Origin of the sequence: Mariniflexile aquimaris, from assembly GCF_042676825.1 — a bacterium.
Taxonomy (GTDB): Bacteria; Bacteroidota; Bacteroidia; order Flavobacteriales; family Flavobacteriaceae; genus Mariniflexile; species Mariniflexile aquimaris.
On record NZ_JBHTIB010000008.1, the window covers coordinates 691,555 to 749,225 of the forward strand.

At 36.3% G+C, this 57,671-nt stretch carries 29 protein-coding genes (2 of these 29 only partly in view); all 29 read left to right on the forward strand.

The window, feature by feature from the left end:
• Positions 1 to 2,053, forward strand: partial view of an alpha-L-rhamnosidase-related protein gene (locus ACFQ0I_RS07745; protein WP_379940955.1) — the 3' portion only. The gene continues 323 nt to the left of window position 1, outside the view; 2,053 of the gene's 2,376 nt are visible here — the last part of the coding sequence; the start codon falls outside the window, past its left edge; the stop codon is at positions 2,051 to 2,053.
• Positions 2,054 to 2,114: 61 nt separating this feature from the next.
• A complete protein-coding gene (locus tag ACFQ0I_RS07750) occupies positions 2,115 to 5,399 on the forward strand; it encodes a glycosyl hydrolase (RefSeq protein WP_379940957.1) in 3,285 nt (1,094 codons plus the stop codon).
• Positions 5,400 to 5,523: 124 nt separating this feature from the next.
• Positions 5,524 to 7,908, forward strand: a complete 2,385-nt coding sequence (locus ACFQ0I_RS07755) for an alpha-L-rhamnosidase-related protein (RefSeq protein ID WP_379940959.1) — start codon at positions 5,524 to 5,526, stop codon at positions 7,906 to 7,908.
• A 110-nt stretch (positions 7,909 to 8,018) separates the two neighbouring features.
• Positions 8,019 to 10,328, forward strand: a complete 2,310-nt coding sequence (locus ACFQ0I_RS07760) for a glycoside hydrolase family 78 protein (protein ID WP_379940961.1) — start codon at positions 8,019 to 8,021, stop codon at positions 10,326 to 10,328.
• Positions 10,329 to 10,421: 93 nt separating this feature from the next.
• On the forward strand, positions 10,422 to 13,940 hold the full coding sequence (locus tag ACFQ0I_RS07765) for a glycosyl hydrolase (protein ID WP_379940963.1): 3,519 nt from the start codon (positions 10,422 to 10,424) through the stop codon (positions 13,938 to 13,940).
• Positions 13,941 to 14,089: 149 nt separating this feature from the next.
• A complete protein-coding gene (locus tag ACFQ0I_RS07770; protein ID WP_379940965.1) occupies positions 14,090 to 15,496 on the forward strand; it encodes a sulfatase in 1,407 nt (468 codons plus the stop codon).
• 26 nt (positions 15,497 to 15,522) lie between these two features.
• Positions 15,523 to 17,157, forward strand: a complete 1,635-nt coding sequence (locus tag ACFQ0I_RS07775; protein ID WP_379940966.1) for a sulfatase-like hydrolase/transferase — start codon at positions 15,523 to 15,525, stop codon at positions 17,155 to 17,157.
• Positions 17,158 to 17,173: 16 nt separating this feature from the next.
• A complete protein-coding gene (locus ACFQ0I_RS07780) occupies positions 17,174 to 18,655 on the forward strand; it encodes a sulfatase family protein (RefSeq protein WP_379940968.1) in 1,482 nt (493 codons plus the stop codon).
• A gap of 176 nt (positions 18,656 to 18,831) precedes the next feature.
• The gene (rhaT, locus tag ACFQ0I_RS07785) at positions 18,832 to 19,884 is read left to right on the forward strand and encodes an L-rhamnose/proton symporter RhaT (RefSeq protein WP_379940970.1); all 1,053 of its coding nucleotides are present in this window, start codon (positions 18,832 to 18,834) and stop codon (positions 19,882 to 19,884) included.
• Positions 19,885 to 19,995: 111 nt separating this feature from the next.
• Positions 19,996 to 22,854, forward strand: a complete 2,859-nt coding sequence (locus tag ACFQ0I_RS07790) for an alpha-L-rhamnosidase (protein WP_379940972.1) — start codon at positions 19,996 to 19,998, stop codon at positions 22,852 to 22,854.
• 6 nt (positions 22,855 to 22,860) lie between these two features.
• Positions 22,861 to 24,285 (forward strand): BNR repeat-containing protein, encoded by a 1,425-nt coding sequence (locus ACFQ0I_RS07795; protein WP_379940974.1) that lies wholly within the window; start codon positions 22,861 to 22,863, stop codon positions 24,283 to 24,285.
• Between the two features lie 46 nt (positions 24,286 to 24,331).
• Positions 24,332 to 25,993 (forward strand): GH39 family glycosyl hydrolase, encoded by a 1,662-nt coding sequence (locus ACFQ0I_RS07800; protein WP_379940976.1) that lies wholly within the window; start codon positions 24,332 to 24,334, stop codon positions 25,991 to 25,993.
• Between the two features lie 352 nt (positions 25,994 to 26,345).
• Complete coding sequence (locus ACFQ0I_RS07805) at positions 26,346 to 29,402, forward strand: SusC/RagA family TonB-linked outer membrane protein (RefSeq protein WP_379940977.1); 3,057 nt, start codon at positions 26,346 to 26,348, stop codon at positions 29,400 to 29,402.
• Positions 29,403 to 29,413: 11 nt separating this feature from the next.
• Positions 29,414 to 31,012, forward strand: coding sequence for a RagB/SusD family nutrient uptake outer membrane protein (locus ACFQ0I_RS07810; protein ID WP_379940979.1), 1,599 nt, complete (start codon positions 29,414 to 29,416; stop codon positions 31,010 to 31,012).
• Positions 31,013 to 31,184: 172 nt separating this feature from the next.
• Positions 31,185 to 32,579 (forward strand): cellulase family glycosylhydrolase, encoded by a 1,395-nt coding sequence (locus ACFQ0I_RS07815; RefSeq protein WP_379940980.1) that lies wholly within the window; start codon positions 31,185 to 31,187, stop codon positions 32,577 to 32,579.
• Between the two features lie 41 nt (positions 32,580 to 32,620).
• Entirely contained in the window at positions 32,621 to 34,777 is a 2,157-nt protein-coding gene (locus tag ACFQ0I_RS07820) for a beta-xylosidase (RefSeq protein WP_379940982.1), read from the forward strand.
• Between the two features lie 31 nt (positions 34,778 to 34,808).
• A complete protein-coding gene (locus ACFQ0I_RS07825) occupies positions 34,809 to 36,578 on the forward strand; it encodes a glycoside hydrolase family 43 protein (RefSeq protein ID WP_379940984.1) in 1,770 nt (589 codons plus the stop codon).
• 42 nt (positions 36,579 to 36,620) lie between these two features.
• On the forward strand, positions 36,621 to 39,602 hold the full coding sequence (locus ACFQ0I_RS07830) for a sugar-binding domain-containing protein (RefSeq protein ID WP_379940986.1): 2,982 nt from the start codon (positions 36,621 to 36,623) through the stop codon (positions 39,600 to 39,602).
• Positions 39,602 to 41,368 (forward strand): sulfatase-like hydrolase/transferase, encoded by a 1,767-nt coding sequence (locus ACFQ0I_RS07835; protein ID WP_379940987.1) that lies wholly within the window; start codon positions 39,602 to 39,604, stop codon positions 41,366 to 41,368. The genes ACFQ0I_RS07830 and ACFQ0I_RS07835 overlap by 1 nt, the downstream gene beginning before the upstream one ends.
• A 66-nt stretch (positions 41,369 to 41,434) precedes the next feature.
• A complete protein-coding gene (locus ACFQ0I_RS07840) occupies positions 41,435 to 42,199 on the forward strand; it encodes a hypothetical protein (RefSeq protein ID WP_379940989.1) in 765 nt (254 codons plus the stop codon).
• 36 nt (positions 42,200 to 42,235) lie between these two features.
• A complete protein-coding gene (locus tag ACFQ0I_RS07845; protein WP_379940991.1) occupies positions 42,236 to 43,090 on the forward strand; it encodes a hypothetical protein in 855 nt (284 codons plus the stop codon).
• Positions 43,091 to 43,106: 16 nt separating this feature from the next.
• A complete protein-coding gene (rhaM, locus tag ACFQ0I_RS07850) occupies positions 43,107 to 43,421 on the forward strand; it encodes an L-rhamnose mutarotase (protein ID WP_379940993.1) in 315 nt (104 codons plus the stop codon).
• Positions 43,422 to 43,527: 106 nt separating this feature from the next.
• Positions 43,528 to 45,981 carry a T9SS type A sorting domain-containing protein gene (locus tag ACFQ0I_RS07855; RefSeq protein WP_379940994.1) on the forward strand — a complete coding sequence of 818 codons (2,454 nt, stop codon included), beginning with the start codon at positions 43,528 to 43,530 and terminating at the stop codon, positions 45,979 to 45,981.
• Between the two features lie 205 nt (positions 45,982 to 46,186).
• The gene (locus tag ACFQ0I_RS07860; RefSeq protein ID WP_379940996.1) at positions 46,187 to 48,094 is read left to right on the forward strand and encodes a hypothetical protein; all 1,908 of its coding nucleotides are present in this window, start codon (positions 46,187 to 46,189) and stop codon (positions 48,092 to 48,094) included.
• A gap of 15 nt (positions 48,095 to 48,109) precedes the next feature.
• On the forward strand, positions 48,110 to 50,884 hold the full coding sequence (locus ACFQ0I_RS07865; protein ID WP_379940998.1) for a family 78 glycoside hydrolase catalytic domain: 2,775 nt from the start codon (positions 48,110 to 48,112) through the stop codon (positions 50,882 to 50,884).
• Positions 50,885 to 50,890: 6 nt separating this feature from the next.
• On the forward strand, positions 50,891 to 53,671 hold the full coding sequence (locus tag ACFQ0I_RS07870; protein WP_379940999.1) for a family 78 glycoside hydrolase catalytic domain: 2,781 nt from the start codon (positions 50,891 to 50,893) through the stop codon (positions 53,669 to 53,671).
• 75 nt (positions 53,672 to 53,746) lie between these two features.
• Positions 53,747 to 55,165 carry a sulfatase family protein gene (locus ACFQ0I_RS07875; protein ID WP_379941001.1) on the forward strand — a complete coding sequence of 473 codons (1,419 nt, stop codon included), beginning with the start codon at positions 53,747 to 53,749 and terminating at the stop codon, positions 55,163 to 55,165.
• Between the two features lie 14 nt (positions 55,166 to 55,179).
• Entirely contained in the window at positions 55,180 to 56,772 is a 1,593-nt protein-coding gene (locus ACFQ0I_RS07880) for a sulfatase (protein WP_379941003.1), read from the forward strand.
• Between the two features lie 28 nt (positions 56,773 to 56,800).
• Positions 56,801 to 57,671: the 5' portion of a glycoside hydrolase family 2 TIM barrel-domain containing protein gene (locus tag ACFQ0I_RS07885; protein WP_379941005.1), read on the forward strand. Its footprint extends 1,823 nt past the window's final position; only the first 871 of its 2,694 coding nucleotides appear in the window; it begins with the start codon at positions 56,801 to 56,803; its stop codon lies off the right edge, out of view.

Below are 57,671 nucleotides of genomic sequence, written 5' to 3' on the forward strand. Positions count from 1 at the left end.
AAATTCGTGGTATGAGACAGTCAATATTCAACCGTATTTGAAAAAAGGAGAGAATACCATTGCTATTTTAGTTTGGTATTGGGGACGAGAAACACACAAAGGAACTCATATTGATAGTAAAAAAGGAGGCCTTTTGTTTTCGGCGAATATTGGAAAACAGAAACTGGTTTCAGATGCATCTTGGAAAGCAAAACAGCATCCTGCTTATGATAATACCATTCCCCCTGCAAGTGATGCAGTGGTTCAGTATTGCGTTAAATTTGACGCACAAAAAGCCATGAATGATTGGTCAGATAAGGCGTGGTACACTTCAGGTTTTTTAGATAAAAATTGGCCTAAAGCCATTGAAAAAGGAGTGGCTGGGACTGCACCTTGGTATAACTTAGAACCAAATATTGTCCCTCATTTAATCAATCATGGATTACAAGATTATGCGAATTCTCCAGACTTAAAATTACCCTATATCAGTAAAGGTGAAACCATTAAGTGTAAGCTTCCTTTCAATAAACAAATTACTCCTTATTTAGAAATTGAAGCCAAAGCAGGTGACACTATTTTTATCACCACCGATAACCGATTAAATAGAATCAACGCTACTTATATTACCAAAGAAGGAACGCAATCTTTCGAGAGCTTTTCTTGGATGAACGGACACGAAGTGCGCTATACAATTCCAAAAGGAGTTAAAGTGAAAGCTTTAAAATACCGTTGGATGACTGTTGGTGAAATGGCAGGTACCTTTGAAGTTGATGACGCTTTTTATAATCGTTTATGGTCGATGGGAAACAACACCTTATTTGTTTGTGCCCGTGATAATTTCATGGATTGCCCAGATAGAGAGCGTGCTTTATGGATAGGTGATGTAGCCGACCAAACAGGCTATATTTTTTATTCGATGGACAATGCGGGTCGTCAGTTATTAAAGAAGGCTATATTACAAACCTTGGCATTTAACGAAAATGGAGTGATTGGTGCATTAGGGCCACTTAGAGTGCGTGAGTTGGTTGCACAAAGTTTGCAGTTTATTGCACAGTGCGTTTGGCCCTATTATTTGAATACAGGAGATAAAGAAACCTTGGCAAAAGTGTATCCTTATATGTATAATTATCTAGCCTTATTCCCTATGAAAGAAAACGGACTGCCAGAATACCGCAAAGGGAAAAGTCCAGATGCTTGGGATTGGGTAGATTGGGGCGTAAAAAACACCATTGATAGCGAACCTATTCAAGCAGCTTTTTATTACCTAGCACTTGAAGAAGCTAAAAAAATGGCTGAAGTCTTAGGTAAAGAGGAAGATATAAAATGGTATGCCAATAGAATGCAAACAATGAAGCCAGCTTTTGATAAAGCCTATTGGAAAAATGGTTTTTACAGTTCTAATCCTGAAAGTTTAAAGGATGATAGAGCGAATGCAATCGCAATAGTTTCGGGTATTGCAAAACCAGAATATTACAACCAGATTGTTGATAATGTGTTAATTCCAAATCGCTTTTCAAGTCCGCATTTTGAATGGATTGCAGAAGAGGCCATGTGTATGGCAGGAAAGCACAAAGAATCTTTACAAAGAATGAAAGACCAATATCAAAGTCAGGTTGATAAAAAGGAGATGACAACGTTGTACGAAATGTTTCCTAATGGAGGAAGTTACAACCACGCTTGGAATGCGCCTAATACCATTTTATCCAAATATATTGCAGGAGTTGTACCTACTAAAGTGGCATGGAGTGAATATGAAATCATGCCTAAACTAATGCATATAAAAAGTTTAAAGGAAACCATACCAACCGTTAAAGGGGAGATAAATGTTGACCTTAAAGTAAATGAAAGTAGTTTTTATATAAATCTGGTTTCTCCAGAAAATACTGTTGCCCATGTAGGAATTCCTAAGAATGCCAAAGAAATAAAAGAGGTATGGTTAAATGAACAGTTAGTTTGGAAGGATGGAAAAACAATAAAGGATACTAAAAATTTTGAATATAATCAAGAATCTATTGATTATTTGAAATTCAAAGTTCATTCAGGTAATTGGAATATTAGAGCGGTTTACAAATAATTTCAATTTTTAAGAGACACAACAGTTTTGTGATTGTATTGCAAAACAGTCGTGTCTTTTTATGAAAAATCATACAGAAATGAATTCAAAAAGAATATTTACCTGTTATTTAAGTGTTTTGTTCATGCTTGTTTTAATGAGTTCCTCTAAAACTTGGAGCCAAATGAGCAAACAAAACTTTCAACAACTAAAATCTAATTTTACCAAACCTGCCAACGACAATACTATTTGGTGTTATTGGTATTGGATTAATGATGATATATCTAAAGAAGGTATTACCAAGGATTTGGAAGCCATGAAAAAAGCGGGTATTGGTGGAGCTCTCATTGGAAATATTAATCCAGCTCATAAAGACGGAAAAGTACCCATGCTTAGTGAAAATTGGTGGTCGCATATGGTACATGCTGTGGTTGAAGGCAAGCGTATTGGGGTAGATATTGGGGTGTTTAACTGTCCTGGATGGAGCCAAAGTGGTGGTCCTTGGGTCGATTATACTAAATCGATGCGTTATCTTACGTATAGCGAAACCAAAGTTTCGGGTGGAAAAAAACTTAACATACAACTTGAGAAACCGAAAAATGAATTTCAAGATACGCACACCTTTGCATTCAAATCGTCTGAGGTCGAAAAAAGAAGTACACAGTACATTCCAACCAAAGTAACTACCAATTGGATCGATATTAACGTAAATATTTTAACCGATGGAAATATAGAAGAAGGTACCAACTTTGAACCCAAGAAAGGTGCTTCTTTAGAAATTATTTTTGAACTTTCTGAAACAATAACGGCTCGTTCTATAGCCATTACACCAAGCAAAGCTTTCAAATGTAATATGATGCTAGTTGTTGTGGTTGATGGCAAGGAGAAAATTGTAAAAGAATTTACTTTTGACCGTTTTAAAATAGAACCCAATGTGGCATTCATTAAAACGGGCGCTTATGCTACCGATTTACCAGATGTAAAAGGACAAAAGTTTATATTAAAATGTACTGATTTCAGAACCAAAAGTGATGGATATGGTTTTGCTGAAATTACTATTTCTGAAGCACCTGTATTAGATAAATTCATTGAGAAACAACTGGGTAAAATGAACTCCACTCCCAGTATTCAATGGGATTCGTACATCTATGGACAACAAGAAGCACTGAAAGATAAAAGTTTATGTATTAATCCTGATGCATTGATTACTTTAAACGATAAACTCGATAAAAATGGAGTGTTAAATTGGGATGCACCTGCAGGAGATTGGACTATTATGCGAATGGGAATGACACCTACAGGCACTAAAAACGCTCCAGCAGCGCCACAAGGTGTTGGTTACGAAATTGATAAAATGAGTAGCTCTTTAGCAGAGTACCACTTCGATAATTTTGTTGGCGAGTTGATAAAAAGAATTCCTAAAGAAAGCCAATCAGCTTTTAAATATGTAGTAGCAGATAGTTATGAACAAGGGGCTCAAAACTGGACAGACGGTTATGAACTTAAATTCAAAGAAAAATATGGCTACGATCCTGTGCCATTCTTACCCGTTCTTTCTGGAAGAATAGTGGGTAGTGTAGAGCTATCTGAACGTTTCTTGTGGGATTTGCGACGTTCCATTGCAGATGATATTGCTTATGAATACGTGGGTGGATTACGCAAAGCCAGTAACAAGCACAACCTTAAAGTTTGGTTAGAAAATTACGGTCACTGGGGTTTTCCGGGCGAGTTTATGATGTATGGCGGACAGTCGGATTTGATAGGAGGTGAATTTTGGAACGAAGGTACTCTCGGTAATATCGAATGTAAAGCTTCTTCTTCAACCTCACATACGTATGGTAAGCCTATAACTTCGGCTGAGGCTTTTACTTCCTCCCGAAAAGCCTTCCTGCGTCATCCTGCCATGCTTAAAAAACGCGGTGATTGGGCACTTACAGAAGGGATTAATCATTTCGTATTGCACCTGTATATTCAACAACCTGATGATAAACGCAAACCTGGAATGAACGCTTGGTTTGGCACCGAGTTTAACCGTCATAATACTTGGTTTGGTCAGGCTGATACCTATTTTGATTATCTGCGTCGTTGCCAACATTTATTACAACAAGGTAAATATGTAGCCGATGTTTGCTATTATATAGGTGAAGATGCTCCTGTAATGACGGGTGTTCGTAATCCTGAAATTCCACAAGGATATTCTTATGATTACATCAACGCTGAGGTGATTATGAACCGCTTAACGGTTAAAGATGGCAGATTTGTGTTACCTGATGGGATGTCTTATAAAGTGATGGTGTTACCTCCATTTACTACGATGCGTCCTGAATTACTAAAGAAGATTGAAGCGTTGGTACAACAAGGAGGTGTTATTTTAGGTCCAAAACCATTAGAATCTCCAAGTTTGCAGAATTTCCCAGCCTGCGATGAGCAAGTGAAAGCATTGGCTAGCAAACTGTGGAATGGAACATACAATCAAGGTAAAATGGCGGTACAATATGGCGAAGGAAAAGTGATGGATGGTTTCCAATTGTCAGAAGTATTCGAGACTATTAATCTGTCAAAAGATTTGGAGCTTTCTGCTGATGCACCAGTACTGTGGATTCACAGAACGATGCCTGGTATGGAAATCTATTTTATAAGTAATCAAAGTGATGAGACCATTGATTTATCTCCAGTTTTTAGAGTGAATCAAAAGCTAAAACCACAATTGTGGGATGCGGTAAGTGGCGATATAAGAGCTTTAGCCAACTATGAAATAACAAGCACAGGTATCAAAGTACCATTAACAATGGAAGCTGCTCAAAGTTGGTTTGTGGTATTTGCTAATGAAGCCAATAATATCGAAGTGAAACCTACTTATGCTACTAATTTTCCTGTTTACGAAAAGGTGAGTACTATTAAAGTGCCTTTTAAAGTAGAATTTATAAACAAAGATATTGCACCTAAAGATCCTGTAGTATTTGATGAATTAATAGATTGGAGAAATTCAGAAGATGAGCAACTAAAGTACTATTCAGGAACTGCTGTTTATTCATCAACTTTTAATATAAATAAACTTCCAAAAAACCAAGATCTATTCCTTAATCTAGGGAAAGTTTCGGTAATGGCAAAAGTGAAGCTAAACGGAAAAGATATGGGAGGTGTGTGGATGGCACCTTACCGACTAAATATCATAAATGCTTTGAAAAAAGGAGAGAATACATTAGAAATTGAGGTGGTGAACTTGTGGCGAAATCAACTCATAAGAGACAAACAACGGTCTGATGATAAAAAATATACTTGGTTAGTTACTGATGATATTAAGCCTGATAGTGACATACAATCATCAGGTTTGTTAGGGCCAATTATTATTGAAACGATTAAATAATAAGAATTAGTGATGACTTTTTTTTACTGATTAGCCTGTAAAAGTGAGACAGTGCAGGATAGTATAAATAAATCAACAAATTAAATTTATCAGTCATAAAATTCAAAAAACATAATTTAAATAAATGAATATCATCTATCAAAATCAAATAAAACTTCGTTTTGTTATCCTACTAGTTTTTACAGTTTTTACAACTATTGGCTATGCCAAAACCCCCAACTGGGGGGGTAACGCACAATGGATGTGGCAAGAAGAGGCAGGACCTGCAAATACCTGGGTTGCTTTTCGTAAAACTTTTGACCTTAAAAATGTTCCTACTGAAGCTTTGGCACATTTAGCTGTAGATACTAAATATTGGCTGTGGGTAAATGGTAAAGCAGTTTTGTTTGAAGGTGGTTTGGCTCGTGGAGCGGCACCCAACACCAATTATTATGATGAGGTTGACTTAACAGCCCATTTAAAAAAAGGGCAAAATACCATCGCTATTTTGGTTTGGTACTGGGGAAGAACACGAAAAGTTCATGATGATAGTGGCAAAGGCGGTCTTTTATTTCATGCCAACTTAGGAAATCAGATTATAGAATCAAATACAGACTGGAAGCTAAAAGTGCATCCAGCTTACGACCCCAATAGCGGTGGCGGTGGCGATTCTGCCAATCGTGTTAATGCTTACAATGTAAAATTTGATGCGCGTTTGGCTATGGGAGATTGGTCTGATAAGGCTTGGTACTCTCAAAATTATGATGATAATAATTGGAGCAGTCCAACCCTAAAAGGATTAGCAAACAGTTTTCCATGGGGAAGTTTAGTAAAAAGAGCTATTCCGCAATGGAACAACAGAGGCTTAACTAATTATGAATCACTTAAAATTAGCTCTAAAACGGATAAGGTTAATATTAAATTACCTTATAAAAACAATACAGATTCAACAGTAATCATCCATGCTAAACTTCCTTTCAACAAACAAATTACCCCTTACCTTAAAGTAAATAGTATTGCTGGTAAAACCATTATTGCAAATACCGACAATCCATTTAATATGTTAAGTGGAACTTACATTACGAAAGATGGGGAGCAGGCCTTTGAGAGCTATTCTTGGATAAATGGTCATGTAGTAACCTATAGTATTCCGCCAGGTGTTGAGGTATTAGACTTAAAATACCGATGGACAGGTGTTGGAGAAATGACAGGTAATTTTGAATGTAATGATGGCTATTTTACTCGTCTTTGGTGGATGGCACGTAATACCTTGTATATATGCGCCCGTGATGGCTATATGGATTGTCCGGATAGAGAACGTGGGTTATGGATAGGTGACGTAGCCGATCAAACAGGTGCCATTTTCTACACTTTGGATAATGCAGGACGTCAGCTGCTGAAAAAAGGAATTGATAATACGATTGCATATCGCGCTGGTGATACGATTCAAGGGTTGGCACCCGGCTTTGGTGCTTACAGAGGAAAAAGTAGTGAACTTACTTGTCAAAGTTTACAATTTATTGATCAAGTAGTTTGGCAATACTACTACAATACAGGCGATAAAGAAACTTTGTCAAATGCTTATCCAGCTATCTTTAACTATCTAAATCTTTGGAAAATGGAATCCAATGGCTTACCCGAACATCGTAAGGGCTATGCCAATTGGGTAGATTGGGGGGAAGATACAGATCCAACTCCTACGAATGTTTGTTGGTACTATATGGCTTTAAAAGCAGCTAAAAAAATGGCAATAACTTTAAAAAAGGAAAGCGATATTAATTGGTATAATGAACGCATCACAAGTATTGAAAAAAACTTCGCAAATGAGTATTGGCAAGGAACACATTATGGAACAAAAGGAAAACCAATAGAAGAGCGTACCACGTCTTTGGCTATTGTAAGTGGTTTGGCTGACAAAGCCCATTATGACAAATTAGTAGATTCTATTTTACTTCCTGTTCAAAAAGCAAGTCCTCACATGGAATGGCTTGCACAAGAGGCTATTATGTTGACAGGTCAATATGATAAGGGCTTGTTGCGAATGAAACAGCGTTATGAATCTCAAGTAAATAATAAAGAACTAACAACGCTTTATGAAAAATTTGATGATAAAAAACCTGGTACCCCTAACCATGCGTGGAATGCGCCTAATTATGTACTCTCTAGATATATTGCAGGAATAAAGGCAACTGATGTAGCTTGGAAATCTTTTGAAGTAAAGCCAAATTTAGCGCATCTTACGAATGTAAAACAAATTGTTCCTTCTGTAAAAGGCGATATTTCTGTTGAAGTCAATAAATCAAAAGATAGGTATTCTATTCATTTAAGTTCTCCCAAAGAAACAGCGGCAACAATATATGTACCTAAATCAGACAAAAAGATTAGTAAGATTTTAGTAAATGGGAAAAATGTTTGGAAGGGGGATAAGAAATTCAAACAGCTGGATGGTTTTGAATATGTAAGTGAAGATTCAAATGATATCATGTTTAAAGTTGTTGCTGGCAAATGGTTAGTGGTTGCTGAATACTAATAATAGAGTACCCTCTTTTGGAATAGATAATCCTAGAGGCCTTATTCTTTATTTTTCATTCAAAAAACCAGATTAGATAAACGTATGGTACAACTAAATAAAGTCAATTTATGAGAATTTTTATTTTTTTTCTAATGGGTATCAGTACAATGGTACAGGCTATGGAAATCAAAAACTTAAAATGCGAAGGACAAACAAATCCTGTAGGAATTACCAAAACGCATCCCAGTTTTAGCTGGACATTTGTAGGAGATAAAACAAGTCATGAACAAGGAGGTTTTCGTATTATGATGGCCACCAGTATTGAAAAATTAAAGTATCCTGATATTTGGGATACAGGACCAACAAGCAATGCAGGTACAGGACCTTATAAATATTTGGGTGAACCCCTAAAATCAGGGCAAAAAGTTTATTGGATGGTGACCGTTTGGGGAAATAATCGCGGGGTGGTACACAGTGAACCTTCTTGGTTTGTGATGGGGGAGATTAAAAATCCTGAAAAATCTTTTGTACCACCCGTTTTTGAACAAAAAAAAGGGGTAGTAAAAATCACTTTAAACCCAAAAGACAAGGGTCGGGTTTTTGAAGGTATTGGCGGCGTTAGTGCGGGTGCTTCTACCGATTTATTGTATGATTATCAAGACCCTTACCGCAGTCAAATTTTAGATTTGTTGTTTAAACCCAAGTTTGGGGCTGGTTTTCAGCATCTAAAAGTAGAGATGGGTGGTGGCGAAAATTCCACTTGTGGCTCTGAACCCTCGCATGCTATTACTAGAGAAGAATTAAAAAATCCAGTGTCCAGAGGATATGAATTTTGGCTCATGCGCGAAGCTAAAAACCGAAATCGAGACTTGATTTTGGAATACCTGCCTTGGAGTTTTCCAGGCTATCTGAAACCGAATATTTACACCAAAGAATCTGCTGAATATTTTGTTTCATTTATGGATGTGGCAAAACGCGATTGGAATTTGGATATAGACTGGGTAGCAGCAGCCGAAAACGAGAACTATACGGATCGCGATTGGTTGGTCAATGAAGTGCGCCCCCTATTGGATGCCCGAGGCTACAAAAAAGTGAAAATTCAAGGACCAGATGATAACAGCGGCGATTGGCAAATTTTTGAGGCTTTTGAAAAGGATTCCGAATTCGATAAAGTGGTAGAAGCCTCAGGATATCACTATATAACGGGACGTGAGTTCAATGAAAATATGGTGGATGGTAGAGGTCGTCCTACAACTGCCAAGGCCAAAGCATCGGGCAAACCACTTTGGGCTAGTGAAGATTGGAGCTGGACAGGTAAAGACTGGGGTGGAGCTGGGGCACTCAATCTAGCACGTTTGTATAACAAGTTTTATATTCGAGATAAAATTACCAAAACCCTCATATGGGCACCTATTGGCTCGATATACGAATCGGTTACTTGGGATAAGGCAGGAGCTATGAAGGCTAACAGTCCTTGGAGTGGTTATTACGAAGTATGGCCTACTATCTGGGCAACAGCGCACACCACACAATTTGCAGAACCCGACAAATGGCAGTATTTGGATAAAGCTTGTGGCTTGTTTGATGCTGCAACTTACAAGGGAAGTTGTGTTAGTTTAAAAGAAAAAAATAGCGATAATTGGAGTATGATTATTTGTACTGAGATGGCTGAGACCTTGGAGGTTAAGATTGAAAAAGGCTTGTCGGATAAAACGGTTACAGTTTGGAAATCAGATGAAAATAATCAGTTTGTTCAGCAAGAAAGTATTCTCCCTAAAAAAGGAAAGTTTGTAATAAATCTTAACCCTAAGTGCATCTATTCATTGACCACCACTAAAGGTCAACAAAAAGGGCATTATTCAATTCCTAAAGAAATGGCTTTTCCTTTTCCTTATAGTGAAGATTATGAAGATAGAAAAGCAGGAGATTTACCTAAATATCATTCAGACCAAACAGGGAGTTTTGAAATTACAAAAAAAGAAGATGGAACAAATTGTTTGAAACAAATTAATCCCGAACAAGGGTGCGACTGGATGCGTATTTATAGGCGTTCAAATATAAAACCCAATACCTTAGTGGGAGACATCAACTGGAAGGATTTTACCTGTAGTGTAGATGTATTCATCGATGGTGGTGATGTTGAATTAGGAGGAAGAGTACAAGGCAGTTATTTAAAAGGATATCGTTTGATGCTTGAAAAAACTGGAAACTGGAAACTGGTTTTCGATAAAACAAACTTGGCTTCAGGGACTATTCAAAATTTTGACGGAAGTATTTGGCACAATATAAAACTTAGTTTTAAAGAAAAAGAGATTAAAGCATTTGTTGATGGGATATTGCTAACCGAAGTAACCCAAAATACTGGCAATGGATATGTTTTATTGGGAAGCTCCTATAACAATAATCTTTTTGACAATCTTAAAGTTTTCAAAGAATAATTTTAAGGAGTAAAGTGTAAAATTTAAAGAACTATAACGGCTCTTGAAATTTAGGGTAGAAAAACAAATCCACTAATTAAAGTAGATAGTATCATGAATCAAAAAAGGTTTCTAAAAAAATTAAAAACACTACTAAACAAAATCGTCTTAGCAAGCTTGTTATTGTGTTTGTTCTTATCGGAAGTTAAAGCGCAAAACACTGCACTCGAACAAAGTTTTCAAAATCCCCCTGCATCTGCAAAAGCTCAAACCATTTGGTTTTGGATAAACGGAAATGTATCAAAAGCAGGTATAACAGCCGATTTGGAAGCGATGAAAACGCTTGGTATTCAAGGCGCGATACTGTTTAACGTAAGCTTAGGAAACCCAGAGGGCGTTGCGCCTTATTTAAGTCCAACATGGTTAGAACTCTTTAAGTTCGCTGCTTTGGAAGCCAAACGTTTGGGTCTGGAGTTGGGCTTTCATAATGGTGCTGGCTGGTCCTCATCTGGTGGTCCTGCAATTACGCCTGAATATGCGATGCAAGAACTGGTATATTCAGAAATCATACACCAAGGAAATTCCATATTCAAAGGTAAATTGCCTCAACCAAAAACCAAATTAGATTATTATAAAGACATTGCCATACTCGCATTCCCAAAACCCAAAAGCGATGTACGTATTCATGATTTGGATATTAAAAGTCTTTCTCATAAAGTCCGAAATCATTTAAACCCCGATGATAAAACTATTTCAGATTTGGCAGTTATAAAGAAATCAGACATTATTGATTTAACATCGAAACTTGATTCTGATGGTTCGTTAACTTGGAAGGCACCTGCTGGGGAATGGGTGATTTTACGTATGGGGCACACCCCAACTGCTGAGATGAACCGTTTTCCTAGTGATGGTGGTCGTGGATTAGAATGCGACAAAATGAGTACCCAAGCTGTTGATTTATTTTGGAATGAAAGCATAATGCCTATTATTAACAAACTGGATACCTTAGTAGGTTCTGTAGTTAAAAGATGCCATTTAGATAGTTATGAAGTAGGAACAACCAACTGGACTAAGGATTTTGCTGCGGAATTCAAAAGGCTTCGTTCTTATGATTGTCATTCATATTTACCTACGCTGGCGGGTTATTATGTGGAAAGTGGCGAAGCATCCGAACGATTTCTTTGGGACTTCCGTCGAACTATTGGCGATTTAATGGCAAAAAATTATTACGGACGGCTAGCAGCCCTTAGCCATCAACATGGTATGCTGTTTTCCACCGAACCTTATTGGGGACCTTTCGATAATATGAAGGTGGGCGAATCGGCCGATTTAGTGATGTCTGAGTTTTGGAGCGGAAGTCTCGCGTTTTTCGATTCCCCAAAATTTGTTGCTTCCATAGCCAAATTAAATGGCAACAACATTGCCGAGGCGGAGTCTTTTACCGGTATGGGTGGATGGGACCAGCACCCTAGTAAACTTAAAGCGATGGGCGATTTGGCTTGGGCGCAGGGTATAAATCGTTTTGTTTTTCACAGTTATGTACATCAACCTTGGGATGTGGGTCCTGGATTGACTTTACAGGTTTTTGGAACTGATTTTAACCGTTTGAATACTTGGTGGAACCAAAGTAAACCTTTTGTGAACTATATCAATCGAGGTCAGTTTTTATTACAGCAAGGTCAATCTGTTGCCGATGTTTTGCTGTTTACAGGAGAAGCTTCGCCAAATGATGCCTTATTGATGCCAGAAATAAAAGCCTTAGGATACGATTATGACGTGATTGGTTCCAATAAAATAAACGAATTGTCGGTGAAGGATGGTTTAATTTGCACCACAGTTGGCGATACATACCATGCTTTGGTACTTCCCTCAACGCCTTGGATGACACCTAAAACATTGACTAAAATAGAAGCGTTGGCAAACGGTGGCGCTACTATTTTGGGGACAAAACCACGAAAATCACCTAGCCTTCAAAATTATCCGGCATGTGATGAACAGGTGAGAGATACGGCTATTAACTTATGGGATTCCGGACTCATAAATGATTTGTCAATTTTAGATTTTCTTAAAAAGAGTAAGCTCCCTCCTGATTTTTCTGTTCAGCAAGAAAGTACAGAAGCTCTAGATTTTATCCACCGAAGAACAGCAGACACAGACATCTATTTTGTAGTGAACGCACTAAAGGAAAGTAGAAATCTTGAATGCCGTTTTAGGGTTACAGGCAAACAACCTGAATTTTGGAATGCCGAAACAGGCGAAATTACAAAAGCTTCAGTTTGGAAAAATAACGGAGATGGAACCACTACGGTTTCCATACCGTTTGCTTCAGAAGCAGCTGTTTTTGTGGTTTTTAGAAAGTCGGATGATTCAGAACATCATATTGTAAGAGTTACAACGGCGTTACAAAATCCAAATGTTGAACCACTACCAAACTTAAAAATTATAAAAGCAGAATACGGTACGTTTTTACCTGATGGCGTAGTTGATGTGACAGAAGTCGTTTCAAATAGTGTTCTAAATAGTCAACTGAAAATACAAGCAACTAGAGACCTCTGTGGAGGCGACCCAGCTCCGGGCTACAAAAAAGAATTGCGTATTCAATATAAAATAGGGGGAGAAATTCTGGAGAAAAATGCTATGGAACGCGAATGGCTGGAAGTCGCTGCGCCTGATGCTGGGAAATTGGAAATATTGAAAGCAGTTTTTGGAAAATTTAAAAGGGGAATCGATGGTATTCCACCTAATAAGCCAGTTTACAATGTAACTGACAAAGTTAATTCCATGGTGAATTCAGGAATATTCGAAATACCAGTCAATAACAGTTTTTCGGAAAAGAAAGATAGCTCAATTAAAAAATCCTTACGTATTGTATATGTTACAAATGATGAAGAAAAAACAGTTGTAGTATCGGATGGAGGCATATTGCGACTATCAAAAGAATCACCTGAATCAAAATTGAAATATGAAGATGGAACGTTAAATTGGGTAACGCCTTTAGCTGGTAAAATTACCTACCGTACTTCCGCAGGAAAAACAAAAACAGTAGAGGTGAAATCAGTCCCTGAACCTATGGAATTAACTGGCGCATGGGATGTTAGTTTTCCGCAGAAGAATGAAACGGTTTTAAAAGAAACGTTCAACAGCTTAACGTCGTGGACTACCTCTTCTAACGATGCTATCAGGTATTTCTCGGGTACAGCCAGCTATAAAAAACAATTTGAAGTTCCATCCAAATTTTTCAAATCTAATATTTGCTTACAGTTAGATTTAGGAAATGTAAAAGAGATAGCCGAAGTGTATTTAAATGGCAAAAATCTTGGAATATTATGGAAAGCGCCTTTTAAAATTAATATTAATGAAGCTGTTGTTAAAGGCACAAATACGCTAGAGATAAAAATTACCAATCTTTGGCCTAATCGACTAATTGGTGATGAACAATTACCTTCAGATTATAAATACAAAGGTTCGGTAGTTAATGAGTGGCCCGAGTGGCTTTTAAACAATACAGACCGCCCAACAGAACGAGTAACTTTTGCAGCCTTTAAGCATTGGAACAAAGATTCTAAATTACTTCCATCGGGCTTATTGGGGCCTGTTAAAATTATAGTTTCCAAAGTGGAAAAATTGAAATAGACTGGAATGAATTCAGCACAGTACAGGACAACATCTAAGAAGATTTAAAATAAATTTGAATCTTGGCATTATTTGTTTCTGGTAGTGGCTTAGCCGTTACCTGTAAATGATATTCCAAGTAGAATTAACGATTTAAAGAAAACTTTTACATGAAGCATATCTTATCAATAGCCGTTTTATTTATTGGTTTGAGCACTGTTGCACAGCCCAAAAAGAAAATGCCCAACATCCTTTTTATAGCGGTGGATGATTTACGTCCGGAACTGAATTGTTATGGGGCAAGCCAAATCAAATCACCTAATTTGGATAAGTTGGCTGCTGAAGGCTTGGTTTTTAACAGAGCCTATTGCAACATTCCTGTTTGTGGTGCTTCAAGAGCAAGTCTTTTAACGGGTACGCGTCCTACGCGTTATCGTTTTATTGATGCTTATACTGAAAAGGACAAAGACAATCCCGATGCCGTGTCACTGCCGTTATTGCTTAAGAATAATGGTTATACCACCATTTCCAACGGAAAAATATACCATCATCAAAAAGATGATAAAGAGGCGTGGGACAGCCGTTGGTTTCCAAAAGGAAATATTCGTGATTATCAGTTAACAGAGAATATTAATAAGAATGCCAGTGCAAACCTTTCGGAAATAGGAGGAGCTGCTTTTGAAAATGCAAATGTGGATGATACTGCTTATTTTGATGGCAAAATTGCTCAAAAAGGGATTGCAGATTTGCGTAAACTAAAAAACAAAAACAAGCCTTTTTTTCTGGCTTTAGGTTTTATGAAACCCCATCTGCCGTTCAACGCGCCTAAAAAATACTGGGATTTGTATGATAGAAATACCATAAAACTTCCGGAGAGTTACGTTCAACCCGAAACGACTCCCAAAGAAGCATTTCATAATTATGGCGAATTGCGCCTGTATGGCGGAATTCCAAAGAAAGGTGAATTATCAGAGGATTTGGCTAAAGAATTGATTCATGGCTATTATGCCTGCGTGAGTTATGTTGATGCACAAATTGGTTTGGTTCTCGATGAATTGAAACGTTTGAATTTAGAGGAAGATACGATTGTGATTTTATGGGGCGACCATGGATGGAATTTAGGTGACCACAAACTGTGGTGTAAACATTCTACTTTCGAAACAGCACTTAAAACCCCATTAATCATTAAAGTGCCAGGAAAAACTAATGGTGCTATCAGCAACGATATTGTTGAGTATGTAGATGTCTATCCATCGTTGGTAGAACTGGCAGGTTTGAAAATCCCGAGTACGGTTGAAGGCAAAAGTTTTGTGCCCATTATTAATGGAAATAAAAGTGATAAAAATTGGGCCGTGAGTAAGTTTAAAGATGCTGTAACTTTGATAAAGGGCGATTTATTTTATACCGAATGGACAGACAATCATGGGAAAGCCTACGCTCGGATGCTTTTCGACCATAAAACCGACCCTTTAGAGTTGGATAATTTAGCTGAAAAACCAGAATATCAAAATATGGTAAATGAATTAGCCACAGATTTAAGGGCAAAATGGGGAAAGGATTTTTTAATAAAAAATTAAAGTTTAATAGCAATAAATAGTTACCAATGACAAAAGCTAAATATTTAGTTTTAATACTAATTTCCATATTTTCGTTTTCAGGATATAGTCAAAGTCAACATGCATCAAAACCCAACATAGTATTCATTTTAGCAGACGACTTAGGTTGGACCGATGTAAGCACGGGCAATACTAATTTCAATAATGGTTCTAAAATATTTCAAACTCCTGAGATTGATAAATTAGCATCCCAAGGCATGTCTTTTACTAATGCGTATACCAATCAAAACTGTGCGCCAACGCGTGCCGCCTTGATAAGCGGGCAATACGCCACAGGCTCTGATAACGGCGTGTACAATGTAGGGTCATTAAAAAGACAAGACAAACGAACAAAAGGTTTTCCAAATGTACTAATTGAGCCTCATGAGCAGCAAAAAGTAATTTCAGAAGATGGATTTAATATTTTCGATATGCTCAAAACACAAGGTTACCAAACTGCTTTAATTGGCAAAAGTCATGGTACACCGCATCCTTTAAGAGGCGACTATGGTATCGACTTACCTGCCGACATTCATAATGAGATAGCGGCTACTGTAAATGGAGAAAAAACGAAGTCGTATTATTTAGCATTGCATTCAGATGGCAATGGATGGACTTTTGGATCGGATTATTTTGATAAATATGCGCATCCGTATAATCAAAAATATATTGATGAAAACTTATCACCATACAAAAAGAATAGTAATCAATCGGTTTTAGTAGGAACACCTAAACACCTTACAGATGCCATTGGTGATTTTTCGGTAGATTATATTAAAGAAAAAGCAAATACTGAAAAGCCATTTTTTCTTTACGTGCCCTTTCATGCGGTTCATTCAGATGTTGTAGGTCGTAAAGATTTAACCGAGAAATATTTAAAAAGAGGTTTAAGTGAAAAACAAGCAGAATACGCTTCTTTAATAGAACTTTTAGACCAAAATGTGGGTAAAATTAGTAATGCCTTGAAAGATCCAAATGGTGATGGTGATTTTTCAGATGATATAACCAATAACACCCTGTTTATTTTTTATTCAGATAACGGAGGATTGGTTGATAATGTTCCTCTTAAAGGCAAAAAAGGAAGTTTAGACGAAGGGGGTATTCGAGTCCCATTAATTTTTAGATTTCCCAATGTAATCAAAAAGAATTCAGTTTCAAATCAAGCAGTGCATTGTATTGATTTTTTACCAACATTAGCTGATTTTGCAGGAGTAGATATTGCTTCATTACAAAAAGCTAATGGGGAAAAAGGTATTTACGACGGCGCATCTTTTGCACATATTTTAAAGGGGAAGCAAAAACGTATAGAACGCGACAATTTGTTTTGGCACCTCCCGGGATATATGGACGAAAGGTTTTCGCCTACCACACTCATTCAAAAACGCATTGGTAATGCCTATTATAAGCTTTTTTATTTTTATGAAACAGAAGAATTTGCTTTGTACAATTTGAAAAAAGATTTGGGAGAGAAAGACAATCTTTTAGAAAAGCCAACTTCAAAAAATATGAAGGTTGCTTTAAAAATGAATGCTGATATGCTAGCTTGGTTAAAAGCAAATATGGCTCCTACGGGTACATTTATAAAAAACGGAAATACAGTACCTTATCCAAAAGCAGATGCAGTTAGCAAATACAAACAATAATTATATACTATTGAAAATGAAAAAATATAATCTGATACTGCTTCTCTTTGGATGTATCTCTTTAACAATGATTTCATGCTCGGCTCAAAAAAAGAAAGAGCAAGCGAATGCTAATAATTCACAGAATCAAAGCACACAACCCTATATTATATTTTATTTGTCTGATGATCAAGATGTATATGATTATGGTTGTTATGGGAACGAAAAAGTTAAAACCCCCGATGTGGACCGAATTGCTAGAGAAGGGATTTTGTTCGAAAATGCCTTTACAGGTCAGGCCATCTGTGCGCCTAGTCGATCGCAATTATTCACAGGGAAATATCCTTTGAAAAACGGTTGTTTTGCGAATCATTCCAAAGTAAAACCCGATATCGTTAGTATTACCAAGCAGCTGCGAAAACTTGGGTATGAAGTGGTACTAGCAGGAAAAAGTCATGTGAGTCCAGATGCAGTTTTTAATTGGGACAAAGAATGGCATGCCGTAGAAAGACCCGAAGGCCCAAGAGAATATATTCCAATTGATAGTATTCAAAGTTATTTTAAAACGGCCAAAAAGCCATTTTGTATGTTCATAACATCATATTATCCGCATTCGGAGTATTTTAATGTGAATGGTGCTTCTGCAAATGATATCAAGTTTTACCCTTTTAATGAAAGCAAAAAGAACAATGCTGCTTTTATAAAAGACAAAGCCGGCTATTACAGAAGCATTGAAGAAGATAACAAACAATTAGACCAAGTGCTTACGGCTGCTGATAACTATTTAGGAGACAATACCCTAATTATATATAGCGCAGACCATGGTGTTTCTGGGAAATTTACAGTAAAAGATATTGGTTTGAAAGTTCCTTTTGTGGCACGTTGGCCCAAGGTAATTAAACCAGGTTCCAAATCAAATCAACTCATTCATTATACTGATGTATTACCTACTTTTATGGAAATTGCGGGTGGTAAAGCCACAGCTGATATGGATGGCAAAAGCTTCTTGCCAATTCTAAAAGGGCAGGATATTGAAATTAATAAATACGTTTATGGCGTACGGACTAATCAAAATATTTTGAATTCTGAAGTTTTTCCGTCTCGAATGATTCGAGATAGCCGTTACAAATACATCCGAAACTTTAATTCTATTGAAGTGGTAGAAAAGAATCTAACAAATAAACCCAATGTTGATTTTTTCATTCGCAGAGGTGCTACCGCTTTTAAAAACGAACCCTTTGAAGAATTGTATGATTTGAAAAACGACCCTTTCGAACAAAATAATCTAATAAACAAACCCGAATTAAAAGAGATTAAAGAGCGATTAATCAAAGACCTATTTAGTTGGATGACATTTCAAGGCGACTTTTTAAACAATCAACCGGGTACTATGCCATTAATAAAAGGAAAAGGAAAAGCTGGTTTCAGGCTAGACGAAGATACGCCTCGAAGAAAAATTCCAGATTCAATAAAAAACACGCTAAACGAAGAAGATTATTTAATTATTAAGCATTGGTAGTTTTACATTGGTTTAAAGTATGTTTTATAATAACTTGTTTTGCAGGCTACTATAAAGATTGACTAAAAATTGTGAGCTTATAATTTTCCGTTATTTTTACGAAGCATGACAGCACAGGATAACATATTTAATTACAAAAGTTAGATTTGTTTTTTAACAAAAAATAAAATATATATATGCAAGCAATATTAGGTGTTTTGTTTCATTCTTTAGGGGGTGTCGCTTCAGGAAGTTTTTACATGCCATTTAACAAAGTAAAAGGATGGGCTTGGGAAACCTATTGGATGATTGGGGGTTTAATGTCATGGCTTATTGTGCCGCCAATAGCAGCGTGGTTAACAATACCCGGATTTTTAGATATTATTTTTGCTAGTTCCAGTACCATTTTATTTTTTACTTTTTTAATGGGCTTACTTTGGGGAGTTGGCGGACTTTCTTATGGCCTTGGGGTTCGTTACTTGGGCATGTCTTTGGGTAATTCGGTGGTATTAGGGTTTTGTGCAGCTTTTGGAGCGATTGTACCTTCAGTATATTATAATTTTGTTCCAACAGAAGGCAAAGTATCGTTTACAGATATGATTTCTTCAACAGGTGGGCAAATTGTGCTTTTAGGAGTGGTAGTTTGCTTACTAGGTATTGGTATTTGTGGTAAAGCAGGTATCATGAAAGAAGCGGAGTTATCTGATGAAGACAAGAAAAAGAGTGTAGCAGAATTTGATTTAACCAAGGGATTAATTGTTGCCATTCTTTCTGGTATCTTGAGTTCTTTTTTCAACTTCGGAATTGAAGCAGGAAAACCATTAGCCGATGCTGCTGTAGTAGCTGGTTACGACCATTTATATTCTAACAATGTAACTTTCGTGGTGATTCTTTGGGGTGGTTTAGTAACTAATTTAGTGTGGACTACCATTTTAAGCATCAAAAACAAGTCGTACAAAGATTTAACAAATAAAAATACGCCAATCTCAAAAAACATCATGTTTGCTTCATTGGCAGGAACCATATGGTTTTTACAATTCTTTTTTTATGGAATGGGCGAAAGTAAATTAGGGAATGGTGCTAGTTCATGGATTTTACACATGTCTACAATTATACTTACTGCCAATTTTTGGGGAATTTACCGTAAAGAATGGAAAGGTGTAGCTAAATCAACAAAATGGACAATCACCATAGGCATCATAGCAATTCTTTTATCTGTTGTAATAGTAGGTATTGGAAATAGTATATAATAAAAAGTAATTTCTTTTTTAAACGGCATACAGGATAAAACAGGATAACTTTAATTAAATCAAAAGTTACATTTGAGTTTAATTAAATTATTAATGTTTAACATATCCTGTATGCCGTATCGTTTTATAATTGTATTTGCTATTTTTTTAGGTTTTTCCTGTAGCCAAAAAGACCTGAAATCATCTCTGTCTGAAAATGAATTAGTGTTTGAGTCATTAAGGTGCAACTCAAAAATTAATCCTATGGCGATTGAAGATGAGCAGCCACTTTTTTCTTGGATTGTAAAGGCTCAAGGATTTAATAAATCGCAATCGGCATATCATATCATAGTTGCTTCAAGTCTTGAAAAGTTAAATGAAAATGATGCAGATGTGTGGAATTCAGGTAAAGTTTCGAGTAATAATTCGGTTTATATAAAATATCAAGGTAAAAAGTTAAACCCTACAAGCACCTACTACTGGAGTGTTAAAATTTGGGATGAACTTAACAAACCATCTAATTGGTCTGATGCGCAAACATTCCAAATGGGATTAATGGATGAGGCAAATTGGGGTGATTCAAAATGGATAACTTTAAATAAAGATACGCGAACTTCAGAACACCGTTTTCGTGAGTATATAACAGGTTCAATGAATAAACCTGTAATGGTTGAAGGTTTTGCAGCAGGGTATTTTAGAAACTTAATTAACATTGGGAAATCTATAAAACATGCTCAGGTATATATCTGCGGTCTAGGTTATTACGAGTTATTTTTAAATGGTGAAAAAGTAGGCGACCATGTATTAGATCCCGCACCATCTAATTATGATAAACAGGCGTATTACGTAAGTTATAATATTACCAATCAATTAAAACAAGGTAAAAATGCCTTTGGTATTATATTAGGTAATGGATTTTATGGTCAAAACATATCTTGGAAAAACGACCCAGAATCAGAAAAAGATTTGTCTTATGGTTCGCCTACGGTACGTTGTTTAATTAAGGTGAACTATACTGATGGTAGCTCGTCTGATTTTTATACTGATGAAACATGGAAGGAATCTACTGGCCCCATCGTATTTAATAACATTTATGGAGGAGACACCTATGATGCTCGGTATGAACTAGGAAATTGGACTTCAGCTAATTATAATGATACATCTTGGGGCAATGCTAAGTTGGTTTCACCAGAAGTGACTAAAATAAGCGCACAACAAATACCGCCCATAAAAAAACTAAAAGTTTTAGAGCCTCAAAACGTATTTAAAGGCGCCGATGGCGAATGGATTGTCGATTTTGGACAAAATATTGCAGGTTGGGTTGAACTAAATGTGAAGGAAAAAGAAGGACAACTTATAGAGATTATTACAACCGAGGCACTATTAACCAACGGAAAAGATATTTTTCCGGGGTCTACCAATGGAGGTGCTAATGGCATGCCTCAAATTTATAAATACATATGTAAAGGAAGCGAAACCGAATCTTGGGAACCAAAATTTAGCTATCATGGGTTTCGTTATGCTAAAATAAAAGGTATTTCTACAAAGCCAGATGCGAACATGATTAAGGCGGTTTTAGTGGCTACCGATATTCAGGAAACAGGTAGTTTTAATTCTTCAGATGAATTACTAAATAAAATGCACAGCATTAGCAAATGGACCATCGTAGATAACGTTCATGGCATTCCAGAAGATTGCCCGCATCGCGAAAAATGTGGTTGGTTAGGCGATGCCCATGCGTTCTGCGAATACGCACTTTACAATTACGATATGTTTGATTTCTATAAAAAGTATATGGAAGATATTCGTACACAAATGCGTCCAACCAAAGGGCACAACAATCCAGAAATAAAGTATCAAGTGCCAACCATGATAGCTCCTGGTAAGCGTACATCAACCTATGCTAAAATAGATTGGGGTGTGGCCACCATGTATTTGCCTTGGTATAATTACTGGTATTATGGTGATGACGATATAGTAAAAGAGTACTATCCAGAAATGAAAGATTTAACCAATTTTTACCTCAATTTTAAAGGTGAAAATGGCATTATGCAAGACGGAATGGGCGATTGGTGTCCACCAAGTTGGGATAGAAGATTAAATCCTGATGCGATGGAATGCGACCCAATCATTTCAGCTAATGCGTATTTTTATGATGTTTTGGGCATTATGGAACGATTTGCTAAAATGAATAACGACGTTGCGTATGAGGCAAAAATGAAGGCAGAAAAAGAAGCTTTAAAAACTGCCTTTAATAAATCATATTTGGTTACTATACCAAATACAAATCATAAATGGTACCAAAGCCAAACGGCTACCGTGCAAGCACTTCAATTTGGCATGGTTCCAGAAGCCGAAATAAACAATGTGGTTAATGGTCTTGAATACGATATTGTAAAAGTTAAAGGCGGTCATCATTCCACAGGAATTCATGGAAACAGATATATCTATACCGTTTTAGCTAACCATGGAAAGGCCGATTTAGCATATCAAATATTAACCACTCCAGATTTTCCTAGTCAAACCTATGTTATGAATTCTGGATTCACCACATGGCCAGAGCGCCAGTTTGAATGGGAGAAAATGGAAGGTCCAACAAACTCATTAAATCACCCAATGCACAGTGGTTTCGCCGCTTATTTTTATGAATCTTTAGGAGGGATTAAATCTTCAAAAGAACAGGTTGGTTATAAGGAATTTATTGTTAAACCTATATTTCCAAAAACCATGACTGAAACTGAGGTAAAGGTGCCTTCGCCGTATGGTTCGATTCATAATAGTTGGAAGTTGAATGGTGAAAATTTTTCAATGAATTTAGAAGTGCCTTTTAATACGAAAGCACAAGTTGTTCTATCACCCAAGGAATTAAAATCATTAAAAATTAATGGTGTTTCTCTTGAAGCTTTTCAAAAAGAAACGAAAGTTGAAATACTGAATAATTCGACTTTAGTAATAGGTTCAGGAAGGTATTTATTAGAATACGTCAAATAAATAAATATGAAAAATAGACTGTTTACATTATGCTTAGTGATGCTATTGGTTGCGTCTTTAAAAGCCCAAGTTAAAATCACTCAAAAAAGTATTTCAACAGTAGATTCTAAAGCGCTTACTATTGATGGGAGGTTTGGAACCGCTATAAATGGACGAACCTACCAAAAAGATGCCTTGGCGTCAAATAATGGGTATCAATATATTGCGTATTACAACGAAAATAGACGTGTTTGTATTTCAAGAAGAAAACTTCCTGAAGGTGATTGGAAAACCATTCAATTTTTAGATTACGATTTTAAAAGTGACGATTCTCATAATATTGTTTCATTAGGCATTTGCCCCAATGACGGCACTATTCATTTAGCCTTCGACCATCATGGACATCCGCTGCATTATCGGGTTTCAAAAAAGGGTTTAGCAACCAGTCCTGAAACAATGGAGTGGAGTGCAGCTTCATTCGGCCCAATTTTAAATGAATTAGAAGAAAATAAACCCATTAAAATAACCTACCCAAAATTTTGGCCAACGCCTGAAGGTAATCTTCAAATGAATTATCGTGTAAGAGGTTCCGGTGATGGCGATCGCATGTTGGTTGACTACAATGCCGAAACCGGAAAATGGGAGCATACCCGACAAATTGATTCGGCATTGGGAATGTTTGAAGATCAACTGGGGAAAAGTGAGACACGTTGCTCGTATCCTAATGGGTACGATTATGATGCTAATGGAAGATTGCATGTAACCTTTGTTTGGCGCGAAAATAGCCAAGGTGCAAATCACGATTTAATGTACGCTTATAGTGATGACCGTGGATTTACCTGGAAAAATAATGACGGTAATGTGTTAGATGAAATTATAAACGTTAATTCACCAGGTTTAGTGGTGCAACCCATTCCACGTGTTTGGGGTTTAATGAACGATCACGGGCAAGTTATAGACTCCAAAGAACGGGTGCATGTGGTTATGTACCATGGTACAAAAGAAACCATTGAAGCGGTAGGAAGTACATTGGGAGCAACGCGTTGGGGGCCTATTTCAGCACAACGCTATTTTCATTATTGGCGAAATGAACAAGGTGTATGGAACCGTTTGCAATTACCTATGGCAGTAGGTAACAGGCCTAAAATATTTGTTGATAAAAATGATAATTTAATTATGATTTATGGTGGTACCACCAACAAATCAATTAAAGGTAAAAGTAGTAAAGCTGATGGTACAGATTTGATAGTAGCTGTAGCAACTGCAAAAAACGATTGGCAAGATTGGCATATTGCACATGCGGTAAAAGGACCTTTTATGAACGATATGTTGGCAGATAGTTACCGTTGGAAAAATGAAGAAATAATATCGGTAATGCTGCAAGACGAACCTAATGGGATTAGAAAACCAAGTGAATTAAAGGTTGTCGATTTAGAAATTGATATAAAATAATGAAGCATATAAATGCTTTCGAATAGATAATGACTATAATTTAAATATGATGAAAACAGGAAAATTTACAATGAATCAAATCTTTTTTGCGATTTTGTTCAGTTTAGTACTAATCATTTCGGGTTGTTCAAAATCTGATGACGTAGAAGAAGAAATAATTGAAGAACCAGAAATAGAGGTTCCAGAGCCCATAGATCCTGCTAAACTTGTAACCATTAATACGGGCGCCGTAGTGGGTACGTTTTATAATTTTTGGTCAACAAGGCCTATGATAAACCAAACGCGTTTTAATAGTTCAGGTTTTAGAACCGGAGAGGTAGAAAGCGTTAAGGATTATGTAAAGAGCTATAATTTGGTACGAATGCTTGGAGGAAGAACCGATGATTTAAACGAGTATTACCAAGGCGTTGACGCATCGGGTAATATTATTACTGATTTTAGCGGACTCCTTACAAGCATGCGTAATTTTAGGCTTACAGGTTTAAAACCGCGTATTGTGTTAGATAATGTGCCTTGGGAGATGAGTTTGCCAAAGGTAGTGGATACTTACGGAAATTCTAAGCCACCAACAGATTACAATTTATGGAGACAATATATCAACGCCTTTTTAAATACCTTAGTTAATGAATTTGGAATGGCAGAAGTTAAAACCTGGCGTTTTAGAGTGGCAACCGAACCAAATTATACACCAGATCACTGGCGCGGAACTAAGGAAGATTATTTTAAGCATTACGACATCACGGTTGATGAGGTTTTAAAAGTAATTCCAGATGCTATTATTGGCCCAGGAAATATGCTTACAGAAGGTAGTGCTACATATTCCACAGAACTTATAGACCATTGTGCTACCGGTACAAATTATGCCACTGGTCAAAAAGGAACAAAAATGAGCTTCTTTTGTATTTCTTATTATGAAAAAATAGATCAAAACACCGTAAAACTTCCAGACGATATTGGGCCATATAGAAATAGTTTGGATAGCTATGCTCAGTTTAGAGATATTCCATTAGATATCCAAGAATTTGGTGTTTTAAGAGACGAAAACGGTAAAAGAGGTGTTAGTTTAAATGATGCAACCGAATTAGGAGCAAGTTGGTACGCAACAATTGCCGATATGGCATTTAAGTACAGAATTAGTGAAATTTATGAATGGGGACAAGAAATAGAAGGTAGTAATTTACCTCAAGGAAGAAGAAACGTGTCTAAAATGTTTCAAATGATGGAAGATGGGAGTAGACTTCAAGCAGTTCATAATCTTTCTGGATATGCTGGCGTAATCCCGGTTGTAAAAAACAATGTCATTTATTTACTGGTTTATAATCATAACCCAAGTAGAACGAGTACGGCAAAAAACACTATCTACCCAAGACTTGAAGGCGGTTTAATTTCTGGAGGAACTAAGTGGAAAATGAACGAATGGACTGTTGATAAAACCAATAGTATCATGATGCACGAACTTTACAAAGATCTTCGTGCTGGCGGAGTAAGTGAGATAACCAATGGCCGAATTTATGGTAACAGAATATCCGATCGTTTTAATACAGGTTGGGAAAATGTTTTAAATGCAAATATGACCAAGTATGAAAATTTAGCAAAACTTTCTAAAACTACAACAAATGTTATGGTTGAAAAAAAGGATGGAAATCTTACGTTGAAAGTTGAATTAGAACCCCATAGTGTCAAGCTAATAGAATTAACACCTCAGTAATTTTTTATTGTAAGCAATTACGCAGGAATGTTTTATACGATATCCATTGTCAGTGTTAGACCCAACAAATAACGGATATCGAAATTAATTAGTGTTTGAGTTAGTTTAGTTTTTAAAAGACCGGAATAATTTTATTTCGGTCTTTTTTTATGATTTTTCCACAAAACATTATTGGTTGTTAGATAAAAAAAATACTGACATTTTGTTTTTTTATTAACACTTTTTTTAAAAAAAATACAGTTTTAAGTATAAATAATTAATTATAATGTTTTTTGTACCCTCACAAAACAGGATAGAATGTAAATTAAGTCTAAATAAATTTAGACCAATTAAACCAATTAACTAAATAAATATGAAATTAGAATTTGAATTAGATTCATTTCCAAGTTTTAAAAAAACTTGGTTGTGTTTAGTCATTACTTTATCCTGTTTTGTAATGACTAATGCGCAAACAGTTTCTGGAACTGTAACCGCAGACGGTCAACCGCTGCCTGGAGCAACGGTTTTAATTAAAGGAACATCAAAAGGTACCAGTACAGATTTTGATGGAAATTTCACAATTGATGCCAGCCCGCAAAATACACTTTTGTTTTCGTATGTTGGTTACGCTACGCAAAGCGTAATGGTTGGAAATCAAAAAAAAATTAGTATTGTATTAATTGCCGATAACAAATTAGACGAAGTTGTAGTTATTGGATATGGTACACAAAGAAAATCCGATTTAACGGGGTCGGTGTCAACCGTAAGTTCAGAGGATATTGCATCGGTTCCTGTATCAAGGGTAGACCAAGCCTTACAAGGTAGGGCTGCTGGAGTTCAAGTTACTCAAACAAGTGGAGCGCCTGGTGCAGGAACATCTATAAGGGTAAGGGGAGGTAATTCCATTACAGGAAGTAACGAGCCATTATGGGTTATAGACGGAATTATTGTTGGAACCAATTTTGATTTGAACAACATTAATGCAAACGACATTAAGTCTATTGAAATATTAAAAGATGCTTCGTCGATTGCTATTTACGGTTCGAGAGGTGCAAATGGGGTTGTACTTGTAACAACTAAAAACGGCGCAAATGTTGGTGGAGGTAAACCGCAGATTAGTGTAGGTATTTATACGAGTACACAATTGGTGCCGGAAAGACCAGCATACTTATCTCAAGCTGAACAAATTTCATACACAAATGAAGATGCAAGATTTAGAGGGGTTGCAGAGCCGTTTCCTGGCAATCCTTCCGACTATCCTGATAACGATTATTTTGATTTGTTGTTAAATCCAGCTCCTATTTATAATGCCGATGTGTCAATAGCTGGGGCATCAGAGAACGGAAGTGTAAACTATTTTAATTCATTGAATTTTTTCGATCAGGAAGGTCTGATAAAAAATTCGGGAATAGAAAAATATATTTTTAGATCGAATTTAGATTTTAAAATAAGCGATAAATTAAAGACTGGAGCACGTGTTAATTATTCTAGAATTAAACAAGATAATGGTGTTGTTGGGTATGGTGGATTGCTAAATATTTTGCCAACACAACCAGTGTATAATGATGATGGCTCGTATAACGGATTTAATGATGTTATTGGAGCACCATTTAGTAACCCCTTGGCTATTGCGGAATTAGATACAGATGAAACTTATTCTAATAATCTTTTGGGTACAGTTTATGTAGAATATAATCCTGTTAAGAATCTGATTATACGCTCCACATTTAATCCCGAAATAAATAACAGTAAAAGAAACGAGTTCACATCAAGTCAAAGACCAGATTTAACCGTGGTTGGAGAGAAAGGTAATGCCAGAATATCTTCAGTATCTTCAATTGGATGGAATAATGAAAATACAATTCAATATGATGCTGAATTTGGAGAAAACCATAATTTAACCGTTTTAGGGGGCGCCTCTTTTCAAAAAGTTTCAACTGAAACGTTTGAAGCACAAGCGTTTGGGTATACTACCGATGCAACCCAATTTAACAACCTAGGGCTTGGAACAGATCCAGTAAGGAATGTAGTTGGAAGCGGCTATACGGGGTTTCAAACCGTGTCTTTTTTTGGAAGAGCAAATTATTCTTTCAAAGACAAGTATCTGTTAACATTAGTGGGTAGAAGTGATGGAAGTTCAGTATTTGCGGAAGGTAACAAATATGCTTTCTTCCCTTCCATCGCGGGGGCTTGGAAAATTTCGGAAGAACCGTTTATGCAAAATCAAAATGTATTTAAAAATTTGAAGTTGAGAGCCAGTTATGGTAAAGCAGGAAACCAAGCTATAGGGCCTTATAATACCTTAGGGATATTGCAAGAAGCTAATACGACGCTTAATGGGGTAGAACAACCAGGTTTAACACTTGGTAGGCCAGCAAATCCAGATTTAAAATGGGAAACTACCAATTCATTTGACATTGCATTAGAGGCATCATTGTTTGGAGGCAAAGTATTTACAGAGTTTAATTATTATTATAAAAAGACCGAAGATTTGTTGCTTGATGTAACCATCCCAAGACAAACAGGGTTTACTAGCCAATTACAAAATGTGGGGTCATTGGAAAATAAAGGATGGGAACTAATGGTAAGTTCTACCAATATTCAAAATGATAATTTTAAATGGAACTCTACCTTAACATTGTCTTCTAATAAAAATAAAGTGTTAGACCTCGGGGGACAAGATTATATTGATGTCGTGGTAGATCAAATTATAGGAGCTGGAAACCTACGAATTATTGTTGGAGAAACAGTGCCTGTATTTACCGGAGCCAGATATTTAGGGACTTGGAAAAGTCAGGCAGATATAGATGCGTCAGGTTTAAATCCAGGAACACAGATTGTTGGGGGACCGAGATATGAAAATTTAAATGGTGATGGTATCATTTCTAATGAAGATTTTGTTGTTTTAGGTAGTCCGTTTCCAGATTTAATATTTGGATTGGAAAATAGTTTATCATACAAAAATTTCGATCTTAATTTTTATTTTCAAGGTACAGTTGGTAACGAAGTGTATAACTTAAGAACACGTGGTAATTTCTGGACTCGTGGTGAAAACCCAAAATATGCCGAGGTTGCAAACCGTTGGACACCTGATAATCCAACCTCCGATATACCTAGAGCTGGGTCTGATGCGGTTACTTCTTCCATACCCAATTCATATGATGTGGAGGATGGCTCTCACTTGCGTTTAAAAAATGTAAGGTTAACTTATAATCTACCTGTAGATAAAATTGGAGCATTTAAAGGAGCAAAAAGTATGTCAATATATGCTTCAGGCACTAACTTGCTTTTATTGTCAGATTTTAGACTAATTGACCCTGAAACCAGTAGATATGGAAGAAACGGAGTAGGAAACATTGCTCAAGGTTTTTCTAATGGAGAGTATCCAAATGCTAAAGTTTTAAGCCTTGGACTGAACGTAACTTTTTAAATAAACAACTTATGAAAACAAAACATATATATTTATACATCTTTTTAATGATTTCTTGCCTAGGGTGTGAGTCATTTTTAGAAGAAGATCCTCGAGATATTATTGCTCCAGAAAATTTCTTTGCATCAGTAGCCGATGCCAAACAAGCGATTACAGGGGTTTATGCAATTTATAAGAACAATTCGATTTATGGGCAAGTAGGTTTAGATCATTTTTATGATAACGGTGCCGATATTATAGAGCCCAATCGTGTAGCCGATTTTGTAGCTCCCATTGGTAATTATACTATGAATGAGTCCGTTGCCGATGAATCCATTCAAAGAATGAGTGTCTCTGATACCTGGAAGGATTTTTATAAAATTATATTAAACTGTAACATTATAATAGACAGGGTTACGGGTAATACGGCAATTTCTCAAAGCACTCAAACAGAATTGATTGCCGAAACAAGGTTTTTACGTGGTTTGGCTTATTGGCATATTACCAACCTTTGGGGAGATGCGCCTTATTATACCAACAATCTTAAAATAAATGAAATTAGAGAATTAGGCAGAACACCTAAGGCAACAATTTTAACAGGTGTTTTAGATGATTTGCAGTTTGCTCAAAATAATTTAAAATCATCTTATCCAGCGGCAGAAAGAGGTCGCGCATCGAAGTGGGCAGCTGCCATTGTTATTGCTAAAATTTATATGCAGGAAAAAAAATGGCAACAAGGTTTAGATAAGTGTCTCGAAATAATAAATCAATCTGGGCATCAAATCTTACCAAGTTATGCGGCAGTTTTTAACCCTGCTAATGAATACAATGCTGAAATTATTTGGTCTTTGGATTTTGCAAAAGATATAAGAAGCCAATATGAAGAAGGATTGGTTGATGAGGCAGGAGGTAATTTATCTGCTATATGGGGGAATGGAAACTGGAGACCGAGTATGTTTAACCCGCGATTACGGGATGAGCCCAAAAATACATCGCAAAGAGCAGCGTTATCTGCAGCATTAACGGCTAATGGAGAGGCATTTAATGGAACCGGTTTACAGATAGCTTCAAAAGATTTTGCAGAAAAGTTTCCGTTAAACGATTTAAGAAGACCTTTAAATGTTCTGGATAATTATTTAGGATTTGATCTAGCATTTCCATATATGCCAAAATTCATGAATTTAAAACTGGATACTTCACCGCGATTTAATCATTCAGATAACAGATTAGTTTTCCGTTTGGCAGATGTGAAATTAATGGCTGCTGAATGTGAAAATGAAAGACCAGGAGGTAATCCAACAACTGCTTATGGATATATTAAAGAAATAAGAGAACGTGCTTATGCAACTGTAGCGGAGGCTGAAGCTATTAAAGGGCTTAATCAGCAGCAGTTTAGACAGGCGATTTACAATGAGCGTAAATGGGAACTGGCTGGAGAATGTATGAGAAGATATGATTTAATTAGATGGGGCATTTTGTTAGATGTAGTTCAAAATTTAGAATATCGTTTCTGGAAGCCAAATGAAAATATAAGAGCTTGGCATGTTTTGTTGCCAATACCATTACAGGAGTTGCAATTAAATCCAAAATTATTGGAGTCAGACCCAACAAATAACGGATATCGAAATTAATTAGTGTTTGAGTTAGTTTAGTTTTGAAAAGACCGGAATAATTTTATTTCGGTCTTTTTTTATGATTCAACTTTTTGAACTATTGTATTATTAAGATTAATCAGCACAATACAGGATACAAAATCACTAATCTTATTTTACATTGTCCTGTTTTTTAAACTAAACTATTTTTATGCAATTTAAAGTCGCTATTTTTTGTTTTGTAATTTTTAGTTTCGTTGGTCAATCTCAAATTAAGCATGGATTGAGAGACGATTCGGGTCGACATGTTATTCCAAGAGGATTCGTTGTAAACACCAACGATGGCAAAGGTGAAGTGTTTTTTAATAGCGACGATTATATGCGTATGGTTCGTATGGGTGCCAATACCCAAGTAATACGCTTAGAACTTGGTAAACTTAGTAATTTTCCGGGTGGGAAACTCGAACCAAATTATCTTGTTAAGTTAGATTCTCTAGTAACATTGGGTAAAAACGCGGGGATAAAATCCGTTTTTAAAATGACGGTTTATGGTGTAGATAAATTTATTTGGGAAGAATTTTGGCAAAATAAAAAGAATGAATACCACACCTTTATTGAAGCATGGAAAGTCATTTGGAATCGATATTCCAATGAATCTTATGTGTTGGGTTATGATGTTGTGAATGAACCCAGAAAGTTAACCATGGATATTACATATTCAGACTTAACAAAAAAATATCTGATTCCATTGTATCAGCAAATTATTGATGAAAGTCAAAAAATCAATCCAAATAAAAAAATATTAATTCAGTCTATTTTTATGAACAAAGGTGAAGGTATTGATAACAATCAATATGCCGAAATTACAGCGCCCATCAATAGAAAAAATGTCATTTTCGCACCGCATATCTATCAAAACAAAATAGACCTTATCAAACCTGTAATGGATCGGTTTGATAAAGAATCAGATATGCTAAACGCCCCTATTTTAATTGGTGAATGGGGTTTTCCAACCTTTGCAACAACCGATACTTTAATAGAAGGAAACCTTGGTCAATTAAAGTATAGAGAGCTTTATATTAGAACTGCCGAGGTGTTCGATCGCATGGGGGTTGGGTCTATAAAAGCTTGGTTTTTAGGGAATAGAACCATGCAGCATTTTCTTCCTGGAGGTCCTTCAACATGGTCCATTTTTAGCGATAGCACCGATGCTGGAACTGTGGAGCGTAAGTATATTACCGATGTTATTGCAAGACCATTTCCTCAAACAATAGCTGGAGATATTCAATCGTTTTTATTTAACCATGCCACCAGAACGCTTAATTTGAGTATAAAAAGCGATAATAGTAAAGGGGTTTCTAAAATATTTGTTGGCGCCAACAGGCATTATCCAGATGGATTTTCAGTAATTATAAATGATGACGTGGTCATGTTCTACAATCCGTTAAAAAATGTAGGCTTAGAAACATATAAATGTCCAGAATATTTTAATGCAACTAATATAATTTGGGATGCACAAACCCAAAAATTAATTATCTTAAAGTGGCCAATAGACAACCAAATTGTTGATATTAAAATTCTTCCGGGTTTAAGGAATTTCAACTAAATAACATAAATCAATTCAAAAAATAAAATAATCTCAATTAAATGAAAAAGTTAACCCTAATTGGTTTTTTTGCAATTACAATATTTGCTTGTGATTCTGGGAAAATGGTCGCTCAATCAAAACAATTAAGTGACACTGAAATTAAAAAGAATGTCGATAATCTTCTAAGTCAAATGACTTTAGATGAAAAAATAGCAGAAATGTCGCAAGATGCACCTGCTAACGATCGCTTAGGCATTCCATTCATGAAATTCGGTGAAGGGTTACATGGTTTATGGTACGATGGCGTAACCGTTTATCCTCAGGCCATTGCTTGTGCTTCTACATGGGAACCGGAATTGATTAAAAAAATGGCTTCTCAAACTGCTTTAGAAGCGCGCGCTTTAAATATAACACACTGTTATTCGCCTAATTTAGATGTTATATCAGGCGATGCACGTTATGGTCGGGTAGAAGAATCGTATGGTGAAGACCCTTATCTTGTTTCGCGCATGGGTGTTGCTTTTATTCAAGGAATGCAAGGTATGGGCAACGAGCGATTAGACAAAAATCACATTATAACCACAGCGAAACACTTTGTGGGCTATCCAGAAAATCGCCGTGGTATTAATGGTGGATTTAGCGATATGTCTGAGCGCCGATTAAGAGAAGTATTTTTACCACCTTTTGAAGCTGCAGTAAAAGAAGCACAAGTGGCTTGTATCATGCCGGGGCATCAAGATTTTAACGGAGTGCCTTGTCATATGAATACTTGGTTGCTAAACGATATTTTACGTGGCGAATTAGGGTTTGATGGTTTTATTGTATCCGATAATAACGACGTTGGAAGATTACAAACCATGCACTTCATTCCCGAAACACGAGCAGAGGCGGCTATACTTGGTTTAAAAGCTGGAGTAGATATGGATTTGGTTTTAGGTAAACCACTAGAGTTGTATGCATATCATTCAAATGTTTTAAAAGATACACTTTCAAAAAACCCAGATTTGGTAAAATATGTAGATTTAGCAACCTCAAGAATTTTAACCGCAAAATATAAATTGGGTTTATTTGGTTCAAAGTTAAAAGAAGCAAAAACAGATACCATTGTTAGTAAAAAAGAACATCAGGCCTATGCCTATGAAATGGCTAAAAAAGCGATTATTTTATTAAAAAACGACAACAATTTATTACCGCTTGATATAAATAAAATTAAATCGTTGGCAGTAATTGGACCTAATGCCCATGAAGAAAAACCTGCTAAAGGTTCTTACTCTTTATTGGGTGGGTATTCGGGTTTACCACCTTATTATGTTTCAGCTTTAGATGGTATTAAAAATAAAACAAAAGGAAAGGTTACAATTAATTATGCACAAGGGTGTAACTTAATGGGTGATTCTAAAGCAGGATTTTCAGATGCTATTGAAGCCGCAAAAAAATCGGATGCCGTTGTACTTGTTGTTGGCGGTTCCAGAAGAACAGGTGGAGAAGGTGTAGATCGCGACGACCTTGATTTAATGGGTGTGCAAAATGAATTGGTAGAAGCGATTCACAAAACAGGAAAACCAATTATTGTAGTGCTTATTAATGGTCGTCCGTTATCGATAAATTATATTGCTGAAAATATTCCTTCTATTCTAGAAACATGGTATTTAGGCATGCATTCTGGTGATGCTATTGCCGATGCCATTTTTGGTGATGTCAATCCGGGTGGAAAGTTAACCGTATCCTTTCCGCGTTCTGTGGGTCAAATTCCAGTTACTTACCTAGAGCGTCCAGATTTTATAGGTTCTGGTAAAGGGCAATATGCATTTAGTGATAAATCGCCATTATTTCCTTTTGGTTACGGTTTAAGTTATACAAGCTTTAAATATAGCACGCCTAAATTAGAGAATGCTGTAATTAATACCGATGGGTCTACCATGGTTTCTGTTGAAGTTACGAATACAGGAACTCGAGTTGGCGATGAAGTTGTACAAATGTATGTGCGCGACGATTTTGCTTCTGTGGGGCGTTACTTAAAGATGCTTAAAGGGTTCAAACGTATCAGTTTAAAACCAGGTGAAACTAAAACAGTTTCATTTAAATTAGGTTTTGAAGAGCTTAATATATTAAATCAAGAACTGAAAAGGGTAGTTGAACCGGGTACGTTTACAATATCAATTGGTGCCTCTTCTTTGGAGAAAGATTTACACAAAGTAACACTAAAGGTGCAATAAATAAGCATTAATCATAATTATTAAACTAAACATGAATTTTTTAAAATCATTTTTTCTAATTATAGTAGTCATTTGTTTTGGATGTAAAACAGAACAAAAAAAACAAAAGTCAAGTGATAATAATGAACTTGCTCAAGCTAAGACAGGAAGCTGGGGAGATCAAGGAGATGGAACTTACATCAATCCGATATTAAATGCCGACTATCCAGATTCAGATATTGAACAAGTAGGTGATACCTATTACATGATCACCTCTAAACAGCACATGTCTCCAGGTATGCCTATTTTGAAATCAAAAGATATGGTGAACTGGACCAATGTTGGGCACGTGTTTGAAAGTTTGTCATGGGCACCTGAATATAATTGGGATAGAATGAATGGCTACTCTTTTGGTGTATGGGCCGGAGATTTGGCGTATCATGAAGGTACATGGTATTGTTATCAAATAGATTATCAACATGGTTTAATGGTAAGTACCGCCAAGGATATTGCGGGTCCATGGAGTAAGCCCATTATGATGCTTCCTAAGTCGGAAGTTTTAGACGATCCAGCAGTCATATGGGATGAAGAAACACATAAAGCTTTTATCATTATAAACACAGCGGGCAAACAAAAAAGTCCTGAGAACACCATTGAGGGTAATGAGAACAGAATTTATGAAATGAGTTGGGATGGCACAAAAATTCTTAGTAAAGGGAAGTTGGTGTATACTGGAATGGGTGCAGAGGCAGCTAAAATGTATAAGATAGAAGGTAAATGGTATATATTTTTGGCGCAATGGACCATGGGAGATAACGCTACGTTACCAGGTGTTAAAAATCCAAAAAACGATCGAAAGCAAATTGTATTGAGGTCAAAAACGAATGATATTTATGGGCCATATGAAGTGCGTACTGTTTTAGAAAAAGGAACAGCTTTTAATAATCGTAGTTGTAGCCAAGGCGCTTTAATACAAGCACCCGACAAATCTTGGTGGTATATGCATCAATTAATTCAAAATGATGACATTCCTTTTCAAGGAAGGCCACAATGTTTAGAGCCTGTAACTTGGGTAGATGGTTGGCCAATAATAGGGGTTGATGAAGATAATGATGGTATCGGGGAGCCCGTGAAACAATATAAAAAACCAATAGATGGATATCCTATAGAAGCTCCAAGTACCGATGATGATTTTTCAAAAGCAACATTAGGAGCACAATGGGAATGGAATCACAATCCAAGAAATACGCATTGGTCGTTAACCGAGAGAACAGGGTGGCTACGATTAAAAGCAAGTAAGGTTTTACCAAACGAAAAGGGATATGGGCCTAACATAAATCAATGGACAAATAACGATGGGTCAGATTCCGATTTTTGGAGAGCTTGCAATACCTTAAGTCAGCGTATTATGGGGATTACCACTGGTACATCGGTAGCTAAATTTGATCTTTCTGGAATGCAACCACATCAATTAGCCGGATTTGTTAGATATGGAGGTGCTTTTAATTTATTAGGAGTTAATGTGAGTGAAGATGGCAAGAAAAAATTGTTTTTCATGGATCCTATGGGTGTTAAAACCGAAGGTCCAGAAATAGCAGGAAACGATTTATATGTAAGAACTTCAAATACGAGCAATCAAGCCAATTATGAATATAGTTTAGATGGAAAAACCTTTAAACGATTTGGACCTGTTTTTACAATTGCTTTTGGTAAATGGACTGGAGATCGATTAGGTTTCTTTTCATGGAATGAAAAAGAAGATGCCGGTTATATTGATGTTGATTGGTTTACCTACGATTATGATGGACCTAAAGCCAAATAACATTTGCGCACAATATTTATTACAATAATTAAATATGAATTAATGAGTAATTTAAAAATTTATAACCTAGTAGTAACCTTTATTTTGTCAAGTTTTTTTGCTAATTTTTCTAATTCACAAGAACTTGAAAAAGATTTATCCAAAGGCAATAGGTCAAAGTATAACTTCAACCTAGATTGGAAATTCATAAAAGAAAATCCCGCCAATGCAGAGGCTGTTAATTTTAACGATGCATCATGGGCAAGCGTAAGTTGTCCGCATACATTTAACGATGTCGATACTTTTGATGATTACAGTAAGGGCGGTCATTATGGCGAGTCAAATCAATGGCGCGGAACCGTTTGGTACAGAAAACATTTTAAACTTCCAAAATCAGACAAAGGAAAAAAGATTTTTATAGAGTTTGAATCGGTGCGTCAAATAGCCGATGTTTATATAAATGGTACGTATCTAGGGAAAAATCAAACCGGATTTATTCCTTTCGGTTACGATTTAACACCCTATTTAAAATATAATGAGGAAAACGTTATTGCCGTAAAAGTGAATAACGATAGAGGTGATGACTTTAGAAATAATTTCCCATTGGTTTGGAATCATGAGCACTGGCATCCAATTCATGGTGGTATTTATCGAAATGTATTTTTACATGCCTTAGATCCTTTACACATAACCTTACCTTTATATGATAATTTAAAGACAGTAGGTACCTATGTGTATGCTGAAAATATTAGTAAAAATCACGCCGATGTAACTGTAAAGACCGAAATAATTAACGAATACAACAATCAAAAAAATATAGTTATTGAAAACCATATTGTTGATGCAGCAGGCAATGTCGTTAAAAAAGTTTCGAATAGTCATGTTATAGGCGGAAATAAAAAATTGATTTTTGATGCACAATTAGCAATTGAAAACCCAAAACTTTGGTTTACTAGAAATCCTTATATGTACAAAGTAATTACTTCGGTAAAGGAAAACAATAAGGTTTTAGATACTTACGAAACACCCTTAGGGATAAGAAGTTTTGAGTTTAATAAAGACACCGGATTTCATATCAATGGTGAGTATGCTAAACTACATGGTTGGGGACAAAAACCAACCAACAGTTGGGCAGGATTAGGAGCGGCATTGCCAGATTGGTTACGCGATTTCACCTATCAATTGATGGATGAAGCAGGTGGCAATTTTATACGTTGGGGGCATTGTGCCGGATCTCCTTCAGAAATTGCCATGGGCGATAAATACGGTTTCGTAACTTTAATGCCTGGGGTATCGGGTGAATCTGAAGACGAGGGCGAGACCTGGGACATCCGTATTGCAGCGTTTCGCGATATGATTGTTTACTATCGTAACAATCCATCCATTTTTATTTGGGAAGGTGGCAATTGGGCAGAATCCGCAGAACATTATGAACAAATATTAGATATCATAAATACGTTCGACCCGAACGGAAAGCGCTTAATGGGCAACAGACGTGCCGACAATGCGGAGGCTTCCGAAAAATATATCAGCATCGAAATTGGAACCGAAGGTTGGGAAGGAGAATATCCAGATTTACCATTAATAGAAAGTGAATATTGTCGTGATGAATCACCGCGTCGTGTGTGGGATGAATTTTCAAGAGACGATAATTTCTTTAACCACCCTAATTTAGATCGTAATACTTATAAATTAGCTTCTGAAGAATTTGCCGTAAAACAAGCAGATCATTGGTGGAATAAAATGGGCAAGAAGCCTTATCATAGTGGTGGAGCCAATTGGATTTTTTCCGATGGACCGCATGGTGGAAGATGTCCTACCGAAGTAACAAGAGCCAGTGGCGAAGTTGATGGCGTTCGCTTACCTAAAGAAGCCTTTTATGCTTTAAAATCTATGTGGCGACCAGAGCCACAAGTGCATATTGTTGGGCACTGGAATTATGATAAAGACACTACAAAACCTATTTACGTGATTTCTAATTGTGCAGCAGTAAAACTTTTTGTAAACAATGAATTAATAGGAATCGACTCTATACCAGATAATGGATACGTGTATAAATTTGATAAGGTAACATGGAAATCGGGCGAAATTAGAGCGGAAGGTTTTATTGATAATGTCTTAAGAACTTCACAAGTTAAAAACACGATTGGCGAACCTGTTGCTATTAAGTTAACACCCATTACGGGACCTAAAGGTTGGTTAGCCGATGGATCGGATGTAGCGCTTATCGATGTAGAAGTAGTAGATAAAGATGGCAATAGATGTCCTTTAGATAAAGGACGTATTGATTTTACGTTTTCGGGTGCAGGTATTTGGCGAGGTGGTTATAACAGTGGTAAAGAAAACTCTACTAATAACCTTTATTTAGATACAGAATGTGGTATAAACCGCGTGGCAATTCGTTCTTTGTTAAAATCAGGTAAAGTTAAAATTACAGCAAAACGTGATGGTTTACCTTCTGCAACTTTAGAAATAGCATCTAAAAAAGTGAAATTTAAAGATGGTCTCAGTTCAGAAATGCCACAAGTTTATAACGTCGTAGCAAAAGAAGAACCATTACCAGCACATACACCTAAAATTCCGGTAGGTGAGGCAGGTGTGAGTAATAAAAGTTTACTCTTTAAAAAGTTTAGTTATACCGGAGATTCGCCCGCGGTATTAAGAACCAATGTGTTTTGGGGTAAAAAGGCGTATACAGACCTTCCGTATAACTACACCGTAATTCCAAAGTATTTAGTTGGATGCGAATATGTACGAATGCCTAATTCAGATAGTCGTTATTGGGCGCGAGATTTACTTCAATTTATTGCAGCCGATGATATGACCTTGTATGTAGGTCATGATGACCGTGTACCCAGACCACAATTTTTAAAAGATGAGTTTGAAGATACAGGAGACGATTTTAAATTAGGTGATGTTACGATGTCTATCTTCAAACGTGAAGTTAAGGCTGGAGAAAGCGTTGTAATGTCTGGGAATAGCGATGGAGAAACTCCAAAAGAAGCTAGAATGTATGTGGTAATGGCAAAAAAAATAACGAGATAATGATAAAAAATATAATCAATAAGCCAAATATTCTTACTGTTGTATTGATTTGTTTGTTGTTTAGTTCTTGTCAAACGAAGGTAGGCGAAACTAAAAAAGCTGAAACAGATGACACGAAAAATCCAACAGAAAAACCAAATATATTGTGGTTGGTAACTGAAGATATGGGCGCCTACATACCGCCATTTGGAGACTTAACGGTTCCAACACCCAATCTAACACGTTTGGCGAATGAAGGGGTTATTTATCCAAATGTATATTCAACCTCGGGTGTTTGTGCGCCAAGTAGAGCTGCCATCGCAACGGGTATGTATCCAACAAGTATTGGAGCTAATCATATGCGCGTTAATTCTTATACCGAAGTAACAGGTTTGCCAGCCTATGAAGCAGTGCCTCCTTCAGATGTAAAAATGATAAGTGAGTTACTTCGAATGAATGGTTATTATTGCTCTAATAATTACAAAGAAGATTACCAATTTAAGGCGCCCGAAACCGCTTGGGATGAAAGTAGTCCGTATGCCCATTGGCGTAACAGAAATGATAATCAACCATTTTATGCTGTTTTTAATTTCACAGACACGCACGAATCTGGTTTATTCGAGCCCTATGGTTTTAGGCACATTGAAAACAGACATTATAAAGCGGGTGATACTAATTATAAATGGAAATCCGGTAACATGACGGAGGAAGAAACACCAGTACACTTGCCAAAAGATACTAAGTTTAAAATTCCGCCTTATTTGCCAGATAATGAAGTTGTAAGAAGAGATATGTGGAAGCTATACAATAATATAGCAGAAATGGATAAACAAGTGGGAGCCATTTTAAAGCAACTAGAAGACGATGGCTTGCTAGAAAACACCATTATTTTCTTTTATGGCGACCATGGCGGACCACTTCCAAGGGGGAAACGTTTAATTTATGACTCAGGATTAAATACCCCTATGATAATTCGTTTTCCAAAAAAAATGAATGCAGGAACTAAAGACGACCAGTTGATTAGTTTTGTAGATTTTGCTCCTACCTTACTTTCATTAACGGGCAAAGACCCGCTTCCGTATATGCAAGGACAGGCTTTTTTGGGTAATTATAAATCTAGAAACAGCAGAAATTATATTCACGGAGCAGCAGATCGTTTTGATGAAGTAACCGATGTTATTAGAGCCGTTCGCGATAAGCAGTTTAAATATATTAGAAATTACAGACCAGAACAAGGCTATTACCTGCCACTTAGCTATCGAGAACAGATTCCTACCATGAAGGAATTGTTGAGTTTGCGTGATGAAGAAAAATTAAATGATATTCAAATGCAATGGTTTCGAAATAGCAAACCCGAAGAAGAATTGTTTGATTGTCTAGCAGATCCGCACGAGCTTAACAATCTAGCCAATAATCCTGCATATTCCCAAAAGATACAGGAATTAAGAACAGAGATGGATAGGTGGTTAGAAGATATTAAAGATACACCAAGCATGCCCGAAAGAGAACTTATCAAAAAATTATGGAATGGGAATGAAAACCAACCCGTAACAACAAGTCCTAAAATTCAATATTCACAAGGTAAGATTGCTATAACCTGTGAAACCCAAGGAGCATCCATTGGATATAAAATAAAGAATAGCGATGGCACATATCCAAAAACATGGAGTGTTTATAGCCAGCCTTTATCGCTTTCTGAAACATCACAAATACTTGTTAATGCACATCGCATTGGCTATAAACCGAGTAAGACTGAAGAAATTTTATTAAAGAATTTTAAGAATTAATAAATATAGACGAAGTAGTTTTTATAGATGTTTCAAGCATATTTGTAATGTTATTAATAAAGCTTAATGCATAGAGTTGGCCAAATATTAAAGATAACCATACTAATAGTCCTATTTGGACAATTAGTACAAGGGCAATCTGCAAAGTTTAATGCTCCCATAGTTTCCGAAGAGCTTGTGTTTGAAGAAAAAGAAGGACTTTTGGCTGTTGAAGCTGAACATTTTTATAAGCAAAGTAAATCTGAAATTAGGGCATGGTATCGAACATCAAAAGAAGAAACTCCTCGTGTTGGACGCGATGAGGACGATCAACATGGTTTCGGTGCCAGTAAAAACGCATATATTGAAATTTTACCAGATGAGCGCGTAACCCATGCCGATAAAATAGTTCCTGGTGAAAATTTTACAAACGAGCCAGGACTCATGGCTGTTGTGCATTATAAGGTAAAGATAAATACCCCAGGACGCTATTACGTTTGGGTAAGAGCATTTTCAACAGGTAGCGAAGATAATGGTTTGCACGTTGGATTAAACGGAACTTGGCCCGAGCACGGACAACGTATGCAATGGTGCGATGGTAAAGAACAATGGACATGGGATAGTAAACAACGGACTAAAGAGTTTCATTGTGGTGTGCCAAATCAAATTTATTTGAATATTGAGAAACCTGGACTACACGAAATTCAATTTAGTATGCGCGAAGACGGTTTTGAATTCGATAAATTTATTTTAACAACCAATGTTGATTATAGTCCCGAAGCAGAGGGGCCAGAATCAATGGTTTCACAAGGTATTTCACCAACGACATTTCCAAAAGTTGAAGCACCATAAATAGCGTAATAATGACCTAATTTTTAAATTTTAAAGATGAACAAATCAATTATAACATTCATAAGTATTCTTTTCAGTGTCTTGTTTGCGACGTCGCAAACCATAAATCCGCCTTCGGGTCGTATCGCCATTGTCGCAGATGGTAATTCCCCAGATCCAGACGATTTGGGTGGTACCGCCGTATCTTTGGCCTTATTACGTGCGGCAGGTCTAGAAAATCGATTAGTGCATTATTCACATAGTTGCGATTTAGTAGTGCTACATAGAATTTCTGAGGCGGCCGAAAAAGAGCGTCATGCTATGATGCAAACCGCTTGCGATGGTACAGCCAGACGCTGGGGTGGATTTGAGCATATTACGTTTTTAGATGCTAAATGGCAATTGGACCAGACTATTAAAGATTTGGTAAAAGCCATTAATGCCTCAACTCAAATAGACCCACTCTGGATTGTAGAGGCCGGAGAACCCGATATTATAGGGTTTGCTTTAAAGGCTTCGGAAAAGGAAAAACTTAAATTCGTGAAGGTGATTACGCATCATCCTGCTAATGATAATGCCGGCGATTTTTACAAGTGGCAAGATATTTTAGATTTTGGTATTGAAGAAGTTCGTATCCCAGACCAAAATACATATTTAAAGGTAAAAGAATCTGAATGGGATTGGGCAAAAAACCATACCGACCACCGCATGCAATTTGTGTGGCTAATGGGAAAAATGGCTGAAGTGGATGATGTCGTTAAGTTTCAAAAAGGCTATTGGGATTGCTCTGATGCAGGCATGGTTCTTTACTGGATTACAGGTGCAACAAATGGTGGACTAAAAGAAGGTACCGTTAGTGATGTGAAAACAATATTGCTGCGTTACCTAGATGATTCTTCGAACAAAAAATAAATACAAATTTTATATTATGCAACGACTTGCTTTTAAAATGAAACTGAATAAAGGGCAAAAAGAAGCCTATACTAAGCGTCATAATGAGATATGGCCAGAACTTAAAAAACTATTGAAAGATAACGGCGTAAGTGAATATTCTATTTTTTTAGATGAAGAAACAAGCACACTTTTCGCATTTCAAAAAGTATCAGGTACTGGAGGGTCTCAAGATTTGGCTAATAACCCCATTGTAAAAAAATGGTGGGATTTTATGGCAGATATTATGGAAGTAAACCCAGATAATTCGCCTGTGTCAATTCCTTTAGAAGAGGTGTTTTATATGGAATAATTAGGCTGCTTCTTAAATTTGAATCTACCTTAGCAGTACAGAACAGGACATATTTCGATTCTTATCTAACTATCTTTATGAAGTTTATTGCTAAAAGAAAAGAACTATGAAAAGAAATTACCTTGTTATTAGTAAATATGTAGCATTAATATCTACTTGTCTCCTCTTGTTTGGTATACAAGTATTACAAGCTCAAGTAACTTTAGAAAACGAAATTAAAATCACCGATTTTGGCTTGCATTTCGATGGTACTCAAGTTTCATCGGGTGCTGCTAATGCAGGGGATTCTGCTCCCTATGACTTTTATTTCGGTCGAAATATTTCAGCTCATGGCGATTGCATAAAAACCTATAACGAATTTGTTTTTATGACATGGTATAAAGGTGGTAAATCCGAACGTAATGTGATGCTAACTCGTTACAATACCATTACTGGCACCATGGCAACTATCGAGTTTCCGCATCGTCACACTGGATATCAAAACAAATATTGGATTGGAGAATCTCACAACACCATAGCTGTAGGTGTAAGCCCAATAAATGGAACCATTCATTTATTGTACGATATGCATTCTTATGATAACAATAGGCCTTCAGATGGTAGTTTAAGTAACGATTATTTTAGGTATTCCTATTCTATCGCAAATGCTGCAGCGCTTCCTGATGTAGACTTCACCCTCGATAAGTTTGTTCAAAATTCAACCGGAGGCTATAAGCATTTAAGCCTTAACGGTGGTGTGGATTATAGCAATTTTTCGGCACTAACGTATCCTAAATTTTTCTTAAACGATATGGGCGATTTATTTATGTACATGCGTGAAGGTGGTAATAATAATGGTGCCTATAAATTTTCTAAATACAATGCCAGTAACTCTACCTGGTCTAGTTTCACACAATTCAATGTATTAAATGCCAAGAATCAACCAGGGATAACTTATAATTGGGGTCTTTATGGAGATATTAAGTATGTAAACAGAAAAATGCGTATCGGTTTTCAGAAAAGATCAGCCAATAATACAGATAAGTACGAATATCAAAATGGGGTGTATTATGCCTATTCCGATGACCAAAACGGTTTTACAGGTTGGAAAAACCACCAAGGGCAAAGTTTTGCTTTACCGTTATATGACGCTGATTTTATAAAAGTTATGGAGCCAGGGGATTATGTTCAAGGTACCAATGCAAACTCCATAAGTATTGTTAGTGGTTTTGATTGGACGGTTACTGAACAGGGAGACGTTCATATAATTAGTAGGGTTAGAGATAATCAATTTGGTGTAACAAAAAATTTGCACACATATAAACCTGCTGGAGCAACCGATTTTATAACGTCGGAAGCCTTTTCAGGTGCCGATGAAATTTACACATCTGGGGATAATATCTTTATCATAGGTTTAACCTCTGGAGGTCGTGTATATGTTGAAAAGGCCGAAGGAGGCACTAATAATTTTACGAGGGTTTATGAAGCTACTTCTGGAAGAACTTTTGATCATGGACAGATCTATATAAAAAACGGCAAACTGTATTATTACTTAATGGAAAACGGTTCGGGGAATGCACTGCCACTTTATTTGCAAATTATAGATTTAGATATTATTCAAGACCCGTTTAGAGTTTCTTTATCCTCGCCCAGTAATGGAAGTATTTACAATGTTGGTGAAACGGTACAGATTTCAGCCGATGCTGTAGATGAAAACGGAAGTATTTCTAAAGTAGAATTTAAGGTTAATGGTGCTCTTTATGGCGAAGATACAACAGCTCCATATTCCATAGATTGGACACCTAGTACAGCTGGTGATTATACCGTGCAGGCTGTGGCTTACAACGCTAGTAATGCGACTGTTTCCTCTCCAGAAATAACAGTAAATTTTAGAGTGTTCGACCCAACCGATTTAACAGGCGCTATTTATCGCATCAAGAATTTTGTAACTGGTAAATACATGCATTCGGTAGACTCTGATGTTGTTGAAAGTGATAATAGTACTAATGTAGCTCCTGGAGATAAAGAATGGGAATTTGTAAAAGCTGGGAATTATTACAATATTGAAAGTAAAAGATCGGACAAGGGAATATTAAGAGCGGCAGGGAATCCTCCTAACGATATTATTAATACAGGTTTTGCAGCGCCTAGAGAAGATAGTGACAAACAATTTGTGGTTATTTATAATAGTACAGATGGCACATATCAATTCCAAACACGAAATGGTTCCAATTATATATATCACAATGTTAACGGCATCATAGAACATGTTTCAACTTCAGATGATAGGTCTAAATGGATTGTAGAATCTACAACCTTAAGTGTGAATGATAAAGCATTTGAAAAAGTATCTTTAAAAGTATTTCCAAATCCGGCAAGCAAAAGTTTTACCATAGCATTAAAAGATGCCAATAATGCTAACATTGTAATAAGCGATATGTTAGGTAAAATAATTTATAAAAACACTTTAGAAAATGGTAAGTTGTTGATAGAGAATGATGGACGATTTAAATCTGGTATGTATCTTGTAAAAGTAACGAGTGAACGTCAATCTTATTATACCAAATTTGTTTTAAAATAAAAGACCAAAATGTAATGTTTTTATTCAACCTGTGAACTTAGCTTCACAGGTTTTTTTATTAAATTACTTTTCTTAATTTAATGGATACCACAGATCCCATCAATTTAAACCCGACTAGAGCAGGATAGATTTTAAATGATACGGGCATATCTTTAGTGCTAATTGTACAAAAAGATTAAAAATTAAAAATTTAAATTTTTAAAACATGAAAAGACGTTCTTTTATGCATTTAACTGCAATAGGAAGCGCTAGTTTACTATTGCCTATGTATGCGTGTAGAAGTGGTCATAAACAGGAAGAATTAAAAGGGACGACTGATTTTGAAGCGTTATCATTAAACCTGTTAACCACATGGTGTGATGCTATGATACGCGATCAAATTAACGATCCAAATAATTCGGTTACACACGGGGCTTTATATTGTCATGCTTGCGAAGATATCCACGGGCGTTGCACCGATGCCGTGTATCCATTAATGTATATGGCCGATAAAACGGGTGAACAAAAATACTTAGATGCCGCCATAAAATTAATGGATTGGTCTGTAAACGTCGATTTGCCCGATGGTAGTTGGACCAATATGTTAGACCCAAAATCGTGGAATGGAACTACTGTTTTTGGTTCAATCGCCTTAGGGGAAGCACTGCACCATCACGGGCATCTGCTTTCAAAAGAAATGAAACAAAAATGGGAAGCGCGTTTAAAACGGGCCATCGAGTATGTCTATTTAAAATTTGATGACAATTTTAGTCATATCAATTACCGGTTTACCGCCATTTATGCTTTGTCATTTTTAGGCGATTATTTTAATGAAGAAAAATATATAAAAAGAAGTGATGAGTTAGCGCTTTTGATTCCTAAATATTTAACGGAACCCAATAAGCTACTCTATGGTGAGGATCATCCAGATGATGAAAAAAGTGAAAAAGGCTTACTTCCCATTGATATTGGCTATAATGTAGAAGAATCTTTAAATGGGGTTGTGCAATATGCGGTGCATAAAAAAGATGAAAAGTTAATACAATTACTTACCGAGTCCTTAAATGGCCATTTGGAATTTATGTTGCCCGATGGTGCTTGGGATAACAGTTTTGGTACACGGCAAAATAAATGGACTTATTGGGGAAGCAGAACAACCGATGGTTGCCAACCAGCCTTTACGTTGTTAGCCGATAGAAATCCAGCTTTTGGTACCGCGGCTATTTTAAGCACTGAATTATTACAACGATGTACGGTAAATGGTTTGTTAGCTGGTGGTTTACATTACGAATCTTATGGCGAAAAGCCTTGTATGCATCATACGTTTGCGCATGCTAAAAATGTGGCGTTTGTTTTAGATAATTCTAAAAAATTAAAGAACGTAAACAAGAAAACACCAATTCCAAGAAAAGTGAATGATGGGGTAAAACACTTTCCAGAACTCGATGTGTGGTTGGGCGCTAGAGGTCCATGGCGAAATACCGTATCTAGTTATGACCAAATATGGAAGAAAAAATATTCGGTAGCAGCTACAGGTGGTTCGTTAGCGGTATTATGGCATGAAAAAGTGGGACCATTATTCACCGCCAGTATGGTGGAATATATGGAAGTAGAACCATACAACCAACAACCACAACCGGGTGAGGACTTTTGTTTAACGCCACGCGTAGAGCGCATGGTTGATAACGTTTGGTATACAAATATTCAAGATTTAAAGGCAAAAGTTTCGGTGACAGATTTCAATGGAGAAATCAATTTTTCTGTCAATACAATACTGACTGACAGAGATAAAGCGACCTTAAAATCAGATGGCGCATTTGCACTAAATTATTTGTTTGATAAAGAAAAAACAACCATAAAAGCCTTAAGAACATCTTCAGAAGCAAACGGCGATACTTTGGTACTGCCTGTTATTTCACCAACGGGTGAAAAAGTTGTAAAAGTTTCAGATACTAAAATTGAAATTCATAAAAAAGAAGGAATAGTGGTTTTGGAATCCAATGTGCCTTTAGCAATTAAAAAATCTCTAAAAGAGCGCATATTCAATCAGGTTCCCGGAATGGAAGTGTTGCCAATTATGGTGGCTTTTCCTGAGGGAATAAAGGAGGTTGTTTGTTCCATTCAAGTTATTTAAAAAAATACTAAAAAAATGACGCTTAAATCGCTTTCAATATTCAGTGCATTCGTTTTTTTGGTAACGCTTTCAAGTAGCGCACAATTATTAATTCCTCAAGAATTAGTGGTTTCAGAAGGTTTTATAAACCCCATTGGTTTTTATAATGCCCAACCTACTTTTTCTTGGAAATTGCCCATTTCTAAAACTATAAAAAGTCAATCAGCATATCAAATAGCGGTTGCTTCAAACCCAAAATTGCTTCCTAACAATCCAGATTTATGGGATTCTAAAAAGCAAAAAAGTAATCAATCGGCATGGATAAAATATGCTGGCACAAAGTTAGATTCTCGTGAGAAAGTATATTGGCAAGTACGGTACTGGAATCAAAATAATAAGGTTTCAGACTACAGTGAAATCAATTCATTTGAATTAGGATTGCTAAAAAACAGCGATTGGAAAGCGCAATGGGTTGGCTTAGATACAGCAAAAGATAGTATTAAAGGGGTTCGTAAGTTTTTAATGCACAGACCTCAATATTTAAGAAAAGGATTTGAATTAGCTTCAGAGGTAGTTTCAGCACGATTATATATCACTGCAAAAGGCGTTTTTGATGTGCATTTAAATGGTGAAAATGTGAGCGACGATGTAATGCCTCCGGGTTGGACGCCCTATAATCATCGTATTGAAACCATTACTTATGATGTTACAAGATTTTTGGAAACAGGTAAAAATGCCTTAGCTGTTGAATTGGCTTCAGGTTGGCATTCAGGTAGAATTAGCAGAGGAACTGCCCTTTATGAAAATTTTTCATCGCCTAAAATATTATGTCAGTTAGAAATAACCATGAAAGATGGTTCAAAGAAAACCATTTTATCTGATGAAAGTTGGAAAGGAACAACTAATGGACCAATAAGGTTGGCAAGCATTTATGATGGCGAAACTTATGATGCCAATCTTGAAATGCCAAATTGGACAACTTCAAATTTTGATGATGCATCATGGGAAGAGGTTGAAACCGAATCAATAGCAGATGCTGTTAAACTAGAGCCAAAACGCCACAGCACTGTAAAGAATAAAACAATTATTAATGATGTCGAGATTGTTTCAGTAAAAGATAATTCAGCTATTTTTAATATAAAACAGAATATTGTAGGCATTCCAAAAGTGAAAGTGCCCATGAGAAAAGGGGATACATTAACAATTCGTTTTTCAGAAATGCTTTTATCTGACGGAACATTTTATACCCAAAATTACCGTTCAGCACAATCCACGGATTATTATATTTCTGCCACAGATGGGATTGTAGAGTATACACCAAAATTCACGTTTCATGGATTTCAGTTTGTTGAATTAAGTGGGTATGACAAAGATGTGACTCCAGATGCTAGTTGGGTTCAAGGAGTTGTACAGCATTCAGATTTTCAATCAAATGGCGTGTTTTCATCTTCACATGAAAAATTAAACCAACTGCAAAGCAATATCACTTGGGGTTTGCGTGATAACTTTTTTGATATCCCTACTGATTGTCCACAACGCGATGAACGGTTAGGGTGGACAGGCGATGCACAAGTAATTGCGCCAACTTCATTATTTAACTTCCAGACTCATGCGTTTTGGACCGCTTGGTTGCAAAGCTTAAGAGAAAACCAATCTGAACATAAAAACGGTTTGGTGCCTTATATTGTGCCAGATGTTATTCAAAATAAAAATGCCAGTTCAGGGTGGGGCGATGCTTGTGTAATTATTCCTTGGGATATTTATAATATAACAGGTGATATCACCGTACTTGAAGAGAGTTATGAATCGGCAAAAAAATGGGTTGGCTACTATCAATCAAAAGCAGAAAATTACATTCCCAACATGCATTCTTTTGCAGATTGGTTACAACCTTATCCAACGGGTGAGGGAAAAGAAGGAAATCGCGGTGATACCCCCAAAGAATTAATAAGTACTGCTTTTTTTGCACATTCAGCGCATTTGGTATCTAAAATAGCAGGTGTTTTAGGAAAAACAGAAGATGAAACGAAATATAAAGATTTATATAAAGCTATTGCTAACGCATTTGAAAATCAGTTTTTTGACGAAAATGGAAGGTATAATAATGATAAACAAACACAAACAAGCTACTTACTTGCCATACATTTTGATTTGTTAAAAACAGAAACCAAACCCAAGGCACAACAGCATTTACTTGAAGAAATTAAGAAAGCCGATTACCATTTAGGAACTGGATTTTTAGGCACCCCTATTTTACCTAAGGTTTTAGATAATATGGGAGAAATAGATTTGATGTATAAAATACTATTCAAGGAAACTTACCCATCTTGGTTTTATTCCATTAATCAAGGCGCAACAACCATGTGGGAACGTTGGAATAGTTATAGTAAAGCCGAAGGCTATAACCCACAAAGCATGAATAGTTTAAATCACTATGCCTACGGTGCTATCGGCCAATGGATGTACGAGCGTATTGCAGGAATCGCTTCTTTAGAGCCAGGATATAAGAAAATTAGAATGGCACCAATACCTAATGTTGAGTATTTGAAATCGGCTTTCGCAAGTGTAAAAACACCTTATGGAGAAGCATCATCATCATGGAAAATTGAAGGTAATTCCTTTATTCTTGATATTGTGATTCCACCAAACACATCTGCAGAAGTACAAATTCCTTATGGTAATAAAGAAAATTTACTTGTAAACGGAAACGATTTCACTGAAACTTCTAATTTAAAATTAATCAGTTCTGATAAAAATCTAATCAAGGTTTTAGCAGAACCAGGAACATATAAATTTCAAACGAAACTTTAAATCAAAATGACAAAACAATCAAATTTTGCAATTGCTTTTTATGCCTTATTAAGTCTGGTTATTCTTAATCTTACAAGCTGTAAAAATCAACAACCTTTTTTACAAAATGCTGAAAGCTTAACAATTTCAGAAGGCTTTAAAAATCCTATGGGATTTTACAATGCTACACCAACGTTTTCATGGAATTTGCCCGTTGAAACAGATGTAAAAAGCCAATCAGCATATCAAATTGTGGTGGCTTCAAATCCCGATTTGCTTCCAAATAAAGCCGATTTGTGGGATTCTAAAAAACAAGTTTCAGAGCAATCAACGTTTATAGCATATGCGGGTAAAAACTTGAATTCTCGTCAAAAAGTATATTGGCAAGTAAAATATTGGAATCAAGAAAATGTGGCATCTAATTGGAGTGAAATTAATCATTTCGAATTAGGATTGTTAAACAATAGCGATTGGCAAGCAAAATGGATTGGGCTAGATACTAAAAAAGAAAACGTTTTAGGAAGCCAGAACAATATAGTTCACAGACCTCAGTACTTAAGAAAAGGCTTCGAGCTGTCTAATGAGATAGCTTCAGCAAGATTATATATCACAGCCAAGGGCGTTTTTGATGTAGCAATTAATGGTAAAGATGTTAGTGACGATGTTATGCCCCCGGGATATACACCTTATAAAAAACGTATAGAAACCATAACTTATGATGTTACTAATTTAATAGAATCTGGTAAAAATACTATTGGAATTGAAGTCGCTTCTGGATGGCATTCAGGTCGCTTAGGTTGGATGGAATCGTTTTGGAGTGATACCGAATCGCCTAAAATTTTATGTCAGTTAGAATTAACCTTGAAAGATGGTTCTAAGAAAGTAATCATTTCAGACGATTCTTGGAAAGGAACTACCAACGGCCCCATTCGATTATCTGAAATTTACGATGGTGAAACTTACGATGCTAATTTGGAAATGCCTAATTGGACAACCAATAATTTTGATGATAATAATTGGGTACATGTTAATGCTTTCGATATAGATGCTACCATTAAGTTAGAACCAAAACGTCATAATACAGTTAAATCTAAAATAGAATTAGCTGCCAAAGAGATTATAAAAAGAGATGGTACAGTTATTTTCGATTTTCAACAGAATATGGTAGGGGTTCCTTTGTTAAAAGTACCTATGAAAAAGGGACAAACTTTAAAAATTCGATTTGCAGAAAAGTTATCTCCAGATGGTACTTTTTATACAGATAATTATAGAAGTGCGCAGTCTACAAATTATTTTACAGCTTCAAAAGACGGTGTAATAGAGTGGATGCCAAAATTCACATTCCACGGATTTCAATATGTAGAGTTAAGTGGCTATGACAGTACAAAAGAACCATCAAAAGCCTGGGTGACAGGATTAGTGCAGTATTCAGATTTTGAAGAAAACGGAACGTTTACATCATCGCATGAAAAATTAAACCAATTACAAAGTAATATTGTTTGGGGACTTCGAGGTAACTTTTTCGATATCCCAACGGATTGTCCACAACGCGATGAACGCATGGGATGGACTGGTGATGCACAGGTGTTTGGGCCAACATCTATGTTCAATGCTAATGTGCATAATTTTTGGGCAAGTTGGTTGCAAAGTGTTCGCGAGTCGCAATACGATAATGGCGGTATTCCTTGGGTAGTACCAGATGTTTTGTATAATAACAAAGTTAGTGCTGGTTGGGGTGATGTGTGTGTTATTATTCCTTGGAAAATTTATTATAGAACAGGCGATAAGAAAATTCTTGAAGAAAATTACGAAACTATGAAAGGTTGGGTAGCATACCATGAAACTTCTTCCAAAGATTTTATCTCATCTATGGGAGGTTTTGCAGATTGGTTACAACCGCTTCCTGCTAATGGAGATAATAAAGGTGATACATCTCACTCTTTAATAGGAACGGCATTTTTTGCACATTCGGCTAATCTTACTGCTAAAACAGCGGGCGTGTTAGGCAAAATTGAAGAGCAAAAACAGTATGAAGCCTTGTATAAAAAAGTAGCAGAGGCCTTTGATAAAAAGTTTTTTGATGACCAAGGAAAAATTAAAGAAGTAACAGAAACGCAAACATCGTATTTGTTAGCATTGGCGTTCGGTTTGCTGCCAGACCATAAACTTGAACAAGCTAAAATTAATTTGTTAGCAAAAATTAAAGAAGCCGATAATCATTTACGAACTGGTTTTTTAGGCACACCATTATTATCTGAAGTGTTAGACGAAATGGGCGAAATAGATTTAATGTACACCTTACTCTTTAATGAAACCTATCCATCGTGGTTTTACTCCATCAATCAAGGTGCCACGACCATTTGGGAACGCTGGAATAGTTATAGTAAAGAAGAAGGCTTTAACCCGATGAATATGAATAGTTTAAATCATTATGCGTATGGTGCCATAGGCGAATGGATGTACGAGCGTATAGGAGGCATTGCACCATTAGAACCGGGTTATAAAAAAATAAGAATAGCACCACAACCTGGAAATCCGCTTAAATCGGCTGCTGCAACTTATAACACGCCATACGGAAAAGTATCATCTTCATGGAAAATAGAAAATAACCAATTCCATCTGGATGTTGTAGTACCGCCAAATACAACGGCTACAATTTTGATACCTGCTAACGCAAAAGAGGAATTGCGTTTAAATGGTGAAGTTTTTAAACAAGATTCAAATGTTAAATTGATTAAAAAGGAAAATGATTTCTTTGAAATTTCGGCACCATCAGGCACTTATAGTTTTCAATCAACAATTAAATAAATTTATATCATGAGAGTGAATATGGTTTCCATCTTATTATCAGTTTTGTTTTTTATGCAACTAAGTTGCGTAAACGTGACAAAGACGGTTAAAACAAGCCAATCTAAAAAACCGAACATCGTATTTATTTTAACAGACCAATGGCGTGGATCTGCTTTAGGATATGCAGGCGATCCAAATGTAAAAACACCTAATTTAGATGCACTGGCCAAAACCTCGGTTAATTTCACTAATGCCGTATCGGTTACCCCAGTATGCACACCGCATAGAGCGGCCTTATTAACAGGTCGTTTTCCAACTACAACAGGCATGTTTTTAAATGATATTTACTTACCGAGTGAAGAGTTATGTATGGCCGAAATTTTTAAGGCAGAAGGCTATAATACGGCCTATTGGGGGAAATGGCATTTAGATGGTCATGGTAGAGAAAATAATGTAGCACCAGAAAGACGACAAGGGTTTGATTATTGGAAAGGTGCCGAGTGCGACCATAATTATAACAAAGAACATTATTATGCTAATAACGATCCTGAAAAAAAATATTGGGAAGGCTATTCTCCCTTTTCAATAGTTAAAGATGCTAATGAATATATAAGCAACCATGCAAAAGACACGAACCCTTTTTTGATGGTTATATCGTTAGCAACACCACATTATCCTCACGATAGTGCGCCTCAAAAGTATAAGGATATGTATCCGCTTGAAAGTATAAAATTGGCTCCGAACGTTTCAGAGCAATGGAAAGACAAAGCTTTACAGGAATCACAAGGTTATTATGCACATTGCACCGCTACCGATGAGGCTATCGGGCAGGTATTGGATAAACTAAAGGAATTGAATTTAGACCAAAATACCATCATCGTATTTTCTTCAGACCATGGGGAGATGATGGGAAGTCAGGATGTTAAGCCATTTACAAAACAATTAGCATGGGACGAATCCATCAGAGTACCTTTTTTAATAAGTTACCCTGGCATAGGTAAAAATAAAGGAACCACTGTGAACGCACCAATTAATACACCCGATATTCTTCCGTCATTATTAGGTTTGGCAAAAATTTCTATTCCTAAAACCATAGAAGGTGAAGATCTTTCAGAATTAATTAAAAATCCAGACCCAAATGAAGACCGTGCTGCATTGGTTATGAATGTGAGTCCTTTTACTGGCAATTATAAAGATTCGGCTTATCGAGCAATTAGAACAAAGCAATATACTTATATAAAGACAGTAGATGGTGATAATAGTCTTTTTGATAACATAAAAGATCCGTATCAAATGACCAACTTATTTGATAAATCCGAGGTTAAGGAGATTCAACACGATTTAGATGATAAACTATATAAAGAGTTAAAAAAAAATAATGACCCATTTAAGGATAGAAATTATTACTTAAAAAAGTGGAATTATGTTCTTGATGAAACCAAGCACGCCATTGATTATTGGAGTTGGTCAAAAGGAAAAGGAGTGGTGCAATCACCTAAATTAATTAATTAGTATTTTTTATAATAATGAAAATCTTAGGTGTTAAATTGGTTTATTATTTGTTAGTTGGCCTGATTGTGATGACGTGTAAATCTAATTCGCAACTAGCAAAAATCGAAAAACCAAACATACTTTTTATTTTGGTTGACGATTTAGGCTATTCAGACTTAAGTTGTATGGGCAGCAAATTTTATGAAACACCTCATGTTGATGCCATTGCAGAAAATGGTGTTTTATTCACAGATGGTTATGCAGGAGCCCAAGTATGTAGTCCAAGTAGAGCCACCTTGTTAACGGGGCAATTTACGGCTAGACATGGTATAACCGACTGGATTGGAGCGCCTGTTGGTGAAGATTGGCGCAAAAAAGGACGATTTACAAAAGTGCTTCCTGCAGCGTACAAAGATCATATAGATGTAAATACCATTACACTACCCATGACATTAAAAAATGCGGGCTATTCCACGTTTTTTGCTGGAAAATGGCATTTGGGAGAAGAAGGTCATTATCCAGAACAATACGGATTCGATATTAACGTAGCAGGAAACCATAGCGGTAGTCCCGCAGGTGGATACTTTGCGCCTTTTAATAATCCGCAATTAGAAAATCATAATGCCGGCGAAAATTTATCAATGCGTTTGGCTAAGGAAACAGTAAACTTCATAAAAGCATCAAAAGACAAACCATTTTTTGCGTATTTATCGTTTTATGCGGTACATGGCCCTATTCAAACAACAAAAGAAAAGTGGTCGAAATATCGTAACAAGGCCGAAAAATTTGGAATTGCAGAGCAAGGCTTTGAAGACGGCGATTTATTGCCAATACGAAAATATCAAGACAACCCTGTGTATGGAGGATTGGTTGAAACCATGGACGATGCGATAGGTTTGGTGCTTAATGCACTTAAAGAAAATGGTTTAGACAAAAATACCATCGTTATTTTTACCTCAGATAATGGAGGCGTTACATCAGGAGACAATTATTCGACCAATTGTCTTCCATTAAAAGGAGGTAAAGGTTATCAGTGGGAAGGTGGTATTCGAGTTCCATTTATTGTTAGTGTACCCTGGATGCCTAATCACGGAAAAAAGAGTGCTATTCCCGTTGCTGCGAGCGATTTTTTTCCAACAATCCTTGATTTAGCGAATTTACCCATGCCATTAAACGCACAAATAGATGGTGAAAGTATTGTTCCAGTATTAGATGGGAAATCGTTAAAAGAAAGACCTTTATATTGGCACTACCCTCACTACGGAAATCAAGGCGGCAGACCCGTTTCCATAATGCGAAAAGGCGATTGGAAACTAATACATTTCTGGGAAGATAACCACAACGAATTATATAATTTATCGCAAGATATTCACGAAGACTCTAATTTAGCAAAACTTGAGCCAAAGCGTACAGAAGAGATGGCAAGTCAACTTTTAAATTGGCTTGAATCAGTTGGCGCGAAATATCCTAAACCAGACCCGCTTTACGATAGCTCAAAAGAGCAGGAGGCCATAGCAAATAAAAAGGCTCAGGTTTTTAAAAGTCAAGAAGAACTTAGAAAAAATATGTTAATGCATAACTGGCAACCTAATGCTACTTGGTGGGGAAGTATTCAAACTAAAGATTAAAAATTAAATGATTTTAAAAACAAAAAGCATGCAAAAAAGTGTATTAATTATTTCGGCGTTTGTATTAACAACCTTTATCACACAGATAAACGCCCAAATAAAGTATACCATTAATGAATCTTGGCAATTTGTAAAAGATATTGCTATAAAAAACATCAATCAGTTTGATACACAAAATATAAAAACTGAATTGATTGATATTCCGCATACTTGGAATATTGAAGATGTGGTAGATGAAGAAGAAGGTTATTATCGCGGTGTTGGATGGTATACTAAAGAAGTGAAAATACCAACTAATTTTAGTGAAAAGGAAGTGTTTCTATACTTTGAAGGCGTTGCAACGGCGGCCGAAGTGTATATAAATAACACACTAGCCAAAACTCATATTGGCGGTTTTACACGTTTTATGGTGCCTGTTTCAAAATTTATAAAATTTAATGAAGCAAATGAGTTTACCACTTTTAAAGTAACGGTAAAAGCAGATAATTCAGAAAACGAAGACTGGCCTGCATTACGTGCCGATTTTACCTTTTTTGGAGGAATATATCGTGATGTTAATTTAATAGTAACAGAAAAAGTTCACTTCGATATTGTAGACGATGCAGCCAATGGTGTATTTATTACGACGCCAAATGTATCGGCTGAAAGCGGCGATATAAACTTAAAAGTGAAGATTAAAAATGATGAAGCTTCCACGAAAAAAGTAAAATTTATTACAAAAGTGTTCGGCCCAAAACAGGAACTTGTTCAGGAAAAAACAACAACATTAAAATTAGGAGCTGGAATTTCTAATGAATTTAATTTAGAATTAAAACCCGTTTTAAATCCGCAATTGTGGTCGCCAGATGCACCTAATTTGTATAAAGTAGTTTGTGAAATATACGATGCAAAAACGAATC

Coding starts and splice junctions, on each gene's coding strand:
- ACFQ0I_RS07845 (WP_379940991.1), top strand. CDS start 42,236: ATGAACAAATCAATTATAACATTCATAAGTATTCTTTTCAGTGTCTTG.
- ACFQ0I_RS07755 (WP_379940959.1), top strand. CDS start 5,524: ATGAATATCATCTATCAAAATCAAATAAAACTTCGTTTTGTTATCCTA.
- ACFQ0I_RS07840 (WP_379940989.1), top strand. CDS start 41,435: ATGCATAGAGTTGGCCAAATATTAAAGATAACCATACTAATAGTCCTA.
- rhaM (WP_379940993.1), top strand. CDS start 43,107: ATGCAACGACTTGCTTTTAAAATGAAACTGAATAAAGGGCAAAAAGAA.
- ACFQ0I_RS07865 (WP_379940998.1), top strand. CDS start 48,110: ATGACGCTTAAATCGCTTTCAATATTCAGTGCATTCGTTTTTTTGGTA.
- ACFQ0I_RS07795 (WP_379940974.1), top strand. CDS start 22,861: ATGAAAAATAGACTGTTTACATTATGCTTAGTGATGCTATTGGTTGCG.
- ACFQ0I_RS07765 (WP_379940963.1), top strand. CDS start 10,422: ATGAATCAAAAAAGGTTTCTAAAAAAATTAAAAACACTACTAAACAAA.
- ACFQ0I_RS07810 (WP_379940979.1), top strand. CDS start 29,414: ATGAAAACAAAACATATATATTTATACATCTTTTTAATGATTTCTTGC.
- ACFQ0I_RS07780 (WP_379940968.1), top strand. CDS start 17,174: ATGAAAAAATATAATCTGATACTGCTTCTCTTTGGATGTATCTCTTTA.
- ACFQ0I_RS07800 (WP_379940976.1), top strand. CDS start 24,332: ATGATGAAAACAGGAAAATTTACAATGAATCAAATCTTTTTTGCGATT.
- ACFQ0I_RS07855 (WP_379940994.1), top strand. CDS start 43,528: ATGAAAAGAAATTACCTTGTTATTAGTAAATATGTAGCATTAATATCT.
- ACFQ0I_RS07775 (WP_379940966.1), top strand. CDS start 15,523: ATGACAAAAGCTAAATATTTAGTTTTAATACTAATTTCCATATTTTCG.
- ACFQ0I_RS07825 (WP_379940984.1), top strand. CDS start 34,809: ATGAATTTTTTAAAATCATTTTTTCTAATTATAGTAGTCATTTGTTTT.
- ACFQ0I_RS07820 (WP_379940982.1), top strand. CDS start 32,621: ATGAAAAAGTTAACCCTAATTGGTTTTTTTGCAATTACAATATTTGCT.
- ACFQ0I_RS07770 (WP_379940965.1), top strand. CDS start 14,090: ATGAAGCATATCTTATCAATAGCCGTTTTATTTATTGGTTTGAGCACT.
- rhaT (WP_379940970.1), top strand. CDS start 18,832: ATGCAAGCAATATTAGGTGTTTTGTTTCATTCTTTAGGGGGTGTCGCT.
- ACFQ0I_RS07860 (WP_379940996.1), top strand. CDS start 46,187: ATGAAAAGACGTTCTTTTATGCATTTAACTGCAATAGGAAGCGCTAGT.
- ACFQ0I_RS07760 (WP_379940961.1), top strand. CDS start 8,019: ATGAGAATTTTTATTTTTTTTCTAATGGGTATCAGTACAATGGTACAG.
- ACFQ0I_RS07750 (WP_379940957.1), top strand. CDS start 2,115: ATGAAAAATCATACAGAAATGAATTCAAAAAGAATATTTACCTGTTAT.
- ACFQ0I_RS07835 (WP_379940987.1), top strand. CDS start 39,602: ATGATAAAAAATATAATCAATAAGCCAAATATTCTTACTGTTGTATTG.
- ACFQ0I_RS07805 (WP_379940977.1), top strand. CDS start 26,346: ATGAAATTAGAATTTGAATTAGATTCATTTCCAAGTTTTAAAAAAACT.
- ACFQ0I_RS07870 (WP_379940999.1), top strand. CDS start 50,891: ATGACAAAACAATCAAATTTTGCAATTGCTTTTTATGCCTTATTAAGT.
- ACFQ0I_RS07815 (WP_379940980.1), top strand. CDS start 31,185: ATGCAATTTAAAGTCGCTATTTTTTGTTTTGTAATTTTTAGTTTCGTT.
- ACFQ0I_RS07880 (WP_379941003.1), top strand. CDS start 55,180: ATGAAAATCTTAGGTGTTAAATTGGTTTATTATTTGTTAGTTGGCCTG.
- ACFQ0I_RS07830 (WP_379940986.1), top strand. CDS start 36,621: ATGAGTAATTTAAAAATTTATAACCTAGTAGTAACCTTTATTTTGTCA.
- ACFQ0I_RS07790 (WP_379940972.1), top strand. CDS start 19,996: ATGCCGTATCGTTTTATAATTGTATTTGCTATTTTTTTAGGTTTTTCC.